This is a genomic window from Streptococcus parasanguinis, from assembly GCF_001073155.1.
GTDB lineage: Bacteria > Bacillota > Bacilli > Lactobacillales > Streptococcaceae > Streptococcus > Streptococcus parasanguinis_D.
The window spans coordinates 1-44,806 of the sequence record NZ_JVEE01000013.1; the positions used below are offsets into that span (position 1 = coordinate 1).

The 44,806-nt window shown below is 37.5% G+C and carries 42 protein-coding genes; 5 read left to right on the plus strand and 37 right to left on the minus strand.

Translation table 11 applies throughout. The features are described from left to right. From ADH92_RS00790 to ADH92_RS00880, 19 genes are all read right to left on the minus strand, one after another. Nucleotides 1-761: rhamnan synthesis F family protein (locus ADH92_RS00790; RefSeq protein WP_049496015.1), on the minus strand; the 761-nt coding region annotated here is incomplete at its 3' end. Then, entirely contained in the window at nucleotides 754-1,962 is a 1,209-nt protein-coding gene (locus ADH92_RS00795; RefSeq protein WP_049496018.1) for a DUF6165 family protein, read from the minus strand. The genes ADH92_RS00795 and ADH92_RS00790, both read right to left, overlap by 8 nt. Next, a complete protein-coding gene (locus ADH92_RS00800) occupies nucleotides 1,962-2,771 on the minus strand; it encodes an ABC transporter permease (protein ID WP_049496021.1) in 810 nt (269 codons plus the stop codon). Before ADH92_RS00800 ends, ADH92_RS00795 begins: the two co-directional genes overlap by 1 nt. Next, nucleotides 2,771-3,712, minus strand: a complete 942-nt coding sequence (locus ADH92_RS00805; RefSeq protein WP_049496024.1) for a glycosyltransferase family 2 protein — start codon at nucleotides 3,710-3,712, stop codon at nucleotides 2,771-2,773. Before ADH92_RS00805 ends, ADH92_RS00800 begins: the two co-directional genes overlap by 1 nt. After that, nucleotides 3,709-4,857: a beta 1-4 rhamnosyltransferase Cps2T gene (cps2T, locus tag ADH92_RS00810; protein WP_049496025.1), complete on the minus strand. Its 1,149-nt coding sequence runs from the start codon at nucleotides 4,855-4,857 to the stop codon at nucleotides 3,709-3,711. Before cps2T ends, ADH92_RS00805 begins: the two co-directional genes overlap by 4 nt. A 99-nt stretch (nucleotides 4,858-4,956) precedes the next feature. After that, entirely contained in the window at nucleotides 4,957-6,189 is a 1,233-nt protein-coding gene (locus ADH92_RS00815; protein ID WP_049496028.1) for a glycosyltransferase family 4 protein, read from the minus strand. 8 nt (nucleotides 6,190-6,197) lie between these two features. Beyond that, the gene (locus ADH92_RS00820) at nucleotides 6,198-7,499 is read right to left on the minus strand and encodes a DUF2142 domain-containing protein (protein ID WP_049496030.1); all 1,302 of its coding nucleotides are present in this window, start codon (nucleotides 7,497-7,499) and stop codon (nucleotides 6,198-6,200) included. Continuing rightward, on the minus strand, nucleotides 7,486-10,437 hold the full coding sequence (locus ADH92_RS00825) for a rhamnan synthesis F family protein (RefSeq protein ID WP_049496033.1): 2,952 nt from the start codon (nucleotides 10,435-10,437) through the stop codon (nucleotides 7,486-7,488). The genes ADH92_RS00820 and ADH92_RS00825 overlap by 14 nt, the downstream gene beginning before the upstream one ends. Before the next feature lie 184 nt (nucleotides 10,438-10,621). Beyond that, a complete protein-coding gene (locus ADH92_RS00830; protein WP_049496124.1) occupies nucleotides 10,622-11,842 on the minus strand; it encodes a hypothetical protein in 1,221 nt (406 codons plus the stop codon). A gap of 28 nt (nucleotides 11,843-11,870) precedes the next feature. Further along, nucleotides 11,871-12,647, minus strand: a complete 777-nt coding sequence (locus tag ADH92_RS00835) for a glycosyltransferase family 2 protein (protein ID WP_049496036.1) — start codon at nucleotides 12,645-12,647, stop codon at nucleotides 11,871-11,873. Beyond that, entirely contained in the window at nucleotides 12,637-12,993 is a 357-nt protein-coding gene (locus ADH92_RS00840) for a DUF2304 domain-containing protein (RefSeq protein ID WP_024054797.1), read from the minus strand. The genes ADH92_RS00835 and ADH92_RS00840 overlap by 11 nt, the downstream gene beginning before the upstream one ends. Continuing rightward, nucleotides 12,993-13,709 carry a glycosyltransferase family 2 protein gene (locus tag ADH92_RS00845; RefSeq protein WP_037599277.1) on the minus strand — a complete coding sequence of 239 codons (717 nt, stop codon included), beginning with the start codon at nucleotides 13,707-13,709 and terminating at the stop codon, nucleotides 12,993-12,995. Before ADH92_RS00845 ends, ADH92_RS00840 begins: the two co-directional genes overlap by 1 nt. Beyond that, a complete protein-coding gene (locus ADH92_RS00850) occupies nucleotides 13,710-14,678 on the minus strand; it encodes a glycosyltransferase family 2 protein (RefSeq protein ID WP_049496045.1) in 969 nt (322 codons plus the stop codon). 17 nt (nucleotides 14,679-14,695) lie between these two features. Continuing rightward, on the minus strand, nucleotides 14,696-15,673 hold the full coding sequence (locus ADH92_RS00855; protein ID WP_023917797.1) for a glycosyltransferase family 2 protein: 978 nt from the start codon (nucleotides 15,671-15,673) through the stop codon (nucleotides 14,696-14,698). A gap of 1 nt (nucleotide 15,674) precedes the next feature. Then, nucleotides 15,675-16,928 carry an oligosaccharide flippase family protein gene (locus tag ADH92_RS00860; RefSeq protein WP_049496052.1) on the minus strand — a complete coding sequence of 418 codons (1,254 nt, stop codon included), beginning with the start codon at nucleotides 16,926-16,928 and terminating at the stop codon, nucleotides 15,675-15,677. Between the two features lie 331 nt (nucleotides 16,929-17,259). Continuing rightward, entirely contained in the window at nucleotides 17,260-18,297 is a 1,038-nt protein-coding gene (locus ADH92_RS00865) for an acyltransferase (RefSeq protein WP_049496055.1), read from the minus strand. 59 nt (nucleotides 18,298-18,356) lie between these two features. Further along, a complete protein-coding gene (rfbD, locus tag ADH92_RS00870; RefSeq protein ID WP_049496057.1) occupies nucleotides 18,357-19,208 on the minus strand; it encodes a dTDP-4-dehydrorhamnose reductase in 852 nt (283 codons plus the stop codon). 61 nt (nucleotides 19,209-19,269) lie between these two features. Next, the gene (locus ADH92_RS00875) at nucleotides 19,270-21,153 is read right to left on the minus strand and encodes a glycosyltransferase family protein (protein WP_049496060.1); all 1,884 of its coding nucleotides are present in this window, start codon (nucleotides 21,151-21,153) and stop codon (nucleotides 19,270-19,272) included. Beyond that, on the minus strand, nucleotides 21,146-22,075 hold the full coding sequence (locus ADH92_RS00880) for a glycosyltransferase family 2 protein (protein WP_049496063.1): 930 nt from the start codon (nucleotides 22,073-22,075) through the stop codon (nucleotides 21,146-21,148). Before ADH92_RS00880 ends, ADH92_RS00875 begins: the two co-directional genes overlap by 8 nt. 121 nt (nucleotides 22,076-22,196) lie before the next feature. Between ADH92_RS00880 and ADH92_RS00885 the strand changes: the two genes are divergently transcribed. Next, nucleotides 22,197-23,177, plus strand: coding sequence for a Gfo/Idh/MocA family protein (locus ADH92_RS00885; RefSeq protein WP_049496127.1), 981 nt, complete (start codon nucleotides 22,197-22,199; stop codon nucleotides 23,175-23,177). Beyond that, nucleotides 23,174-24,259 (plus strand): DEAD/DEAH box helicase, encoded by a 1,086-nt coding sequence (locus ADH92_RS00890; RefSeq protein ID WP_049496064.1) that lies wholly within the window; start codon nucleotides 23,174-23,176, stop codon nucleotides 24,257-24,259. The genes ADH92_RS00885 and ADH92_RS00890 overlap by 4 nt, the downstream gene beginning before the upstream one ends. Before the next feature lie 42 nt (nucleotides 24,260-24,301). On the opposite strand, the gene ADH92_RS00895 is transcribed toward ADH92_RS00890, so the two are convergent. The 5 genes from ADH92_RS00895 to ADH92_RS00915 form a co-directional block, all read right to left on the minus strand. Then, nucleotides 24,302-25,684 carry a polysaccharide deacetylase family protein gene (locus ADH92_RS00895; RefSeq protein ID WP_049496067.1) on the minus strand — a complete coding sequence of 461 codons (1,383 nt, stop codon included), beginning with the start codon at nucleotides 25,682-25,684 and terminating at the stop codon, nucleotides 24,302-24,304. 110 nt (nucleotides 25,685-25,794) lie between these two features. Further along, the gene (gene gloA / locus ADH92_RS00900) at nucleotides 25,795-26,175 is read right to left on the minus strand and encodes a lactoylglutathione lyase (RefSeq protein ID WP_003006623.1); all 381 of its coding nucleotides are present in this window, start codon (nucleotides 26,173-26,175) and stop codon (nucleotides 25,795-25,797) included. Nucleotides 26,176-26,204: 29 nt separating this feature from the next. Further along, nucleotides 26,205-27,560, minus strand: a complete 1,356-nt coding sequence (locus tag ADH92_RS00905) for a sensor histidine kinase (RefSeq protein ID WP_049496075.1) — start codon at nucleotides 27,558-27,560, stop codon at nucleotides 26,205-26,207. Beyond that, entirely contained in the window at nucleotides 27,544-28,224 is a 681-nt protein-coding gene (locus ADH92_RS00910) for a response regulator transcription factor (protein ID WP_003003305.1), read from the minus strand. The genes ADH92_RS00905 and ADH92_RS00910 overlap by 17 nt, the downstream gene beginning before the upstream one ends. Nucleotides 28,225-28,359: 135 nt before the next feature. Then, nucleotides 28,360-28,869: a hypothetical protein gene (locus ADH92_RS00915; protein WP_049496080.1), complete on the minus strand. Its 510-nt coding sequence runs from the start codon at nucleotides 28,867-28,869 to the stop codon at nucleotides 28,360-28,362. Nucleotides 28,870-29,074: 205 nt separating this feature from the next. Between ADH92_RS00915 and ADH92_RS00920 the strand changes: the two genes are divergently transcribed. Next, nucleotides 29,075-29,608 carry a biotin transporter BioY gene (locus ADH92_RS00920; RefSeq protein ID WP_049496082.1) on the plus strand — a complete coding sequence of 178 codons (534 nt, stop codon included), beginning with the start codon at nucleotides 29,075-29,077 and terminating at the stop codon, nucleotides 29,606-29,608. Between the two features lie 152 nt (nucleotides 29,609-29,760). On the opposite strand, the gene ADH92_RS00925 is transcribed toward ADH92_RS00920, so the two are convergent. After that, nucleotides 29,761-30,483 (minus strand): ABC transporter permease, encoded by a 723-nt coding sequence (locus ADH92_RS00925; protein ID WP_049496085.1) that lies wholly within the window; start codon nucleotides 30,481-30,483, stop codon nucleotides 29,761-29,763. 1 nt (nucleotide 30,484) lies between these two features. Beyond that, a complete protein-coding gene (locus tag ADH92_RS00930) occupies nucleotides 30,485-31,441 on the minus strand; it encodes an ABC transporter ATP-binding protein (protein WP_049496130.1) in 957 nt (318 codons plus the stop codon). A 106-nt stretch (nucleotides 31,442-31,547) separates the two neighbouring features. On the opposite strand from ADH92_RS00930, the gene ADH92_RS00935 reads away from it, so the two are divergent. Together ADH92_RS00935 and ADH92_RS00940 are read left to right on the plus strand one after the other, a co-directional pair. Then, complete coding sequence (locus tag ADH92_RS00935) at nucleotides 31,548-32,258, plus strand: LytR/AlgR family response regulator transcription factor (protein ID WP_049496088.1); 711 nt, start codon at nucleotides 31,548-31,550, stop codon at nucleotides 32,256-32,258. Beyond that, nucleotides 32,258-33,535, plus strand: coding sequence for a sensor histidine kinase (locus tag ADH92_RS00940; protein WP_049496090.1), 1,278 nt, complete (start codon nucleotides 32,258-32,260; stop codon nucleotides 33,533-33,535). The genes ADH92_RS00935 and ADH92_RS00940 overlap by 1 nt, the downstream gene beginning before the upstream one ends. 583 nt (nucleotides 33,536-34,118) lie before the next feature. Here ADH92_RS00940 and ADH92_RS00945 read toward each other — a convergent pair. From ADH92_RS00945 to ADH92_RS00995, 11 genes are all read right to left on the minus strand, one after another. Continuing rightward, the gene (locus ADH92_RS00945; protein ID WP_049496093.1) at nucleotides 34,119-36,662 is read right to left on the minus strand and encodes a M1 family metallopeptidase; all 2,544 of its coding nucleotides are present in this window, start codon (nucleotides 36,660-36,662) and stop codon (nucleotides 34,119-34,121) included. A 130-nt stretch (nucleotides 36,663-36,792) separates the two neighbouring features. Beyond that, nucleotides 36,793-37,446, minus strand: a complete 654-nt coding sequence (gene phoU, locus ADH92_RS00950; protein ID WP_021152974.1) for a phosphate signaling complex protein PhoU — start codon at nucleotides 37,444-37,446, stop codon at nucleotides 36,793-36,795. Nucleotides 37,447-37,458: 12 nt separating this feature from the next. Beyond that, complete coding sequence (gene pstB / locus ADH92_RS00955) at nucleotides 37,459-38,217, minus strand: phosphate ABC transporter ATP-binding protein PstB (RefSeq protein WP_049496099.1); 759 nt, start codon at nucleotides 38,215-38,217, stop codon at nucleotides 37,459-37,461. A gap of 29 nt (nucleotides 38,218-38,246) precedes the next feature. Next, the gene (gene pstB, locus ADH92_RS00960) at nucleotides 38,247-39,050 is read right to left on the minus strand and encodes a phosphate ABC transporter ATP-binding protein PstB (protein WP_049496102.1); all 804 of its coding nucleotides are present in this window, start codon (nucleotides 39,048-39,050) and stop codon (nucleotides 38,247-38,249) included. A gap of 10 nt (nucleotides 39,051-39,060) precedes the next feature. Beyond that, on the minus strand, nucleotides 39,061-39,945 hold the full coding sequence (gene pstA / locus ADH92_RS00965) for a phosphate ABC transporter permease PstA (protein WP_049496106.1): 885 nt from the start codon (nucleotides 39,943-39,945) through the stop codon (nucleotides 39,061-39,063). Beyond that, a complete protein-coding gene (gene pstC, locus ADH92_RS00970; protein ID WP_014713132.1) occupies nucleotides 39,935-40,846 on the minus strand; it encodes a phosphate ABC transporter permease subunit PstC in 912 nt (303 codons plus the stop codon). The genes pstA and pstC overlap by 11 nt, the downstream gene beginning before the upstream one ends. Before the next feature lie 16 nt (nucleotides 40,847-40,862). Next, nucleotides 40,863-41,729, minus strand: a complete 867-nt coding sequence (locus ADH92_RS00975) for a phosphate ABC transporter substrate-binding protein PstS family protein (RefSeq protein WP_049496111.1) — start codon at nucleotides 41,727-41,729, stop codon at nucleotides 40,863-40,865. Between the two features lie 106 nt (nucleotides 41,730-41,835). Beyond that, nucleotides 41,836-43,140, minus strand: coding sequence for an RsmF rRNA methyltransferase first C-terminal domain-containing protein (locus ADH92_RS00980; protein WP_049496115.1), 1,305 nt, complete (start codon nucleotides 43,138-43,140; stop codon nucleotides 41,836-41,838). After that, nucleotides 43,141-43,911, minus strand: a complete 771-nt coding sequence (locus ADH92_RS00985) for an inositol monophosphatase family protein (protein ID WP_049496119.1) — start codon at nucleotides 43,909-43,911, stop codon at nucleotides 43,141-43,143. After that, a complete protein-coding gene (locus ADH92_RS00990) occupies nucleotides 43,901-44,179 on the minus strand; it encodes a UPF0223 family protein (RefSeq protein ID WP_003003480.1) in 279 nt (92 codons plus the stop codon). Before ADH92_RS00990 ends, ADH92_RS00985 begins: the two co-directional genes overlap by 11 nt. A 12-nt stretch (nucleotides 44,180-44,191) precedes the next feature. After that, the gene (locus ADH92_RS00995; RefSeq protein WP_021152971.1) at nucleotides 44,192-44,593 is read right to left on the minus strand and encodes a Spx/MgsR family RNA polymerase-binding regulatory protein; all 402 of its coding nucleotides are present in this window, start codon (nucleotides 44,591-44,593) and stop codon (nucleotides 44,192-44,194) included. Nucleotides 44,594-44,806 lie beyond the last annotated feature (213 nt).

The following is a 44,806-nucleotide window of genomic DNA, read 5'->3' on the forward strand; positions in this document are numbered from 1 at the left end:
ACACTATTTAAAATTTCAATTGGAAATTCTGTAACTTCTCTTATTTTATTTTTTAACTGATCAGCTTGAAGAGGATGCGCCTGAATTGCTTTAACTTTTAAAACTGGAACGCGATGTTCTAATATTTTAAAAGGTTTATAGTAAGAAAAATCAGGATGAACCATTCCTTCAGACTGTTCGTTCAAAGTATTAAAAACAACTTTATAATTGAAGCCTGATTTTTTTAGTTTAGATGTCAATTTGGTTTCATAGTTATCAATTACTTGTCTAACATTTTCAAAATTTTTTATACTCGTCCAAAATTTTTGAAAAACTTTAGATGATACTACCGCTTGAGAATAAGACACAAAGTAACTTTGCACATGTTCTCGAAAATACTTCGTTCTTTTAAAGTTTGTCATTCCCCAAAAATCACAATCGATAGCTGATTCAAATGAACTAAAATAAGGTTTCAATGACCAAAGAGGACCTATACATGTATCATTCATCAATGTCACAGAATCATACTTTTCCAAATGATCAAAACCAACGTATTTCATTCCATCTCGCCAAGCTGCAAAATCAAATCCGATATTTTCTCTTTGAATAATTTCAAATATTCCAATCATTTTCAATTTTTCTATGTGATTCTGATCTAAATGACTGTTGGATATGAAAATTACTCGAGAAAAAAGTGGTCTTATTTGTTCCAATTGGTAAAGAACATGGCCACTTAGTTCGTCTGATTTATTGTAGTGAATATAAAAAAGAATTCTATTCATTGACAATAGTCTCCCAATTACCGTTTCTCTGTACTAAACCTGTAGCAGAGTCTTTAGCCGATATATCATTATCTGAAATATCAGTCCGATTGATTAAAATCACGGGGGCATTGTCACCTTTAGCAAATGCCAGCATTGTATTAGTATTATCTCTTACAGAAACCTGTAATTTCACTTTTATATCATTTAGGCAAGACAAACTACATGAGTAACGAAATCTTTTGTTACCACATCCCTTAGTCATAACATCCAAGGAATTATCATTATAGATCCAAAGACCTCGATCAATCTCCGTCAGTGAAAATGCAATATAGGTTTGTATGTCTTGATTGACATCATAAGAAATCTCAAACTCTATTGGAGCCTCAGGTTGAGTCATCTTATCTGAAAGCAGTTTTACACTTAAATTGGTGACTGCTTCATGCTCTATTGTTACATCATCATTAGAAACTGTTTGGCTGGCTGCATTATCATAACTATATTGGTTCGCGACTTCATCAGGATCACCAACTACTTTGACAAGACCATTTTCAATTAGTACTGCCTTATTACAATATTTCTTAACCGCATTCATATCATGAGTGACAAGAATAGTAGTTTTTCCTGACTTTTTACGCTCCATAAAGTAATCATTACATTTACGCTGGAAGGCCTCGTCTCCTACTGCAAGGACCTCATCCAAAATCAAGATATCCCCTTGAGCCTTAATGGCAACTGAAAAGGCTAAGCGAACCTGCATCCCTGATGAGTAGTTCTTAAGCTTTTGGTTCATGAATTCATGCAACTCAGCAAAGTCTACGATATCATCGTACATGGCATCAATTTCAGCTGTCGAGAAGCCCAGCATAGCTCCATTCATATAGACATTTTCACGGCCTGTCAGTTCTGGATTAAAGCCCACTCCAAGCTCAATAAAAGACACCAGTTTTCCATCGATGGTGACGGTACCTTTTTCCGGTACATAAATTTCTGAAATAATTTTTAAAAGAGTCGATTTCCCAGAACCATTTCGACCGACAATACCATAAAAATCTCCTTTTTGGACTTCAAAGGAAATATCACGTAGAACTTCTTGCTTTTTATAACCTTTAATTCCTTTAAAACGGTTCACTAGTGTTGTGCGTAAACTTTGAGTTGACTCTGTTGGTAACTTAAAAAATTTACTTACATGGTCTACCTTAACTGCTACATTACTTGACATTATAAAATCTCCGCAAATCGTTTCGAATTTTTATTGAATACAATTAAACCAATCACAAAAATAAATACAGGAATACAATATGGAATACAAGCTATCATTTTATTCTCAAAGATATCCCAACCACGTGGATTGACAGGATCAATAATAAAATGACGCATATCTTGTAATATTTGAGCTATTGGATTCATCATCAACATTTTAGCAACTGCTAAATGATTTCGTTGCAATAAATAGGTAATCGAATAAATAATAGGACTGGCGTACATACCTGCTTGAAGAACAACTTCCCAAACCGGCCCGATATCACGATATTTAACAAATAAGGCCGATAGAATAAAGGCACACCCCATAGCTAAGATTAACATCTCAATAAATAAAGGAATAATTATTAGAGAATGAATACCAAATGAAACATTATTTATAAGAGCAAACACAAATACTACTAAAAGATTAATAGAAAAATTTATTGCGGCTCCCAAAACTGAGGAAACAACAATTGTTTGCTTAGGGAAATTTAATTTGCGTAGCAAATCTCCTCTTGAAACAATTGATAACATACCCATATTCGTTGCCTCTGTAAAAAATGTCCAAAAAATCATGGACAAGAGAAGTCCAACTGCATAATGTGGAGTTCCATCATCAAACCTCAAAAAACGAACAAATACCACATACATGATACTAAACATCATCAAGGGCTTTAAAATCGACCAAAGATAACCGATCGCTGATCCTTGGTAGCGTAATTTAAAGTCTGTTTTAATTAACTCTCGTAATAAAATTCGATTTTTCTGACTAAAAACGTCAAACATTATTTTTTACCTCGATATGCAAACTTTGTCAGAATTAAGCTGGTAAACACAACGGTGTGAAAGGCTCGATTCTTACGGTAACCATACTGACGAATCCGTCTCAAACGTTCTCTTAGTGGAACGTCCATGATGGTCACAAAGTTTTCAATAATTTCTTTATTTTTAGGACTGACTGGCAGATCCAATAAATTTTTTGCTTGTTCTTGACTGGACTCGATGAGATTCCAATATTTAGAAAAAAGAATATGAGGGCGAACCCAGTTTTTAACCCGTTTTCTTAGGGTTCGAGCTCCAAGAACGTTGCTACTGTGCTGACGGTACAACTCTGTCGGTTGATCGATATAGATGAGCTTCCCAAAGGCAGCTGCCAACAATGCTAGGTACCAATCATGCATGAGAAGCGCATGTTGTTCCTGACCTGTCCATAAGTCCGCCAGGGCATGGTTAATCATGGCTACTCCACCAGTTACCGTATTTTCCGTCAATTCTTGAATCAGTTCCGTATTGGCATGATCAGACTGGGTGCGAATCATACTTTCGTGCTGCACATTCAAGTTTTCATCAACCACTTTTAAATCTGTGTAGACCAGCAAAGGCTCCTCTTGAGGATGTTTCTCTGCTTCTTCCACTTGTAGGGCAATCTTTTCAGGAAGCCAGACATCATCTTGGTCACTAAAGCAATAAAGATCAGCCTTTTCATATTTTAACAGTGTGTGAAAACTATTGATGACACCCAGATTTTCGATGGCTCCTTGATTGATAAAGCGAATGCGCTCATCCTGAGCTACCAGCTCTTGAATGATCTCCACCGTACCATCTCTTGACCCATCATCCCGGATCAAGAGTTGCCAGTCTTGATAAGTCTGGTCTTGGATACTTTTGACCTGCTCTTTTAGATACTGCTCACCATTATAGGTGGACAACAAGATATTTACTTTCATGATAAGAATAATTCCTCGTACTCACCTACAATTTTTTCCCAGGTAAAGTTTTGTTTCATATTGGTTTTAGCTAATTGACCCCATTCAGATACATCTTCTAAAGGATCAACCTGGTCAATCAAATGCGCCAAATTCCCAGTTTCTTTGGTCCAATATTGGGCTGTGTCCTTTGCGACTGTTTGGTTAAAGGAAACACCTAGAACCAAATTGAGATCCGTCTGAGCAAGAGCCTCTAGGAGGCCCGGATTGGTTCCTCCCACTTCATGGCCATGAATATAGGCAAAGGCTTCTTTACGAATATACTTCAACAGGTCTTGATCGTAGACCGTTCCTACAAACTTAACACGAGGATCCTGATCAAAGCCCGTTCGAGCTCGAAGCTCTTCAAAATAGGGATTGCCTTCGTGGTTACAAATGATGACCAAATCCCGCTTGGTAGAAGAGGCCATGAATTCACGAATAGCAGTCTCATAATTATTTTCTGGGACAAAGCGACCCAAAATCAAGTAATAGTTTTTCTCTTGTGTCTGCCACTTCTGATAGAGTTCTCTGACCTTCCTATCCTGACTGGTCAGGCTGGTCAGAGACAAGTCCGTCCCATAGGCAATATAGGTCGTCTTGGACCAAGGATAGGCTTCTTTGATATAAGACTCGATTCCTGGGTTGTCAGAAATCACCAAATCCGCATGGCGTGTCATGATTTTTTCAGAATACTTGAGATAAGCTTGGATCGGTTTGGTCCACTTGGCCCGCTTCCACTCCAGTCCATCTGGATTGATATAGAATTGACCACCCATTTTATGTATCTTGCGCGCAAAAGGTGCCACAAAGGCTCCGATTGTATTGCCCAAGACATAAAAAATCGGCTGTTTAATTCCTTGTTTCTTAATAAGCTTCAAGGCGTAGTTGATGGCCATCATATCATAGGCAATGACACGCGCAGGCCCAAGCTTCGGAGCTTTAATCGTAAAACAATCGACACCCTTGTAGTCAAAATGATGATAGGCTTGATCATTAGAAAGGCAAGCAACATGGTACTGGATATCTGGAGATACTTGATGCGAGACCAATTGGTCCACAAAAGTCTCAAAACCACCATATTGAGCCGGAAGTCCACGACTTCCGATAATAAAAACGTGTTGCATAGAGTTCCCTTTCAGATCATTCACAGTCTATTCAATTATACCATTTTAAAGAAAGCTTGTATAACCATTTTGTAGTGACGGTATTTGTCTGCAATCATTCTATAACTTTTTTAATACAAATAATTTTTTAATAAAATTTTTAAATACATCAATTTTAGATGATTTTACACCCTTAATATTTAAAAATTTATCTTTTTCTTTTACATTAATCTCTACATCCTCATTTACATGTTTCAATATACACTTATAAGCATTTTCTAAATTGTATATTGCTGTTATTTTTTCTTTATTTTGTACCATTTCATTTTTCTTCATAGAAAAATTTGTCAATAAATTTAAGATATGTCTTGATAAATCAGGTATATCGCCCAAGCAGTACATTTCTCCTTGTATAAAGAGGTCTTTAACAGATCTATATCCCTTGTTATTCGATACAATTGTTGGAATGCTATTTATTAGTGCTTCAATATATACCATTCCAAACGTTTCTATTTTTGACGTAAATACACATATATCTTTATCGGTTAAAAATTCCCAAGGTTTTTCAAGAAAACCTATGAAATGAACATTTTGAATGCTATTATTTTTTACATAATCTTTACATCTTTTTGCATATTCTTCATCTTCTGCACCAATAAATATCAATGGAATATTTGAAATATTTAAATTGTGAAAAGCTTTGATTAATTCCAACTGATTTTTATTTTCAGTTATTCTTCCAATCTGAATAATCCTATGAGAATTAGAGGTTTTTAAATTTGTACCACTTATTTCAGAGTATGGTATAAAACTTAAAATATTCTTATCAGTTAATAATTGTGATAATTCCTTTTGCAAAGAACCAGACACAGCAAAAATTTGATCAGAATAATATTCAATAAATCCAAGTTTTTCTTTATAATAACCAAATTCTCCCTCAGGGAATTCATGAATTAGCCAAAAATGACGAATATTTTCTTCAGCTGCAGCCAAAGCTCCTTGGAAGACATTAGCTGTGTTACTAATAACTAAATCAACTTTATTCTGATTCAAAATATCTCGAATTCTTTTAATATTATCCTCGTAACTTTTTACTCGCTGATAATGTGTCCCAGGTAATCCACCTGGAGCTTCTTCCCACCACCACTTAACTGCTGGAATACCAATAGCTTGAATTCCAGCTTTCTTCATCTGCTCCAAATAATTTTTTTGAACTGGTACACGATAATCAGGGAAAACGTTTAAGACTCGAAAGCCTTTACTAACTAAAAATTTCATTAAATTAAAAATTGAAATTTCGGCGCCATTATCCATTGTTCCAGTAGGTGAAATAAATAAAATTGTTTTAGTCATCGCAACTCCTAAAATACCCAATAAAATGGAATTAATAAGTAAAGAGAAATCAGATAATTGAATAATAAGGTAACTACAGTAATAGTTAGCAACTTATGCTGTTTAATTTTAAGGTTACCTAAATTTGCAATTATGGGCAAAAATAAGATGAGAAATGGAGTGAAATATCTCCCCTGGCTTCCAACAGAAATATTCGCCCCATTTCCTAACACTATAGGTGTCCATTGTAGATACATGACCGTTACAGTTGCAAGCACTTGTATTGGAAACAATAATGAAGAGACAGTTGCAAAATCTTTAGTGAAGAAATATTCTTCGCTTGATAAAAACACAAGAAATAATATGCAAATATTTACAAAAATAAGCCATAATGGAAGCTGAATAGTGAAATTCCCAAAATAACCAAACATACCTATTGTCAAAATAGTATTTAGGTCACCGTTCATATGTTGTTTTAATAATGTATTCGACAACACCCGAATGTAGTGGATTACTCCACCGTTATCTCTCATTAAATAATATAGAACAGCGAAGATTGCAAGTAATAAAACTAAATAAAACATATACTTAAATTTTGAAATAGTCTGTTTAATTACTCTTAAGGGCGTATTTAAAAAACTAAAGACACCTTCAAAATTTAATGGTATAAACGGAATAAGACATAGTAATAAAAAGTTATTTGGTTTAGTAGCTAAAAGCAATAACGATATAGGTACTAATAAAAATCCATCTTTATTTGAAAAAGTCTTTTTGTATGCTAAATTCGTTATAAAACCAATTGCTAGCATGATTTCTAAATAATTCATTACATCATAAGATAAAGAAGATGCTTGTTGAACCATTATTGGTTGTAACGAAATAAAGAATAGAGCTAGTTTACCATATTTAAAATATTTAATTAAACAAAAGACACCTATAATATAAGCTAAGGCATTAAAAATTCTGCCCATATAGATTATCATGCCTACTGTTGGCTTTATCAAACTTCCCAATGTCATACCAACCAACTGAGGAAGAAAGGAAAGAGATTTAAGGTTTAGAGTGACTTGATACGGTTCTTTTTCCATATCAAGTTTTTTATTAAGAACCTTTTCATAGTCAGTAGGGTTTACATGAGCATCACTCGAAATCTCGTTCATCCATTTAAAGGACTGTAGAGTTGGTTTGTGGACAGTTTCCCAAGTCATACGCGCGTGGTTTGTTTCGTCTGGCACACGATTAATTGGAAATACTAACATAAATGAAAAAATAAAAATCGTTGCTAAGATGAAAAATAAATTTTCAACTTTTATTTGTTTAATTTTGTTCAAAATAAGTCACCATTTCATCTTTCTTGCTTAAGGTACAATTTTCAAGGACTGCTCGGTAAGCTGATTCTGCTATGTTTTGTCTTAATTCTGGAGATAAAACTAAAGCTTCTAGCTTGTCAAACCACTGATCATCAGTAGCTAACAGACCTGTTTCACCATCAATAACCATATCCGAGAAAGCTCCTATCTTGCTTGCTACTGTTGGTACTTTCACTAAAGCAGCTTCAATCCACTTAATCTCAGATTTGGCACGATTAAAGATAGAATCCACAAGCGGTGCTAGGTTAATATCAACCTCACTAATCAAGGCAGGCAATTTATCCCAGTCCACATAATCGTGAGTTACAATTTGATTTTCAAAGGGCTTCATATCCTGAGGGATATCGAGAATCCCGACAATATGTAATTGGACATTGCTATATTTTGTAAGCAGTTGCTTAATAGCTGGTTTAATCAATTCAAAATTCTCATTATGACTAATTGAACCAGAGAAATAACCAATCTTAACAATATCAGATGTTTGAGAGTAATCTTTGATATATTGACTACTAATAGCGATTAAGTCATCAGAAGCCAAGTTGCGATTAAGTAAAACCTTACTTTGGTACTTATACAACTCCTCCTGCAATTGGTTAGTCGAAGTAATGGCACCATCACAGTTTTCTAGCATATAGCCATAATTTCGAACACCTGCATCATAGTTTCCTTTTTCAACCGAATTCAACCCTTGCGTATAACTCAATTGATCTGTATAAACCGTATCAAAGACTAAATCATCAATATCATAAAAAATCGGTTTACCATAATCTTGAGCCATATGACATAAGCGCAGTAGTTCAGGCGAGATTGGAGAACGATAGATAATAATATGACTAGCATTTTGGGCCATTGACAATTGAAAATCTGATAAGTTAGTAACCATAACTTCAAAGCCATGCTTACGTAATTGCTCTGCCTTATTCAAGACACGGTAACGAGTACACTGAGGAATGATATTTTCAACTCCATCAATCAATAAAATATATTGTTCTCGAGGAACAGCCTTGAATTTATTGATAATATCTTCCAAGATTGACACTGGGTAATCTGTCTTCTCAGCAACATACTCTAGCAAATCCGGAACTTCTGACTCACGCTCAAGACCTTGCCACAAGAATTGATCCTCATCATAATTTTTCAAAGCTGTGTATTTGACCAAAGGGCTACCTGCTTTAAGCATCCTCAACGGGTGAATATACATTGCAGAATCTTCGTATTCTTGCACCACAGCATCGAAACGATAACCTAAATCAGAAAAATACTTGGTAAAACGTGTCTCATGTCGACCAATAGCCTTTTCGCGAGAATCTGTGTCTGTCAAATGTGTCCAATATTCATAAAAAGCATCATCATTTAACATGAGCTTTTCAATAACTAGAAAATACGACTGAAGATGCTTAGGAATGTAGCCATAAGGATTCTCTTTAGTAACATCCTCTTGCTCTTCTCCAAAGGAAATTCCCCAGAAATCTAGTTGCTTATCAGCCATTTCATGGAATACTTGAGACAAATCTCTCATCGGACCAATATTAGTATCATTCACCAAGAAGAGCTGGTCATAATCTTTAAGCTTATCTTTACCAAAGGCAAAGATTCCTTCTCTAAAGGCTGCTGTATCATATCCCTTATTGTTACGGGTCAAAACTTGTCCATAAGGTTCAAGTTTATTGACATCCTCAACATGAAGCTGACCGTTTACAATAACAATGACATCATCCATTAACGGAGATAAGGCCTGTAAAAATCGTAATTTGTATTCTTGCAACCGATTTTCAGATTCGAAAATGACATAGACTAGTGCTCTTTTACCAGTAAATGACAGAGCAGACCGTTGACTATTTCTAAGACGACGTAACCGACGAACCTTAAGTGGGGTCACATGACGACGTAATCTAACAATTTTATCCTTTGTAGCATTTAAATAAGACTTAATTTTTCGTGGATTTTTTAATAAAACCTTCGTGATTTTAATAGGTTTAATCAGAGAATTCCCTATACGATACGAAAGAGAACTTCGAATCAGTTGTATCTCTTTACGAGCCTCTTTCAATTCTACTACTTGCGTTTGACTCTTACGATGAAGTTGTTTCTGCTTTCTTTGTAATTCTTTTACATATTCAGAAACATCATTATGGTGACTTATTAAACTTTCTAAACGATCTTCTAAAGTCATGAGATTATCACAAACTGCTTTATAAACCTCATGAGGAAGTTTATCCAAATACTTCTCAAGGATCTCAAGATATATTTCATAATGATATTTGACTGAATTACGTAAAGAAATAGATCCTGTTTCAAAAACACGATAGTTAAGTTTAGTATTTGTTTGATATACTGCTTTAGCTCCATTATTAAGAATGAGATTTAATAAAAAGTCATAATCTTCAAGCTTTTTACGATTCAACTTCTCATCATAACGAGCATTCCCAATAATACTTCTACGAATCAAAGAACAGTTATCAATGAAACTAGCATTTAGAAAGGCAGTTAAGTCAAATTTACGACTTTTAAGATAGAACTCCTCTTTTTCAGGATTAAAAAGATCACAATATGCAATATCAGCATTTGTTTCAATCAATTTGCTATACAACTGCTCAATATAATCCATATCCAGGTAGTTATCGCTATCTACAAACAGCAAATAGTCTCCTTTGGTTAGACCAAGCCCCATATTCCGATTCTTTACAACACCTAGATTTTCATGAGATTCAAAGCTTGTTTCAAAAGGCGAATCATTTAAAACGTTTTGAATAATCTGATTAGAACCATCTGTAGATCCATCATCCAAAATGATTAATTCGATATTTCGATAAGTCTGATTAAAAATACTTCGCAAGCACTGCTCAATATACTTTTCATGATTATAAGAGGTCACAACCACCGATATTAAATTTTTCATTGTTTCCATCCATTTTGTTCAACAAAACATCAATTAGTATACAATATCTACTAACATTCCCATGTTTCAAAGATTACTTTCTACACAATCTTCGAAAGTGTATTCAAGTTAATTATACTATATTTTAAAGCAAAAAGAAAAAGTCATCTGACTACTAACAAAAAAAGCAGATCGATTCTGCTTTTCAAACACCAATACTAGTCTGTTTAAAATAAGAATAAACTTCATTTAAGAGCTCACAAGTAATCACAAATATACTAATCATTACTGGAAGGTACGTTCTTGTCCCAGAGGCATAGAGGGTAGGAGAGAAAGATATAATTAAACGCGCCAAAATTCCAATAACAAAAAGATAACTTAACCATAATTTATTTGTAGAGTTTGTAACACTCCAAATGATATATGTCAGCATAAAAAATAATAAAATATTATAGATGAGTACTCCAAAATTGGCAATGTTTACTTTAAAAGTTCCACTTTCTCGAACAATCTTACTTAGTCCTGATAAGGTAAATAAAGGATTTCTCCATTCTAACTTCTGGCTTAGTATAGATAAAAATATAAATACCGAAAAAGAAAGGGATAAAAAATTTTTTTTATAAACAGATAATACAATTAAAATTATTAGAAGCAAAAATACAAATGAGAAGGATACAGACAATAAACCATCTGCTGTCTCAAGTATACCTAAAGATAATTTTTGGAAAATATTTAAACGCGTATAATTTGGAAACCAAGTTGCAACTTCCTTTGTAAATCGAACAGCATTACCCGGTGAAATTTTAGCTGAAAGGATACCCATAAATGAAAGAAATAAATATAAGAAATTTCTATACCTAAAAACTTTATTTTTCCAATCATGAAACAATTCGAAAATAATCCACAAAAAAGCATATGCTGCTAACTGTTCATTCATAATTGAAAATATGAAGCTAAAAAATGAAATAAATCGAACAGCTAAATTATCTGAATAACGGTAATATAAAGAAAAGAAAAGAAAAGACGCTGGAAAAATATAATTAGTATATGTTGGTATTGAACCTGCACTTAAAAATTCGCTTGCTGGCAGACTAAAAAAGATTATTAACGCAGGTAACAATGGTAAGCTAGGAATCAGTTTTTTACTAGGTATAAGTAGAAAATAACTAGCAATCACCGTCACTACTAAAAAAATCTTTTCATGAACTGAAAATAATAATGTTGCAGATTCAATTAATAACCTACTGCTCCATGTAAAATAACGATGAAGACCAAATGTAAAATATTGGTGATGAAATTCCTTTGCATATTTTAAAAAGGCAGTTTGATCTCCTACTGGAGTAATTTTATTATTAATGTAATACTGTAATCCATATAAAACAGCCATGACTAAAATATAAATATAATATTTTCTGTTACTTTTCATTTTTCTAACGTTTACCAATATTCCCATTCTAATTATTCGTCTTCTGACTCTTCACATATTGTCTCATCAACAACTTGGCCATCCATTTAGGCCAGAAGAGTTCATACATGTATAGATCTTCTTTACTACGCGTATTATCTGCAATGGTTTTTGATGTTTCAGACTCTTCATGGATACGGTGGCACATGAGCTTGTCAGATACATAAGCGAAACGACCTTTATACTCGCTGATCTTATACCATGCGTACCAATCCAAACTCACTCTCATCCCTTCATCAAAATAGAAATTCTTCAAATTTTCACGATTATAGGTAACAGCTGGACAACAAATAGGATTTCCAAAAGCCATCACACGGTTTCGCCAAAAGTGACTAGCAGGAAAAAGATTCATAATTTTTAACATCAAGGTTTTGATCTTCAGATTTGTATTCGCAGGAATTTTATTACCGTCTTTTTCTTCAAAATAATCAGAATAGCCAATTAACACATCCGAATGCTTTTCCATCTTAGCCAAAACTTTCTCAGCATATTCCGGCTCATAATAATCATCCTGATGAGCGATGGTAGCATATTTCGTCTCTACGAAAGACATGGCATTGTTCCAATCTTTCCCAATTCCTCCACCTTGCTTGGTATAAAATGGAATAGCATAACGCTGACAAAGTTCCTTGATCGAATCCATCGGTGTTGAACTATAACAGATAATCTGTGATTGGAGAGTTTGTTTCTTCAAGGATTGAATACTAGCTTCCAAGTATTCGCTCTCACCATAAGCACAGATCACCCAAGTATGATTACTGTTCATCATTCTCCTCTTTCGTTTCTACTTGACTTTTTAAAATAGATAATTCTTGAACTAAATGCTTTATCTGTTCTTTTTGTTTTGACAAAGTCATGGTTTGCAAAAATCCAATGACCAACAGGAAAAAAATAGTAAGAGACAATAGAAAATTGGAGGTCAATTCAAATCCAAGTAATTTAGCAAAGTATCCAGGAATAGAATCAAACACTGAAATTACAATCATGACAAGACTAATAACAATCCACATGAATGCCTGTTCAAATAAGATATTATTTTTGTTGATATTTCTAATGACTAAATAAAGGAAAAAGATTGAAGCTACCAACATAACTATAGATAATACTGACATTATTCACTCTCCCTCATAAAGGCTGCGATTAAAATGGATGAACATACTTCAATCATATAACGAATAGACTTGATAGGAGTGATGGAGGACACTCCGCCAGTACGTTCAAACATATTAGCAGGTTTTTCCACAACCTTATATTTACGTTTCAAAATGTGAACAATTGTTTCAGGCTCTGGATACTTGATTGGGTAACGTCTAGCAAATTGTTTGATCACAACTTTGTCAGCTAATCGATATCCCGAAGTTGTATCTAAGACCCTTTGACCTGTTGTCCACTTAATCAAGTTAGAAATAACTCCTATACCAAAGCGTCTCATAAAAGTTGTCTGAAATTCCGACTTAACATCACCAACAAAACGAGATCCAATAACTAAGTCTGCTTCGTTTTTTCTAATTGGTTCTAGCAAATCTGACAAGGATTCGATATCATGCTGGCCATCACCGTCAAATTGAACTGCTACATCATAATCATGCGCTAGTGCATATTTGTATCCTGTTTGAACCGCACCACCAATTCCAAGATTCATCACGAGATGAACAGCATTAAAATGGTTCTCGTCAAGAATTTGTTTTGTCATATCTGTTGATCCATCATTGATAACCACATAGTCCAAATCAAAATCAACCTTCTTGCGGTAATTCAAGATACTCGTTACCGTATCGAAAATACTTTCCTCCTCATTGTAGGCAGGAATTATCATTAATACTCTCAACTACTTCTCCTTTCCTTTACAGTAAAATCTCGAAAACAGTGAAACTAATCTTAAACGTTCTAAAGTTCTAAAAGCCATTACAGAAATAATAGTTTGAATTCTTTCTCCATTTATCTCGGATGATAATGGTGTTAAATTTGAATCAATATTTTCTTTAGAAACCCATTGTTTAATTTTTCTATATTGATCCATAAATGACGAGCTTGAAGCGGCTCTTCCAGAAAAGAGTAAGTACCAAATGTAATATCGTTTAATAAAATAGCGAATATATTTTGAATCTCCAGCAACTTGAAGCAAGTGACTCAGGAAATACACAATATCTATATTCGGATTAAAGCCTCTTTGAGATGTGTTTGAGATACTCTTCTCGTTAAAAAACCAATTATAGCCATTATAATCAATTATTTTAATTTTTTCTGTTAGATTGTAAGCAGTCAAAGTAAAGATAACATCTTCACCTATTGGATAATCAAAGAACTGGATATTATTATCTGTTAAAAACGAAGTTCGATAAATACGTGCCCAAGGTGCAACGACTATATACTTAGACCATTCAGATTGTGTTAATTCTTGCTTAAAAAGTGTCTTCATTTCCTGATTAACACGCTTATAACCACCAAGAACAATATCAAGTTGTTCTTGATCTATTTCACTATAAAAACGCTCTAAATAATCTGAATCAACAAAATCGTCATTATCGATAAATACAATGTACTTTCCATTAGCAAGTTGTATACCCTTATTTCTGGTTTTAGCAACTCCCTCGTTTTCTTTATCAATTACACGGATAAAATCATTATCAGCTGCATACTTTTTAATAACTTCTAAACTATTATCAGTAGAGCCATCATTTATAAGAATAATTTCAAAATCTGTAAATGACTGATTCAGAAGAGAATCTATACATTGTTTAATTCCCTCTTGTGCATTATACACAGGAATTATGACTGAAACGGTTGGATTAGACATATTATACTTTCTATCTATTATTTTTTATAAAATTTCATCAAATATGGGAATATCTTAATTGATAATCTCAGTCCAAATAATCTTGTTATCATTCCAGTGTATCTGAATGGTCTATTCTCTATCTCATCTGAAAACTTAAGAAGGAATTTGTACTCTCTAAGTAAACGTTGGATTTCAGGATGAGATGAATATTGATTAACGTAAGGAAGGATTGAGATATATGAGATCGCAAAGTAAATACTCAATGCATGTTTAACATCAGGGTCAAGACTATTAACATCAGTTAACCCAATTTCGATACTCTTTAAAATATCAATTACATTTTTTTCTTTTACAATATTTGTAATACTTCCCAATCGATTCTGTCTGTATTGATAACAATCTATATTTAAAATCGAATAAGTAGAAATCATTTTTAATAGCTTCGCACAATATAAACAATCCTCAGATAAAAAACCAATAGGGAAGTCTAGTCCTTGTTCAAACAGGTTCTTTTTCACACATTTATTCCAAGCTGGAGCGGTTAAAATCTCGTTTTTGACTAATCCTTTAATATTCTCTTTGGTACCTCCATAATCGGGAACAAAATCAAAACCAACCCTGACGCTATCATCTAATCCATAGTATTTATTATAAGAAAATATAATTACATCACTTCGAAATTTATCAATGTTATTCGATAATTTATCAAGGAAGTCTGGATTACTCCAAAAGTCATCACCATCAACAAATAGTAAATAATCTCCCTTAGAATATTTAATTCCAGTATTTCTCGCTGAAGATAATCCGCCATTTTCTTGATGAATGGTTCTAACTACCTCAAATTCAGATGTTAATTGATCACAAATCATTCCTGTTCGGCCATCTGTAGAACCATCATCAACTATAAGAACTTCATATTCAGAATCAGGGAAGTTTTGACTTACAAGACTTTCTACACATTCTTCTAAATACTCTGCCACATTATATGCAGCAACTATAATTGAAAATTTCATTTTATTTTTTCCTTCTAAAGATTGTATATGGATTTGTTGCAAAATAAATTACTAAAGACGCAATTAACCAAGCTATCATTGCACAAAGAAATGAAAGTGAGGCTCCAAAAATTTCAAATTTTGACACTAGAGGCTTGGCAGTTAAGATTGACACAATATAACCCACAATAAAGGAAATAACCAAAAAATGTTGCTTCCTAAATATTGTCAAAATATTATCACATACAGTTGAAAAAGTACTTGCAATTCCTCCAAGCAACAAGACGATAAAACTCGTCTGATACTGTTTAAGGTTAGTCCCATATACAATATCCAAAGCTGGGATGGCTATAAAAGCACCAATTAAAAATATTAATGTACAAGTTCCAAATAAAATCTTGAAGAGATTATTCTTGTAAGTGACAAAATGAGAAATCTTCTTTTCTTCTAAAAAGACTGCAAGTTGCGTAATCATTGGCCTTAGAAACACAATCATAAGATTCATGGCAAAAATTGGTGTAAATAAAATACTAAAATCTCGCTGAACACCATTTCCAATCAAACCTTGATTAAAAATATCATTCAATGCATATTTGGGCTGATTATAAATTGAGACCAACAAAAAAGCATTAATAAATAAAGGTAAACAATCTTTCAATACATTGATAATATTACTCAACCTAACACTCTTAAGATTTAAGCGATGGAAGACTTTTGAATTAGGATAATCAAATAGAGCAATAAAAACAAATGAACTCATGGTTTGTGCGATAACAGACCACAATAGATTTTTAGAGGTGACTAAAGTTAAAGCAAATACGATTGTTGAAATGGTATTTCTCAGGAAAAGGGACTTCCCTGCAATATCCAGACGTTCTTTCTGCTGAAACAATCCTTGAAAAACATCTGATAAGGCTTCACTAACTCGGAAAAAAGATACCCAAAAAATTATCCCTAGATTTGAGTGAGTATTAGTATTAAAAATTAAATACGTCACTAAAAGAAGAACCATTGCGACGTTTGAAATAAGCCTTGTAATGAAATAAGTATCAAAAGAATACTTTTCTCTTATATCTGTCGCTTGGAAATCTCTAACTTGAAAACTTGCTACAATAACAAAGAGGTTCGCAATTGCATAGGCAAAACTATAGGTATCCGCTGAAGCACTATTTAAAGCACGTGTAACAATAAAAAGAAGTATAACTGAAACAGCAGCTGAAGACAAACTTCCTAAAATATTCCAGAAAAAAACCTTTTGGGCAGTTACTTTTCTCAAGTTTTTCTACTCACTTTCTATAAGCACATTCCATTAATTATACCATAAAGACAATTAAAAAGAGAGTAGCTTATGATATATTCCCAATATTATGATTAGTAAAAATACTGGTTTGCTGCGGCCGAAAAAAATATGTTTGATATTTCAATAGTTAAAATTATTACTACATTATTTAAAATTTCCAAAAAAACAAAGGGAAATGTTTCTTCTAATCGAGAAACAGTCCCCCTTAATTTACTTTATTTTCCACTTTACAAATTATAATGAAATGGACATAGACACAAATTGCAAATATTACAAAATCCCATTAATTTTCAGATTCATTAGTCTATTACTTGTTATATTTAACAATCATACTTTGAACAAATTTTAGAACTCGAGTAATGACGTAGGTGATAAAAAGAGATTGTAAAAACAAAAAAATGACTATAAAAGGAAATTTTGGTAAGATGTTTGCAAAATCTCCCCATTTCTCAACTATTTTAGGATACCAATATAAATCTCCAATCACAGATAGTAAATAAATAGGAAGAGTGTTCTTAGAGATAAATAGGACGACTTTTTGTAGCCAATCATTTTTAATATCGACTCGTAGTTGAATAACAGAATAAAAAATTAATGAAGACAATAGAAATACTGGAAGAACACCGTATTCTATTCCAAAACTAGATCCTGATATTACTGATAATCCCAAAACACTTAATACATCGAGAATTAAAATGACTAAAAAAAGTTCTTTAATAGTTGACCTCTTCTTAGAAGAAGCAATAAAAGCACCAACAAGATAATATGTAATAGGCCAGAGTCCCTTCCAATAATCAGGAATTAGGTGCGATACAATCATAAAAATTTGCTCATTGTTATTAAACAATGAAAGAGTGGCTGGGAAAATAGTTAATAATACTAGAACACCTAATGCAATAGCTTGATTTCTACGATTATTAAATGATTTGAAACCTGCATTTAAAAATGGAATCATTATATATAACCCAATATACATATTTACATACCATGCATAGTGGCTAAAGGAAAATATATTTACTAATAACTTACCAAGATAATCTATATTAAAAACTCTAACGTCGAAAAAAGTATAGATAGAAGCGGCAAGACAGTAAATTCCAATTACTGGTAGTAATTTGATAAAGTAAGTTTTACTATAAGTCTTATCTTTCATTAAATAACCTGTAGTCATGATAAATATAGGAACACAGGTCATAAAAATCATCCAAATAAAAGATGATAAAAATATACTTTTAAAGGTATAGGGACGACCATAATAATTGGTATGAAGAAAAAAATGCACAGCTACTACAAATACTATTGCAATACATTTTAGTATATCTATATTTAGTTTTCGCTCTTTCATAAATCTCCTTATTGTATTACCGAATGAAAAGATGGTTTCGCACCATCTTTCCATTTTAATTATTTCACTTCTTGTTTGTAAAACTCTTTCAAGGCATCTTGCCAAGTTGGAATAACGAATCCTGTAGCCTTAGCCTTAGCCAAGCTCATCGTTGAGTTCAGTGGACGTTTCGCTTTAGCTGGGAATTGGCTGGAATCCACTGGCTTCACTTCTACATCAGTATCTTTGAGGATTTCAACTGCAAAGTCATACCAAGTTGTATCTTCTTCAGCATCATTTGATAGATGGTAATAACCATATTCTTTACGGTTTTCAGCCAAATAAGTCATAAACTCTGCGAGAGTACGGGTCCAGGTTGGACGCCCGTGTTGGTCATTAACGACTGTAAGTGTTTTGTGAGTCTTCGCAAGGTTTTGCATGGTGAAAACAAAGTTCTTACCGTAGTTTCCAAAAACCCAAGCTGTACGGATGATATAGAAATTAGACACATGCTTCTCAACCAATTCTTCCCCCATACGTTTGGTACGACCGTACTCTGTTTGAGGATCTGGTTGATCGTCTACTTCCCATTCTTGTCCCACTGGTTTTTTCCCATCAAAAACGTAGTCGGTTGAGATATAGACCAAGGTTGCACCGTGTTTTTCAGATGCCTTTGCTACATTTTCCGTACCAGTCACGTTGATGGCGTAGTCCAACTCTTTTCCTTCGTCTTCTGCCGCATCCACTGCAGTGTAAGCTGCACAGTGGTAAACCAAACTTGGCTTCACTTCTGCGAACACTTCGTCTACTTTCTCAGCATTTGTGATGTCCATTTCCACTACGTCTACTGCTACATACTCTTCGTTGCGTTCGTCAAGAAGGTGACGAAGTTCAGTTCCGAGTTGGCCATTTGCACCTGTTACTAGAATCATAATTTTCTCCTTATGTTTAGATTTTCAATTAAGAGCCTGTTTTATAACTTTAAAAAAACTATCAATTTTCTAACACTTTTTTACATCTATTAGATCGTGTTAAAAAGACACCGAATACGATTAACCAAGAAAATGTTTCAATACAATATCCTAAATATTGCAAGAAAGTCTTATGGTAAGAAATCGAGATATGTCCTGGTTTATTTATTTCTATGTAAATCTTACCATCATTTAAAACTTTTTTATTTTCATTTGGTTTCCTCAGTTTTTGATTTTCTCGATTTTCTTGAGCGGTGAATGGACGAGTTTTCATCACTGCTTTAGAACCAGAGGCACCTCTCGAATAGTCTACTTGGTAGCCTTTATACCATATTAGAGGAACAACAAGACTACTCCTATTTATATTATTTTTAAAATCTACATCAAATTCTAAAAGATTATAACTTTTCTTAATATTAGAAATAGTTAGTTCTCCATCATCCGAGAATTCTGAAAATTGAGGATCACGCACATGCACATTATCAACATTTATATTATAATACTCGTCTCCACTGGTATCAACAAATTTCGTCTTGTCTCCCATATATACTGCTTTTAACAATTCCTCACTAAGTTTATTTTCATTTTGCATTTGACTATAGGTCTTCGATGAACTAAAGTACTGTGGTAAAACTTGGTAATAATAAAAAGTTAAACTAGCCATACATAAAAGAAATGGTAGAAAACCTTTTACATTTGCAAAAGCTAAAAATAAAATAAATATTAATGGTATAAAAAACAATAATCGTCCAGAATATTGCATGCTTCCTAGGAAGGTCTGTTTCAGCATAGAATTCCAAGGTAAAACACTAGTAGCAGAGAAGTACAATATCCAACAACTAAGAAAAAGTGTCTTACTAAGGGAAGTCATACGTCGATATAGTAAAAAGACTATAAAACTTGAAATGAGCAATCCTATACTTATTAAATGATGGATTGGCCATTCTAGTGGAGTGAATGGCTTATAAAATCCTGAGTTGTCTCCTTGAAATGGATAAGGTACAGAGAAAGTATCATTTACATTAACAGGAAAATTTCTTCCTAACCAAGAAAAGAGAAAATGTTGAGAAGAAACTTGCTCTATGTATTGCAAGATGTATCCAGCAGATAGAAATAAGGCAATCAAAACCGATAATATAAATGAAACTAACTTTTTCACGCTTATCATATTGAAATTTAGTAATAAAAAGATAAAAGAAAAAATGGCTAATATTATCGTGGAAAGTATATGAGTTTGAATTAATAATGCTACTACAATGCCTAAATATATTGGATTTCTTCGGTTTAAGAAAAGTATTCTATAAATTGAATAAATAAGTAGAGGAACTAACGGAACTACCATTGTCATACCATACCCAAATAATGTATAGTAACACGGTACTGTAATTGCAGTTATAATTCCTAACATTTTATTCTTAGAAATTTTTTCAACCACAAAATAAACAGTGATAAGTGTAGATAGTATAATCAAATGGGCAAATATAGAATAAGATACGTTACCATTTTTTGTGACCATATATACTAATGCTGATGGATAAAATTGCCAATTTCCATAAAACATAGGTGAGGCATAGCCTGTCCCATAGGCGTATATATAATTCAGATTTGGAAGAAAATCCAGATGTCTTATAGACTCCGAAAGTCCAACAATCCTAGATAAATGAAAAACATAATCATATGTCCGACTTTGAAAATTTATTAAGTTTAAAGATAAAAACGTAAATACTATTGAGTAAGTAATTAAAAATAGATAGTAAACTCTATCACTAATCAAATTACAGAAATTATTTATTGATTCAAATTTTTCTTGAAATCGTTCTACAAATTGTAAATGAGCAACCTTATCAAAAAAAACGTCAATTTTATCATTGAAACTAGATAATGTTTTTTTAAGTATCCTAATCATCACTTTTCTCTTTCACAACATAAACTGGCCGTTTCTTAGTTTCCATGAAAATCTTACCAACATATTTCCCTAAAATTCCAATGGTGAGTAATTGGAAGCCTCCAAGGAAAAGAATCACTGTCATGAGGGATGGCCACCCAGAAGTTGGATCTCCAAACACTAAAGTGCGGATCACAATCAAAATCACCATTATAAAGGCCAAAATCCAAGATAACAGTCCACCAATAAAGGCAATGTTTAGTGGGGCGTCTGAGAAGTTAACAATCCCTTCAATCGAGTATTTGAAGAGGGACCAAAAATTCCAAGACGTCTCTCCTGCCACGCGCTCAACATTTTTGTATTCTAGGTATTCTGTTTCAAATCCTACCCAGGCAAAAATTCCTTTTGAAAAGCGATTGTATTCTGATAACTCTAGAATCGCATCGACCATGGGACGGCACATCAAACGGAAATCACGCGCACCGTCAACCATTTCCACTTGGCTGATATGATTAATCAATTTATAAAACATTCGTGCAAAGAAAGAACGAATTAGTGGTTCCCCATCACGAGTTACGCGTCGGGTTCCGACACAATCTAGATTTGGCTGCTGATCTAACTTCTCCTTCATTTCGATTAATAGTTCAGGAGGATCTTGCAGATCCACATCCATAACGGTAACATAATCTCCTGAAGCACGCTCAAGTCCAGCATAGAGTGCTGCTTCTTTTCCGAAATTTCGAGAAAAAGAAAGGTAATGCGCATTTGAATCCGTAACATGTAGCTTTCGAAGAACGGATAGCGTACCATCTGAGGAGCCATCATTTATAAAAATATATTCAAACTTTTCTCCCATCTCCATCCTAACTCGTTCCATCTCTCTATAAAATAATGGAATCGATTCTTCTTCGTTAAAACATGGGACTACAACTGATATGGTCATCTCTTACTCCTTGATTTCTTCACCTTCTATTGTAACAAAAAACTCTCATAAACCCTAGTATTTTTCACCCCTCCCCCTTTTCATGGTATAATAGAGTGAATCGATGACGGAAGGACACCTTATGTTAAAGCTGGGAATTATTGGTACGAGTTGGATTTCACATGAATTTATTACAGCTGCTCATCAGACAGGCCACTATCACTTGCAGGCTGTGTATTCGAGAAAGATGAAGACGGCTCAAGAGTTTTGTGAGCCTTATGGGGCGATCTCTTGCTACACGGATTTCATCGACTTCTTAGACAGTGAGCTAGATGTGATTTACATTGCTAGCCCCAATTCTCTTCATTTCGCTCAGGCCAAGCTTGCTATTCTGGCCAAGAAGCATGTCATCATTGAAAAACCGGCTGTGACCAAGCCTTCTGAATGGAAGGAACTGGTCAAGCTCGCTAAGGAGCACCAGGTCTATCTCTTTGAAGCTGCCAGAAATTACCAAGAAGCAGCCTTTCAAGTAATTAAAGACTTCCTCTCTAATCAGGAAATACTGGGCGCCAACTTCACCTTTGCCAAATATTCTTCCAAATTGCCAGCCCTTCTTGCAGGTGAGATGCCCAATATTTTCTCAGATGTCTATGCAGGTGGAGCTTTGATGGATCTGGGAGTCTACTGCCTCTACTTGGCGATTGGCTTCTTTGGAAAACCGATCTCCAGCAACTATACCGCTCAGCAATTACCCAATTCGGTTGATCTCTATGGTCAAGGTGTCTTGATTTATCCAGATTTTCAGGTTGCTATTCAGGCAGGGAAAAATATCACCAGCCATCTACCTGCTGAAATCTACACCAAGAATGGAACGCTGACTCTCAATGCTGTAGCAGCCATCAACCAGGCCCGCTTCGTCAGTCATTCTGGTGAGGTCATCGACCTTCCGATCCAGCCCTGCCCACACCAAATGCAAGAAGAGGCGGAAGCCTTTGCCCTTGCCATCGCTCATCAAAAGCCGTCTGCTTATCTTGAGTGGTTACAAACAGCTGAGCAGGTCCATGAAACCCTCTACCAGATGCGTCAAAGCGCTGGAATACAATTTAAGGATGAAAAAGAATGAAAGAAAAATTTCCACAAAGCTGGAAAGACCAGTTAGAAACACTCGGATTTGATGCATTCACTGAAATTCAGGAACAGATCTTCTCCCCTATCTATGAAGGAGAAAATGTCCTCGGGATCAGTCCTACTGGAACGGGTAAGACACTCGCCTACCTCTTTCCGTGCTTGCTCAAACTCAAACCGAAGAAGGCCCAACAACTCTTGATTTTGGCTCCTAATACAGAGTTAGCAGGACAAATTTTTGATGTCACCAAACAATGGGCAGAGCCTCTCGGTCTCCAGACACAACTCTTCCTTTCAGGATCTAGTCAAAAACGGCAAATCGAACGCCTCAAAAAAGGACCCGAAATCCTGGTTGGGACGCCTGGTCGGATATTTGAACTGATCAAGCTGAAAAAGATCAAAATGATGAATGTAGAAACCATCATTTTAGATGAATTCGACCAATTACTGAGCGATTCTCAGTACCACTTCGTCGACAAGATCAGCCACTATGCTCCCCGTAACCACCAATATATCTATATGAGCGCCACAGCCAAGGTCGATCCAGACCAGCTAGAAGAAAATACTCTTCGCATTTCGGTTGATGGAGTTTCTTTGGACAATATCCAGCATTTTTATATGCAAGTGGATAAGCGGGACAAGGTCGAATTACTCCGCAAACTCGCCTACGTCGAAGATTTTCGTGGTCTGGCTTTTTTCAACAGCCTATCTGATCTGGGTAGTGCTGAAGAAAAACTACAATACCGTGGTGTTGAGGCCGTATCGCTCGCAAGCGATGTCAATGTAAAATACCGCAAAGTCATTTTGGAGCGCTTCAAAGACCATCAGCTAACCCTATTGCTGGCTACCGATTTGGTCGCTCGTGGAATCGATATTGAACATCTTGAGTGTGTGATTAACTACGATATTCCTCGTGATGTGGAGACCTATACCCACCGCGCCGGTCGTACAGGACGAATGGGGCGTGAGGGCTATGTAATCACCTTTATCACCCACCCAGAAGAACTCAAATCCTTAAAAAAATATGTTTCTGTACGTGAACTGATTTTAAAAAATTCCGAACTCTTTTTAAACGAATAAGAAAATCCTCTGCTAGTGAATGAACTGCAGAGGATTTTTATGTTAATTTCCATTGTAATAAATGCGATGACTTTCAAGTTGATAATCCAACAATTCATCCACCGTTACAAAGGTATAGCCTTGTGATTTGAGGTAGTCAAGGACGGTCGGTAGAGCGTCAATCGTGGTTTGATGGATATCATGCATGAGGATAATCGAACCCGGTTTGACTTCTTTTTTCACTTCATTGAGAATGGCCGTCGTATTATGCGTCTTCCAATCTAGGCTATCTACATCCCACATGATGAAGGATTGGTCGACACCGTATTGGATAGCGTTATTGATCGCCCCATACGGAGGGCGGGTAATCTTAGTCTGCACACCTGTCGCTTTTTGAATAGCTTCTTGGGTATCCAAGATCTCTTTTTTGGCATTATCCAAGCTCAATTTTGGCAATTGAGGGTGATCCCAGGTATGGTTCCCGATTTGATGACCTTCTTTGCGGACTTGCTTAGCAATATCCGGATTCGCACTGACATTTTTTCCGACCATAAAGAAGGTAGCTTTGGCATTGTATTTCTTTAAGATAGAAAGCGCCTGAGGTGTCGTCTTGGGATCTGGTCCATCATCAAAGGTCAGGGCAATCATCTTACGGTGGCGTTCTTCTATATAGGATTGGTACGTTTCGAGATCATCAGGAAGCAAGCGATCTGTATCAATCACGTCATAGAATTTAGACAAGGGAACAGTGAAGGTATCATCTCCCTTAACCTTGGTTGGAAATGGAATGGTGAAATTTCCTTTTTCATATTGGAATTCCCATTGGCTCAAATCCAACTCTGAGAAGTGGGCAACCATTTGATCAATGCTCTCCTCATCCAGCTGACGAAAGTCTAGATTCCCTCGCAATTCCTCCAAAAAGATCTGTTTGGCTCCATCTGGATCCGCAAAGACCTGGCTCAGAGTCAGAGGGTTACTCTCATCATCCAAGTAAAAGAGGGGCAACTTCACCGTCTCATCTTTGATGAATTTCCCTTTTTTGTATTGGTATTCAGCCCGTTTAATCTGGATAGGGTGATAGCCAACAAAAGGCCCTTCTGCTTCTTCACTATGATAGAAGGTCAGGTGCTTAGGCTCTTTGGTTTTCTCATCCGATCCTAGACGCTTAAGGTCTTCTTGGATCTTCTCTTTAATAATCTCAACAACTTGTCCATCCTTAGTAGGATAATAAGCTGTCACATAAGAAGTTCCTAAGATCCCTTCCTGAACTTGAACATCTTTTCCTTTTTCAGAGTTTTTCTCTAGTTGGATGACCTTGGCAAACTGATCCTGATAGGCTTTTTGTTCACGAAGCTTTTGAATCTTTTGATAGCTAATATACAAAAGGCTCAATAAAAGGAGATTTGTAATGATTAATAAGATAGTTTTCGTGTGTTTGAAACTCATAACTTTATTATAGCAAATTTCTCTCGAAAAAACATTCCTTTTTTGTAAATGGTTTCATAAAAAAGAGGGCGACTGACGTCGCCGACAGCGGCCCTTATTTTTAATCCCTCTTATTTTTCGCGAATGACTTCTACTTTATATCCATCCGGATCTACAACGAAATAGTAATTCGGTTGCGTTCCTGGAAGACCTTTTGGTTCCGTCACTTCATAGCCTTTAGCCTTGTGTTCAGCATTCAAACCTTCTAGATCAGGAGTACTCAAAGCAACGTGAGCATAGCCATCTCCGATGACATATGGACCATGATCATAATTGTAAGTCAATTCCAACTCATAGTCATCTCCAGGCAAGGCCAAATAAACAATCGTGAACTTGTAGTCTGGAAAATCTTTCCGACGTTTTTCTTCAAAACCAAAAGCATCTTGGTAAAAAGCGATTGACTTTTCTAAGTTTTCCACACGAAGGCAAGTGTGCAACATTTTTGAACTCATAGGTTTTCCTCTTTTCTATTTTTAAAAGATTATGAACGATTTTTTTTACGACTTTCCGTCTTAATGGATAATTTCACTTCAAAGATGGTCCCTTTTGGTTTATTATCTTTGACTTGAATGGTCCCTTTAAAGGCTTCTACAATCTGCTTAGCGAGGGACAACCCCAAACCAAAACCACCTTTCTGACGGGTTCTGGCCTTGTCGACCCGGTAAAAACGATCAAAGATCCGTTTCTTGTCCTCATCTCGAACACCTGGACCATTATCCAGCACCCTCAGAAGTAGATTTTTGTCCTTCAACTGGACTTCAAATTGGATCTCGCCATCTTCATCGGTGTACTTCAAGGCATTGTCATAGAGAATGGTCATCAATTGCTTGAGGAGCGTTCTATCAGAACAAATGACTTTGTCCACCTGATTGTCTCCTTGGAAGAGTTTGCCATTTTCTTCCGCAATGATCTCAAAATTGGAGAAGGTCTGATCAAAAAAGCTTGGTTCGATCTCTTCCATCTCTGGCTTCAAGCCATCATCTCTTCGGGCGATATTGAGAAGGTTGGTGGTCAGGAGCTTCATATTTCGAACTTCATCCAAGCTAGATGCAATGCTCTCGCTTGACTCCATAATGGTCGCTTCAGGCTTTCTAAAAAGCGTTTCGAGGCGATTTTGAAGGACTGCTAGAGGCGTCCGTAACTCATGTGAAGCATTTTCCACGAATGCCTTTTGCTTTTGCATACTCTCAAGTAGGGGCTTAACACTGAGACGTGCTAGGAAGAGACTAGCGAATAAGGAAATTCCCCAGAAGCAAATCATGACGAGTGCGATCTGACTCTCGTGCTCCTCACTGGTCTGTTCTAGCTGACTGATATTGGTCATGACAACCGCATACTTGACGTCGCTATCTCCGTCATCAGACAAGCCCAAATCCGTCATGTAAGCCCGGTAACTTTCTTTTTTCCCGTAACTATTTGTAATTTGGAGTTGGGAAACCTTGTTAAGCAATTTACGACCAAAAGTTACAGTTTTGAAGTTTAAAAACCCATTTCCCGTTGTTAAGTTTTGATATTTTTTGTTCAGTAGAACAACAGTGGTATTGGAAGTAACGTCTCCTTTTGGTTCCGATTTATCAGGATTAGGCATCATCATCTCATGCTCATCACCCTCTTTGGAATTAGACTGTTTCTGATCCCGGTTGGCAATAGCTATAATGGAATAAGGATCCTGACTCAAGGTCTTGAGGTTCTCATCGACGGTTGTATAGAGACTCGAGCGCATGACCTGAATAATAATTAAGGTCATGGCTGAGAATATCAAGGTGAAGAGACCAAAATATCGGATGAAGTAAGAAAAGTCATCTTCTCCGACTGTTTTCTTAATCCTTGTTAGCATCTTTTAAGATATACCCCACACTGCGTAATGTTTGCAAGCTCTCAACAAAATCAGTACCTTTTAATTTCTTACGGATTTTTGAAACATAGACTTCAACCACTGAGATAGTTGTGTCACTGTCAAAGCCCCAGAGACGATCGAAGATCTGTGTTTTTGGAAGGATGACATTTTGGTTTTGAAGGAAGTAGACCAAGAGATCAAATTCCTTCCCAAGAAGTTCTACTTCCTTATCGTCCACGTAAGTCGAATTGGTAGATAAGTTGACCTTCAAATTGCCATAATTGAGGGTGTTTTCATTGACCTTACCTGACCGCTTCAAGAGAGCTTGAATCCGCATCTTAAGCTCTTCAAGATAGAAAGGCTTGGTCAGATAATCGTCTGCACCTAGCTCAAAGCCGTGCCCTTTGTCATCCAGACTTTCTTTGGCTGTCATGATTAAAACAGGTGTTGTCACGCCTTTTTCACGCAATTCTTTCAAAACATGGAATCCGTCTTTTTCAGGAAGCATGAGATCCAGCAGAATCAAATCATAGATCCCGCTTTCTGCTTCGTAAAGACCTTCTTCTCCGTCAAAGACCTGCATAACGTCCGCAAAATCATCTAAAAAATCAAATACTGAATTTGATAAACCAAGGTCATCTTCAACCAATAGAATTTTAATCATCGTCGTATCCTCTTCTCTTTCATGAGCGAGTCTTTCTAATCTATTCTTAACCATTATAACACGACTTGCCTTCATTTCCTATAGTTTAGAACCTGGTTTGATGATCAAATTCAGTCTATCAGAGGAAGGTTTGTTTTATGAGTTTGTCGTGTTTTCTTTGTTATTTTGACTATCACTCGTCTTGTTTTTATTCTTCGATTTCTTTTTGTTGGACTTGTTAGAGGAATTCTGGTGCCCTTCTTCTTGTCCGCCAGATTGGTTCATGCCATTTTCTGGACCATTCCCTTGAGGGTCAACATTGCCTTCCTGTGGCATTTGACCAGGTCCACCTCCTTGCGGGCCACCTTGAGGACCACCGTCCTGTGGGCCACCAGTTTGCTGGTTTCCTTGTGTAGCATGGCCATTTTGACTATTTTGTTGCTGATTGGATACTTGGTTCTGACCCGTTTGAACCGGTTGAGAAAATTGTTGGTTATTGGAAGATTGAGAGGCGATGACACCGACCCCAAAGCCACTTCCAGCACCAACCAACAATCCACCAACTGCTGCCATACCAATCCACCACCTAGGGCTTCGTTTGAGGACAACCATTTTTTCTTTGGATTCTTGCGTTTCGACTACTTGTTTTGTTTCTTTTTGATTCATCTTTTTACCTTTTATCTTTTTGTACAAGTACTTGTCTTTTAAAATTTAAAGGGAGCTCGATCCTTTAGTAAGGCGATTATACTTTAGGAGTCTTAAGCCTGCCTAAATTTTTACTTAAAAAATCCTAAAACAAGCCTGCACTATTGACAGGTTGAGCCCCTTATTGTAGAATAGTTACCATAAAATAAATACGAGGTTAACTGTTATGAAAAAAATCTTTCCCTTAGTTCTCATCTCCATTGGAGTAGCCATGATCTCCGTCCTATCTCAATTCACCGTTCCCTTTGGGCCTATTCCTTTGACCCTACAGACACTCATGATCGGGATCATCGGGACCATCTATAAACCCAGCCATGCCTTTGTCACAGTCTGCCTTTATTTACTGTTAGGCTTCTTAGGTTTTCCAGTATTTGCCGGCGGTGCTGGTGGTGCTTCGCATTTCCTTGGTCCTACTGCTGGTTTCCTCCTTTTCTTCCCATTCCGAGCATGGATCACGTCTCTATTTACCAATGCTAAATCCAGCCTTGTCACTATCTTTTTGGCCAATCTCCTCAGTAGTGCTCTCCTTTTTGTGTCAGGAGCTATCGGCTTTATGTTGGTCACGCATACCGATCTCCAAAAAGCATTTGCTTTGGTCGTTGCTCCCTTTATCCTTGCCGACCTCATCAAACTGATCATCATCACGATCACCAGTAAGGCGATTTTTGCCAGCCTCAAACACCACTGGTATTTCAAATAAGATACAAAGGGCTTAGAGGATATATTAAAAAAATCAACATCTGAACGCAGATGTTGATTTTTGTTATAGGGATACATTTATAAATCTCTTCAATTGAACTCCTTTTATAGAGAACTCTGTTTTAATGATGAAAAACATAGATCCTCCTTCCTTTATTTTTCCTTATAAAGAACTCTCAAGATCAGTAACTGTGTTAGCAAAATCCAGATGATCAGAATAGTGAAGTCAAAAAATGAGACGGGACCATGACTATAGACACAAGCTCGTAGGAGGTTGACAGAAGGGACAAATGGAAGAACATGATAGAGATGATTTATCCAATCTGGAAGACGACTTGCTGGGTACATGATTGGAGAAAACATCAAACCAATCATAAGAATTAACTGAGACATTAACGTTACAATATTGGGGGAAAAAGTATAAGCAATGGCGAATCCAAGACTGATCATTGTAAGACAGATCAGAAATAGGATAAAAACAGCCAGAACAGATACATTTAGGCGGACAGAAAAACGAAAATAGCCCAGTATAACAGAAATGAACACTCCAGGTAAAATAGCAATCATCCACATCCAAAGATCTGCTAAGGAAATCAGAATTCGTGGTATTGGAAGGGCTCGTACGTAGTCTACATGTCCTTCTGACTTCGCATTTGCTATAACAGGGGATGAGATCGTACAGCCAATAGAAATAACTCCTATCAGAACTGAACCAGAAGAGAGATAGTAGGCAGCTGTCGTATCAATCTCACCGATCACTAGTGGATAACCAAAAAGAAGTGAAATGGATAACAGAACCTGAGCTAGCGTAAAGAGTAGAAATAGATCTTTTTGACGAAGATAGTTCCAACGAAGTAAGTAAAAAAATTGAGTCATATCAGTTTGTCAACTCCTCTCTATAAAGATCTGAAATGGATACGTTTTTCTGAGTAAGTGACAGATTAAAAATATTCTTTCTATCCAATTCCTGTGTTAGTTTTGGTAGCAGTCTTGTTAATTCCTCCTCTTCTATTTCAATCTGGCAAATCGAACCATTGATGATGCTATAATCTTGAAATAGAGCTAAGCTATCTTCATTCCTAAACTCAAAAGATATTTGATACTGTTTTTGATAGGTTATTTGCTGAACTGGTCCTGATTTGATTAACTTCCCATGGTTAAATAAGGCATAGTTGTCAGCATATTTTTCAACTTCCAACAAGTTATGTGTCACAATAATAATGGTATGACCTTTATGCGCTAGCTTCTGTAATAATTGCCACTGTTTTTCACGACGTATTGGATCGACATCGTTCGTCGGCTCATCAAGAAGAATAATGGTCGGAGATCCGATTAAAGCCATTGCAAAAGAAGTTAGACGCTTTAAACCGCCTGAGAGATCCTTTCCTTGTTTTGCCCGATAGTCCTCAATTTCCAACTCGGTTAAGAGCTGATTCATTTCTTTTTGTAAATCTATGGTGTTTAACCCTCTCATTCTTCCAAGCATTTCTAAGTTTTGTTCCACCGTTAATTTTTCAAGTGGTGCATACTGTTGAGACATATAGCTCATCATTGAGCGAGCTTGTTTACGATTCTGTACAAAAGAAATATCTCCATAGCATACATCTCCTTTATCAGGTTTGGTAAAACCAATCATTTGATTTAAGAGGGTGGACTTACCAGCACCATTGTGTCCTAAAAAGGCTGTAATTTTAGCAGCTTCTATTTCTAAGGAAATATGGTTATTAGCAAAATGTTGCTTATCGAATGATTTTGTCAAATCACTAATAGTCAGTGTCGCGAATGTCTTCATCTCATCACTCAAAACTGAGAAGATTTTCCCAGCTTCCTTCATTTTTGATAAGATTATTGTATAATAAACATATGACTTTCCATGGTTTACGTCATGATTTACCATTTTAGTGTCATAATTAGCCAACTCAATTTGATAAGGGGGACTTATGTTAAACGTCGTTATTTGTGATGACTCAACTAGAGATGCTAGTCAGTTAGAACAGTATTTACTTTCTTACGACAAGGTTCCTGTAGAAACAAAACTATATACAAATCCACAAAAAATGCTAGAACAGTTAACAAGGGATACACATTGTGTTTTTTTGGATATTGATATGCCACAAATTACTGGAATTGACCTTGCACGTGAAATTCGTCAGTTCAATCCTTTTATCCCCATTATTTTTGTGACCAGCTATCGTGATTACATGGAACAAGTATTTGAAGTACAGACTTTTGATTACTTAGTAAAACCCATTGAACCCCAAAGGTTAAATAAGGTATTAGATAGGATCTTGCGTTATTTAGATTTAGGACAAACCATCTTTAACTTCTCATTTGGAAAACAAAGTTACTCTATTCCTTTAAGTGACATTACCTATTTTGAGAAAGATAAGCGTTCCGTTTTTATTTACACACTAGCAGATACCTATAAGTCCTTACTGAAAACTCAAGAAATTTTAGATAAACTACCTGATTATTTTATTCAAATTCATGCTTCTTATATTGTAAATCCCAAATATATCAAAGATTTTGATGCGAAAACAGTAACTATTTTGCTCAATGGAACCGAGGAGCATTCACTTCCAATTAGTCGTAAGTTCCAGTCTTCTTTTAAAGAAAAATACTATAACTATCTCAGTGAAAGGAATTTCTAATGCTAATAGGATTTCGGATTATTAGTATCTTGTTTGACTTATTTCTGGCAAGTGTTTTATTTTATAGGCCAATATCCAAAAGTAAACATTCAAAAGAGATACTTCTAGTCCTTTGTTGTTGCTTTCTTTTTCATGTGGCTCTTGTGTTTCTATTTTTAGAAAGTCGCGTTTTTTTAGTTAGCAATCTCTTCCTGAGTATTGTAGAATCCTCTCTTGTAGGACTCTATTTTGGCTACTCCTTTCGTGATTCTTCCTTTTGGATATTCTTACAAACAAGCCTGACATTATTAGCCGGAGCTGTCCTCAATCAAGCTATCCAACTATTTCTTCCACTGTCAAAAGTATCGAAAAATTTAGAACTGATTAGTGGTTACCTTGCCATCAGTTTTCTTTTTTCAACTGTGATCACTCTTGTTCTTCGACAGCTATTTCGAACACATCAAAAGTTAAGCATGGCAACATCTAGAAGAAATTGGCTTTATCAATTTATCGTGCCGATTTTATCGATTATTTTTGCCTTTACTGTATCTGCTATTCAAGGGCAAGTATTTGGACCAGATTATCTTTCTGTCATTTCACTCTTGTCTCTTATTGTATTGTCGTTTTCCTCGCTGTATTTTACCTTACATCTTTCTCAACAACAGCACGCTTATTATCAAAATAAATTAGATAAAGAACAACTTCAATTCCAATTAAGAGAAACACAACAGTCTCAAGAAGAATACCAACGATTGCAAAGTCTTCGGCATGATTTAAAAAATAAACATTTAACCCTGTTGGCACTTCTAGAAGAAAATCCTGATGATGCTAGAGAGTACCTTCAATCGTTAACCGATAGTATTTCAGGAAAACAAACCTTTTACTCCAAAAATCCAACGGTTAATTATTTACTGAATCAAAAACTGCACGATGTGGAAGATGAAATTGCATTAGAAATTAACTGCTTTATCCCACAAGAACTATCAATTCAGCCAGATGTGCTAGCTGTTATTTTAGGAAATTGTTTGGATAATAGTATTTCAGCCTGTCTTCGATTGACTGATAAATCAGAGAGAACATTGTCTCTGAATATACGTTATTTTCAACAAAATCTATTTATTTCGATCAACAATACCTTTAATGAACAGGAACAAGAGACTCGTAAAACACGTCAAAGAGATGGTTGGGGCTTGCGAAACGTTGATGCCCTAGTACAAGAATACCAAGGAACTATCAAGCGATTCAAAGAAAATGGCCACTATCGAACGGAGATTCTCTTACCAAGTCCAATAAACTAATGATCCTTCTCCTTTGAGGTCTTATTCAGGTCATTTATAAAAAAGAGGCTGGGACAAAATCTGTCCAGCCTTTGATGTTAGATAGAAATAACAGTTTGACACATTGGTTGATTGCTCATAGCACTGCTTTGAGGTGACGCAAACATTATTTCCTTTATCTGCAACCTCCAACACTCTCCCAGACTGTTGTATCTATGCGGGGGTGGAAAAATTGAAAAGAGAGGACTTCTTTCCCACTCCATTAGGATGTAGTTAAACTATCATTAACCAACCTAAATGATGCCCCAAAAATTAAAATAATATATTTTTTAAGTCTCAATCAAATATACACTGAAACTTTCCGCCGTGAGAAAAGTGCCTGAAACACAATTGTTTCAGGCACTCGGGAGTTTTGAGAGTAAAACAGTTCGGGGAACTGTTTTAGCCTGAGCCCAAAAATTGAAAAGTGAAGGGGCTCAAAACTAAGTCATGGAACTTCAAAGAAGTTCGCTGACGTCCGTGCTCACCTAAGGAAAGTTTCAAAGATGACGTTGTCTACATTCTAAGATGCTACAGAATGAATTCTGTAGCATCTTTTTTCAATCTATTTTGTCGCAAGGATAGCGGCTTCTACTGCTGCTTTCTCCCGCTCGATAAGATCAATACGAGCTGCAATTTCTTTAATTCCCATCTTGATATTACGGCTGATCGCCATATCATCCAATTGAGGCTCAAAGAAGGCCTTGTATTCATTCAACCGTTCACGGGTCTTGAAACAGTTAGCTGGGTAGATGACAAACTTATCAAAGCTCATATCACCACCGAGGGCTTTCTTGATCCAATCCCAGTTTTCACGTGCCCAAGTCCAGGTTCTACCTTGGGTAAAGTCATCATGCAAGAAGTTGTAATACCAGCTCATAGCCAAGTCCTGAGGTTTCACCACATCCTTGTTCTTCCACTCCTTCAATAGAGCTTCCAAAGTTTCCTTATCCTTGGTATAAGAAAGTGCAGCCGCCAACTGGCGTTTAAAGTTTCCATCAACTGTCTTAACATAAGTATCCAGGTATTGTTGGCTAAGCTCCTTGGTTTCCTGGTGCTTGATTTGGTTGACCAAGATTTGCAAGCGGATGGCCGCTGGAAGTTTTTCCAAATCATCTGCATGCGCTTCAAAGATAGCGCTCGCTTGAGCTTTTGCAGCTTCATCATTGGCCTTGATCATATTAGCAATCATTAGTTGACGAACTTTTTCGTCTTCTTCTGTTTCACCAGGCTTAGCTTCTAGACCCAAGCGTTCAAAGTTGTAACGGTTCAGGCGTTTCAACAACTCATGTAAGGCCGCTTCTGTTTCAGTTCCTTCATCCACAAAGAGACTGATTCCAGCTAAGACGCTCGAAACAGCTGAAACAACCAAGTAGGAACTTTCTTCTGTCAAGTGTTCAATCACTGGCAAGAGGCTTGCATAAGAAATTTGACCACTTTCAGCTAAAAGACGACGTTCTTGAACCACTTGTAATTTTGAAGTGCTATCCAAGCTAGTAAGGTCAGCAAGAATGTCTTCCAACAATTCCCCACGGTAGTCACTGATATAATGAGCCGTATTTTCTGTATTGAAGCGAAGAGCTCCGGTATTAGCTGCTTTCAAGGCACTATAGTTTGGAATTTCTAAGACTTCTGTTTCCAAAGTATCTGGAATACCTGTCCAGTTGCTATTCAATGGAACAACCCACTTGCGGCCTTTTTCTTCTCTTTCTCCGATAAAGAACTGCTCTTGACGGATGATCAAGGTATCGTTTTCCACAGAAGCTGAAACAACAGGGTATCCTGGTTGCTCCAACCAAGAATCCATAAAGGCTGCGACATCACGGCCTGAAGCTTGCCCAAGAGCATCCCAAAGGTCACGACCGATAGTATTGCTGTATTGGTGTTTTTCAAAGTAGATCTTCAACCCTTTACGGAAGGCGTCATCGCCTAACCAACGGCGAAGCATGTGCATGAGACGGCTACCCTTAGCGTAAACGATTGCTGGGTCAAAGAGAGTGTTGATCTCGTCTGGGTGTTTGACTTCCACATGGACGGATTGAACGCCATCTGTAGCATCGCGTTTCAAGGCAGCAGGCACTCCAGTTGTTTGGAAGTCTTCAAAGATATTCCAGCTTGGTTCAATGGCATCCAAGCTGACATATTCCATCATATTGGCAAAGCTTTCATTCAACCAGAGATCATCCCACCATTTCATGGTCACGAGGTTTCCGAACCATTGGTGAGCCAATTCGTGAGCCACCACCAAGGCTACTGTTTGACGGCTTTGGGCCGTAGAGTTTTCATCTACTAGAAGGTAGACTTCACGGTAGGTTACCAAGCCCCAGTTTTCCATCGCTCCTGAAGAGAAGTCTGGAAGGGCGATATGAAGGGATTGAGGGATTGGATACTTGACGCCATAGTAGTCTTCATAAAAATCAATAGCACGAACGGCAATATTCAATGAGAAGTCCAAATTTTCTAATGGGTGAGCTTTGGTAGAGTAGACACCGACTAGGGTTCCATTCTTGGTCTTAGCTGTCACTCCTTGAAGGTCTCCAGCCGCAAAAGCCAAGAGATAAGAAGACATACGTGGAGTCGTATCAAACTTCCAAATACCTGTTTCTTTGCGGTTTTCCACATCAATTTCAGGCATATTTGAGAGGGCAATTTCACCTTCTTCTTGGTCAAATTTCAAAGAAAGATCAAATGTTGCTTTGGCTTCTGGCTCATCCACACTTGGGAAGGCTTCACGCGCAAAATGGCTCTCAAACTGAGTAGAGATTACTTCCTTCTTCACACCATCTACTGTGTAGTAAGAAGGATAAATTCCTGTCATATTGTCTGTGATCTTACCAGAATAGGTCAAGGTAATCGTTACTTGACCTGTGCCTTCCAATTCAACATAAACCGCTTCATTAGCATCATCAACCGTAAATGGGCGGGCTTGACCTGCTACTTCTACTGTTTCGATGGTCAAATCCTTTTGGTGAAGCGAGATCTTGTCCGCCTTGGCTTGACCCGTGATCACCACACGACCGCTAAAGGTCTTGGTTTTACGACTTAAATCCAAAAACACTTCGTAATGTTCTGGAACGAATGTTTCTACAAAATGTGCAACTGCTTGCATAATTTCCTCCTTTAAATGTTTTACGCTTTTCCAATGAAAAGCCCTAATAAAACTATTTTATCACAAAGTTAAGATAAAAGAAAAGACAAGCATGACAATGCCTGTCTGTGATCGAAAAGACTCCATGATCTTACATTTCGATAATTTTACCTGTTTCGAAGTAAACCACCCACTCACAGATATTTTTTGCATAATCTCCGATACGTTCCAAGAAGTTGATCACTTGGAAATAATCCCGTCCGGTCACGATGGACTCAGGATTTTTCCGAATTTCTTCTGTTGCTAATTCTTGGATACTATCGAAGTAATGGTTGATGACTTCGTCTCGTGTCGCAACTTCATAGGCCAAATCCACATCGCCTTTGAGGTAAACATCTAGTGTCGCTTCGACAAAATCTTTGACTTCACGGCCCATCTTGCTGATCTCTTCCTCAACAGATTGGATGCGGACTTCCCCTTTCATGCGAATCGTTGCCTTGGCAATTGATACTGCGTGGTCACCCATCCGCTCTAAGTCAGAGACCGCTTTTAAGACAGTCATCACGATACGAAGGTCTTGTGAAACGGGCTGTTGAAGGGCAATAATCTCAAAGGATTTACGCTCTAATTTCACTTCGTAGTCGTTGATCTCCGCATCATCTTCGATAACTTGGCGGGCCAATTCACGGTCATGGGTCACGAAAGCGCGGACCGTACGGTTGATCTGACTCAACACCTCATTTCCCATTGCATAAAACTGGTTATGCAACTTCTCTAAATCTTCTTCAAATTGAACTCGTAACATTTTATTTTCTTCCTATCCAAATTTACCAGAGACATAGTCTTCTGTTTCTTTCTTAGCTGGGTTCAAGAACATTTCATTGGTGTCATTGTACTCAATCAAATCGCCATCCAAGAAAAAGGCTGTTTTATCAGAAATCCGACTCGCTTGCTGCATGGAGCGTGTCACCAAGAGCATGGTGTAGCGGTCTTTTAGTCCATATAAGGTTTCTTCAATCTTACCAGCTGAAATCGGGTCCAGCGCTGAAGTTGGTTCATCCAAAAGAATAATCTTTGGACTAGTCGCAAGAACCCGCGCCACACAGACCCGCTGCTGCTGACCACCGGAAAGTCCGATAGCTGAATCATGCAGGCGATCCTTGACTTCATCCCAGATGGAAGCGCGTTTCAAAGAGGTTTCAACTGCTTCATCCAAGACAGCCTTGTCCTTGACACCATTAATCATCAAGCCATAAGTCACATTATCATAAATGGACATTGGAAAGGGATTGGGCTGTTGGAAGACCATTCCGATTTCCTTACGCAATTCGACCGTATCGGTCCGTGGTCCGTAGATATTGTGACCGTTGTAGAGGACGGTCCCTGTGGTGGTGACCTCATGATTAAGGTCCCCCATGCGGTTAATGGCTTTTAAAAGGGTAGATTTCCCTGATCCTGAAGGACCAATCAAGGCTGTGATCTCCTTAGGAGCAAAGTCCAAAGAGACACTATTCAAAGCCTTCTTTTTATTGTAATAAACCGACAAGTCCTTGACTTGTAAAATTGGTTCTGTCATTCTATTTTCCTTTTTGTTGTCATTTTACTTTATCCAAAGTGACCCGATACATAATCGTTGGTCGATTGCAATTTTGCATTTTGGAAAATATTCGAAGTCTTATCGTACTCGATGAGGTTTCCCAGATAAAAGAAACCGGTATAATCACTAGCACGGGCTGCTTGTTGCATGCTGTGGGTCACAATGACAATGGTGTAATCCTTCTTCAACTCAAGCATGGTTTCTTCTAATTGCGCTGTCGCGATCGGATCAAGCGCTGAGGCTGGCTCGTCCATAAGCAAGATATCTGGCTTCACAGAGATGGCCCGTGCGATACAAAGTCGTTGCTGTTGACCGCCTGAAAGTGTCAGGGCTGATTTGTGAAGATCATCCTTTACCTGATCCCATAGAGCTGCCTGTTTCAAAGAAGTTTCGACCAATTCGTCCAAGACTTTCTTGTCTTTCACACCAGCACGTTCATGCGGGAAGGTGATATTTTTGTAAATCGATTTGGCAAAAGGATTGGGCCGTTGGAAAACCATCCCGATGTGCTTGCGCATTTCATAGACATTGATATCTGGACGGTTAACATCGATTCCTTCATACCAAATTTCACCCGTAACACGCGCAATATCGATGGTATCATTCATCCGGTTCAAACTACGAAGGTAGGTTGATTTCCCAGATCCTGAAGGACCGATCAAGGCTGTAATCTTATTCTTTTCAAACTGCATGTCGACGCCTTTAATGGACTCGTTCGTTCCATAATAGACATGCAAATCTTTAGTCGATAGGACCACCTTTTCTTCAGGAAAAGTAATGATGTGTCTCTCATCCCAATTGTATTTTGACATTTCTTCTCCTTTAAGCAGATGTTAGTTTTTTATGGAGGTAACTTCCGAGTTTGCGGGCTCCAAAGTTAAAGATCAAGATAAAGATCAAAAGAACAGCGGCAGAACCAGCTGAGACTTCGATCGAGTCTGGAATGGTTCCTTCACTGTTGACCTTCCAGATATGGACGGCCAAGGTTTCAGCCTGACGGAAGATCGAAATCGGACTCGTCACACTAAAGATGTTCCAGTTAGACCAATCAAGAGCTGGAGCCGATTGACCTGCTGTATAGATCAAGGCAGCGGCTTCCCCGAAGATCCGTCCTGATGCCAATACGACCCCAGTAATAATGCTTGGAAGAGCCTCCGGTACCACGACATGAATCACGGTTTCCCAACGAGATAAGCCCAGTGCTAAACCTGCTTCGCGCTGCGTATGATGGACGTGCTGCAAGCTATCTTCGATATTGCGGGTCATCTGGGGCAGATTAAAGACGGTCAAGGCCAAAGCCCCTGAAATGATCGAAAATCCATATTTGAACTGGACAACAAAGACCAAGTAACCAAAGAGACCTACAACGACAGATGGCAAGGAAGACAAGATCTCAATACAGGTACGAACCAAATTGGTCAAGCGCCCTTTTTTAGCGTACTCAGAAAGGTAAATCCCAGCCCCAAGAGAAAGTGGGAAGGAAATCACCAAGGTAATGACTAAGAGGAAAAAGGAATTATACAATTGAATTCCGATCCCTCCTCCTGCTTGATAAGAAGAGGATTTCCCAGTCAAGAAGTGCCAGGATACATGGGGCAAGCCACGGACCAAGATATACAGGATCAATGAGGCAAGAATCGCAACGATGATCCCTGAAATAGCATACAGTAATCCTGTTGCAATTTTATCCATTCGTTTAGCGTGCATAGTTCTTCTTACCTCTTTCTTTCGTAATCAGTTTAATCACACTGTTAAAGGCAAGACTCATGAGGAGCAATACCAAGGCGAGTGACCAAAGAACATTGTTATTGACCGTACCCATGACGGTATTTCCGATTCCCATGGTCAAAATAGAGGTGAGGGTGGAAGCTGGTGTCGTGAGTGAAGTTGGCACGACAGCAGAGTTTCCGACCACCATCTGGATGGCTAAAGCTTCCCCGAAGGCACGCGCCATACCAAAGACAACCGCTGTAAAGATTCCAGAGCGGGCTGCCTTGAGCGTGACATGCCAAATGGTTTGCCAGCGGGTCGCTCCCATGGCCATACTAGCTTCCCGGTAATGACGGGGTACAGCTCGGAGGCTATCGGTCGTCATAAAGGTAACAGTTGGTAGGATCATAACAAAGAGGACAAAGACCCCTGAGAGGATCCCAAAACCAGTCCCTCCAAAGAGACTACGCGTAAATGGTACGACCACTTGAAGACCAATGAATCCATAAACAACGGAAGGAATCCCCACCAAAAGCTCAATCGCTGGTTGCAAGAAACGAGCTCCTTTGGGGGAGACTTCTGTCATGAAAACAGCCGCACCAATGGCAAACGGCGTTGCCAAGAGGGCAGAAAGCAAGGTTACAATAAAGGAACCAAGAATCATGGGTAGTGCTCCAAATTCCTTTGCAGCAGGATTCCAAGAGCTCCCAAATAGAAAACTAAAGATATTGACTTTATTAACAAAGAAAGTCGATAAACCTTTTTGGGCCACAAAAATTAAAATCATGGCAACGACGACAACAATCAAACTCATACATAGAAAGGTAATGGTCTTCCCAAATTTTTCTAGGCGGGAGTTTTTTGATTTCGTCAGCATTTTTTTTGCTACTTCGTTCATTTTTTACCTAATTCTTTTATTTTTTTGTCACATTCCCTTTTAAATCACGGGTGACTTTCATATCATTGATGGGGATATAGCCCATCTTGCCAACAACTTTTTGCTGAACCTCATCCGTCATCATGTAGTCAATGAATTTTTTAGACAACTCATTGGGTTTTCCCTTGGTATACATATGTTCGTAAGACCAGATGGGCCAGTTATTGTTGACGACATTGGCTTTGGTTGGTTGATAACCATTGAGCTTCATGGTTTTGACACTGCTATCCAAGTAGGTAAAGGCTAGATAAGAGATGGCTCCTGGAGTTTGAGAAACGATGTTTTTCACCATTCCATTAGAGTCTTGCTCTTGGGCCTGCTTGGGTTGTTTGCCATCCATGATAATGGCATCAAAGACAGCACGGCTACCAGAACCTACGGCACGGTTCACAATCGTGATCTCAAGATCTGGACCACCCAACTGCTTCCAGTTGGTATATTCACCTGTAAAGATCTTTCGCAATTGCTCCGTTGTCAGATTGTCAATCGAGATATTTTTATTGGCAATGATGGCTGTCCCTGCTACGGCTACCTGATGATCGACCAGACTAGAGGCATCGATCCCAGACTTTTCCTCTGCAAACAGGTCACTATTTCCGATGTCCACAGCACCTGATTGAACTTGTGAAAGTCCTGTACCAGAACCTCCTCCTTGTACATTCACAATCTTACCAAGATGTTCTTCAATGTAGCGATCTACCACTCCTTCAACCAAGGGTTGCAAGGCAGTGGATCCAACAGCAGTGATGGATTCTCCGCGATTGATCCAAGAAGCACAAGCAGATAAACTTCCTGCTAATGCGATCGTCGCTAGTCCTAAGATCAGCTTTTTAGACTTTTTCAAATCATGTCTCCTTGATATTTCACTATTTCACTTATGATTTTGACAAGTTTTTTCAAAAAAAACTGTACTTCCACTATATCATAGAACGGGTTCTTTGCCCAGCATTTTACCTAAAACGAAGCCCCTTTGGATAGAAATTTTTCAGGGTTTGCCCGGTCACTTTGGCAAAGCCCAAACCATTGCCTTCTACAAGAACCTGGTACCATCCATTTGGATGCGTTTCCTTCAATTGAACTGTCTCTCCCGCCACATAATGAACAAAGTCCTCAGGCGTGATCGAAACGGTCTCTTTGACTTCACTCGGTTTCAGAGCTAGACCAAGGGCAAAACTAGGTTCAAATCGATTTTTCTTGAAGGTTCCTAGGTGCAAGCCATTTCGGGCAATTTTTACTTTTCGCAAATCAGGTAAACCAAGTGGAACCAAATACAGCTCGTCACCAAAGGTTTCAAGAACCCCTTCTAGAGTAATCTTCAAATGTTTCTTAGCAAATTCCTGCCACCATTTCTTTTGTTCAGCAGATAATTGGTCCTTTTTGGAAGGGATTTTAGCAGGCCGATTCTCTCCTAGATAACGAAACTTAGCGACAAATTGGCCCTCCCCTTTAAAGCGATGAGGATACATACGCGCGGTTTCTGGATAGTCAATGCCTTCTGCCATACCATTGATCTTCTCGATCGTTTCCAGCTCCAGATCATAGTTTTCCAAAAGCCAGGATACAATTTCTTCATTTTCCTCTGGAGCCCAGGTACAGGTTGAATAAACCAAGGAACCACCTTGGACCAACATCTTGAGGGCATCCTCCAGAATTTCTCTTTGAAGAAGACTACACTCTCGAGGATATTCGACAGACCAATAGTCCATGGCATCTGGTTGCTTACGAAACATCCCCTCACCCGAACAAGGAGCATCTAATACAATCAGATCAAAAAAGCCTGAGAAAACTTTTGCCAGGCGATCGGCTGACTCATTGGTTACCAATACATTTTGGGCACCGAAACGTTCGACATTCTCTACAAGAATTTTCGAGCGCCCCTTGTGGATTTCATTGGAGACCAAGAGTCCCTGATTATCCAAATAAGACAAGAGCTGGGTGGTCTTGCCACCAGGAGCTGCCGCCAAATCTAAGACCTTCATCCCTGGCTTCGGCTGGGCAACTTGAGCCACCATCTGAGCTGCTGGTTCTTGCGAATAGACCAAGCCTGTTGCGTGCTCAATGGATTTTCCTGAGACCTTTCCATAATGGCCCCAAGGGGTATTGGGAATCGGATCATCAAATGCTTTTTGAGCTTCTTTCAAAGGATTAGTCCGAAAGGCCGATACTGCTTCTTGTTCAAAGGTCGCAAAAAAAGCAGCAGCATCCTCACCTAGAAGATGCTGGTATTTTTCTTTAAAACCATTGGGAAAATTCATTTAACTTCTCCCTTTCTTAAGATAGGTTTGAATTTCTGTTAACTTCACTTTTGGAACCATCATAATGGGTTCCACTGACTGGTAATTAGGTTTATCTCCATTTAGATTTAAAACGGTATAGCCCAACTGTTCGCCCATGATCGCTGCTGCGGCATAATCCCAGGGCCAGATGTAGCTAAAATAAGCTAGAATCCCACCTGAGAGAATTTTTGAAAAACTAATACCTGCACTTCCGTAAACCCGAATTCCAAGAGAATCCATGCCAAGATCGGCCATGCCCCAGTCATTTTTCTCAAGCATGCCGACATTTGAAGCAATCAAAAAGTTTTCTAGAGGTTGGTCCACAAAGGGGGTTAGTTCAACCTCATTTCGATAAACAGGGAATTCTCCACCCCCGTAAAAAAGGTGATCCCGCATCACATCGTAGATCAGGCCAAACTGACCAATTCCGTCTTCAAAATAGGCCACCATCACCGCAAAATCTTCCTTTTGGGTCACAAAATTATTGGTCCCATCAATAGGATCAATCACCCAAACGGAACCTTCTGAAATCGGCGAGCGAAGGCCATCTTCTTCCGCAAAAATCCGATCTTCTAGGTAGCGATGTGTAATTTTTTCAACCAAATCCTTTTGAACCTGTTGGTCCATCTGGGTTACTAAATCTGTCGGCCCCGTCTTTTTTGAGATCATCAAGTCATCATGGAGATGAAGACGCAAGTAGTCTCCAGCCTCTAAAACGATTTGTTTGGCAAACTCTAATTTATTCTTCAAGAGAAAACCATCCTTCCTCTTTTTGCTTTGCAGCCTGGGTCGCACGATAGAGAGAATAACCGCTCACTTCTTCGAACTCCCGTCCAAGACGCTTTTCTTCTCCGATACTAGGTACGACCTTCTTAAAAGCGCGGTAGGCTTCCATGTATTCTTTGGCCTCTACCTTACTTTCATAGGCTTCTTCAACTTTATTGAAAAAAGAAAGCACTGAAGCAAGCTCTTCAGTGCTCCACGATAAGTCCAGTGGGTAACTATAATTTTTTTGCATTCGACATACTTCTTAGTTTATTTCTGCTCTTAGAGTGGCAGAGCGTAACTCTTGTTTGCGATAACTCCGTGGTAAGAAGGCCCGAATTTCATCTTCGTTAAAGCCAATCTGCATGCGTTTGTTATCTAAAATAATCGGTCTCCGCAAGAGACTAGGATTTTCCTCAATCAGACGGATCAAGGCTGAGATAGATAAATCTTCAACATCAACATCCAATTTTTGAAAAATTTTTGAACGAGTTGAAATAATGTCGTCTGTTCCGTTTTCGGTCAAGGCCAATATACTTGTCAACTCCTGTTTGCTCAAAGGACTTGTCATAATATTGTGTTCTTTAAATGGAACATCGTGCTTTTTTAACCAAGCCCGAGCTTTTCGACATGATGTACAACTCGGTGATAAAAATAATGTAATCATGTGGTTCACTTCTTTTTTTATATATAACTATCTGACTCTATTATACAAAAAAAATAGGTGCTTGAAAAGCGCTTTTTTGATTTCTAGACGATTTTTCTGAATTTCAGTGGAAAAAAGAAATCCCTTTCATTTTTCCCAAGAAGAGGCCCGAAAAAAGAGAGTGGGACAGAAATCGGTAATTCGTTAGAATTCGATTTCGTCGTCCCACCTCCG

What these genes read in the sequence shown, in the direction of transcription:
- ADH92_RS00795 (WP_049496018.1), bottom strand. Translation starts at nt 1,962, where the DNA reads ATGTCAAGTAATGTAGCAGTTAAGGTAGACCATGTAAGTAAATTTTTT.
- ADH92_RS00800 (WP_049496021.1), bottom strand. Translation starts at nt 2,771, where the DNA reads ATGTTTGACGTTTTTAGTCAGAAAAATCGAATTTTATTACGAGAGTTA.
- ADH92_RS00805 (WP_049496024.1), bottom strand. Translation starts at nt 3,712, where the DNA reads ATGAAAGTAAATATCTTGTTGTCCACCTATAATGGTGAGCAGTATCTA.
- cps2T (WP_049496025.1), bottom strand. Translation starts at nt 4,857, where the DNA reads ATGCAACACGTTTTTATTATCGGAAGTCGTGGACTTCCGGCTCAATAT.
- ADH92_RS00815 (WP_049496028.1), bottom strand. Translation starts at nt 6,189, where the DNA reads ATGACTAAAACAATTTTATTTATTTCACCTACTGGAACAATGGATAAT.
- ADH92_RS00825 (WP_049496033.1), bottom strand. Translation starts at nt 10,437, where the DNA reads ATGAAAAATTTAATATCGGTGGTTGTGACCTCTTATAATCATGAAAAG.
- ADH92_RS00830 (WP_049496124.1), bottom strand. Translation starts at nt 11,842, where the DNA reads ATGAAAAGTAACAGAAAATATTATATTTATATTTTAGTCATGGCTGTT.
- ADH92_RS00835 (WP_049496036.1), bottom strand. Translation starts at nt 12,647, where the DNA reads ATGAACAGTAATCATACTTGGGTGATCTGTGCTTATGGTGAGAGCGAA.
- ADH92_RS00840 (WP_024054797.1), bottom strand. Translation starts at nt 12,993, where the DNA reads ATGTCAGTATTATCTATAGTTATGTTGGTAGCTTCAATCTTTTTCCTT.
- ADH92_RS00850 (WP_049496045.1), bottom strand. Translation starts at nt 14,678, where the DNA reads ATGTCTAATCCAACCGTTTCAGTCATAATTCCTGTGTATAATGCACAA.
- ADH92_RS00855 (WP_023917797.1), bottom strand. Translation starts at nt 15,673, where the DNA reads ATGAAATTTTCAATTATAGTTGCTGCATATAATGTGGCAGAGTATTTA.
- ADH92_RS00865 (WP_049496055.1), bottom strand. Translation starts at nt 18,297, where the DNA reads ATGAAAGAGCGAAAACTAAATATAGATATACTAAAATGTATTGCAATA.
- rfbD (WP_049496057.1), bottom strand. Translation starts at nt 19,208, where the DNA reads ATGATTCTAGTAACAGGTGCAAATGGCCAACTCGGAACTGAACTTCGT.
- ADH92_RS00875 (WP_049496060.1), bottom strand. Translation starts at nt 21,153, where the DNA reads ATGATTAGGATACTTAAAAAAACATTATCTAGTTTCAATGATAAAATT.
- ADH92_RS00880 (WP_049496063.1), bottom strand. Translation starts at nt 22,075, where the DNA reads ATGACCATATCAGTTGTAGTCCCATGTTTTAACGAAGAAGAATCGATT.
- ADH92_RS00885 (WP_049496127.1), top strand. Translation starts at nt 22,197, where the DNA reads ATGTTAAAGCTGGGAATTATTGGTACGAGTTGGATTTCACATGAATTT.
- ADH92_RS00890 (WP_049496064.1), top strand. Translation starts at nt 23,174, where the DNA reads ATGAAAGAAAAATTTCCACAAAGCTGGAAAGACCAGTTAGAAACACTC.
- ADH92_RS00895 (WP_049496067.1), bottom strand. Translation starts at nt 25,684, where the DNA reads ATGAGTTTCAAACACACGAAAACTATCTTATTAATCATTACAAATCTC.
- gloA (WP_003006623.1), bottom strand. Translation starts at nt 26,175, where the DNA reads ATGAGTTCAAAAATGTTGCACACTTGCCTTCGTGTGGAAAACTTAGAA.
- ADH92_RS00905 (WP_049496075.1), bottom strand. Translation starts at nt 27,560, where the DNA reads ATGCTAACAAGGATTAAGAAAACAGTCGGAGAAGATGACTTTTCTTAC.
- ADH92_RS00910 (WP_003003305.1), bottom strand. Translation starts at nt 28,224, where the DNA reads ATGATTAAAATTCTATTGGTTGAAGATGACCTTGGTTTATCAAATTCA.
- ADH92_RS00915 (WP_049496080.1), bottom strand. Translation starts at nt 28,869, where the DNA reads ATGAATCAAAAAGAAACAAAACAAGTAGTCGAAACGCAAGAATCCAAA.
- ADH92_RS00920 (WP_049496082.1), top strand. Translation starts at nt 29,075, where the DNA reads ATGAAAAAAATCTTTCCCTTAGTTCTCATCTCCATTGGAGTAGCCATG.
- ADH92_RS00925 (WP_049496085.1), bottom strand. Translation starts at nt 30,483, where the DNA reads ATGACTCAATTTTTTTACTTACTTCGTTGGAACTATCTTCGTCAAAAA.
- ADH92_RS00930 (WP_049496130.1), bottom strand. Translation starts at nt 31,441, where the DNA reads ATGAAGGAAGCTGGGAAAATCTTCTCAGTTTTGAGTGATGAGATGAAG.
- ADH92_RS00935 (WP_049496088.1), top strand. Translation starts at nt 31,548, where the DNA reads ATGTTAAACGTCGTTATTTGTGATGACTCAACTAGAGATGCTAGTCAG.
- ADH92_RS00940 (WP_049496090.1), top strand. Translation starts at nt 32,258, where the DNA reads ATGCTAATAGGATTTCGGATTATTAGTATCTTGTTTGACTTATTTCTG.
- ADH92_RS00945 (WP_049496093.1), bottom strand. Translation starts at nt 36,662, where the DNA reads ATGCAAGCAGTTGCACATTTTGTAGAAACATTCGTTCCAGAACATTAC.
- phoU (WP_021152974.1), bottom strand. Translation starts at nt 37,446, where the DNA reads ATGTTACGAGTTCAATTTGAAGAAGATTTAGAGAAGTTGCATAACCAG.
- pstB (WP_049496099.1), bottom strand. Translation starts at nt 38,217, where the DNA reads ATGACAGAACCAATTTTACAAGTCAAGGACTTGTCGGTTTATTACAAT.
- pstB (WP_049496102.1), bottom strand. Translation starts at nt 39,050, where the DNA reads ATGTCAAAATACAATTGGGATGAGAGACACATCATTACTTTTCCTGAA.
- pstA (WP_049496106.1), bottom strand. Translation starts at nt 39,945, where the DNA reads ATGCACGCTAAACGAATGGATAAAATTGCAACAGGATTACTGTATGCT.
- pstC (WP_014713132.1), bottom strand. Translation starts at nt 40,846, where the DNA reads ATGAACGAAGTAGCAAAAAAAATGCTGACGAAATCAAAAAACTCCCGC.
- ADH92_RS00980 (WP_049496115.1), bottom strand. Translation starts at nt 43,140, where the DNA reads ATGAATTTTCCCAATGGTTTTAAAGAAAAATACCAGCATCTTCTAGGT.
- ADH92_RS00990 (WP_003003480.1), bottom strand. Translation starts at nt 44,179, where the DNA reads ATGCAAAAAAATTATAGTTACCCACTGGACTTATCGTGGAGCACTGAA.
- ADH92_RS00995 (WP_021152971.1), bottom strand. Translation starts at nt 44,593, where the DNA reads ATGATTACATTATTTTTATCACCGAGTTGTACATCATGTCGAAAAGCT.